45 protein-coding genes are annotated in these 57,671 nt (G+C 72.4%); 18 read left to right on the top strand and 27 right to left on the bottom strand.

Translation table 11 applies throughout. The features are described 5' to 3' along the window. The first annotated feature begins 178 nt into the window (after window positions 1-178). Window positions 179-1,603, top strand: a complete 1,425-nt coding sequence (locus ACZ470_RS28805; RefSeq protein WP_468431873.1) for a non-reducing end alpha-L-arabinofuranosidase family hydrolase — start codon at window positions 179-181, stop codon at window positions 1,601-1,603. On the opposite strand, the gene ACZ470_RS28800 is transcribed toward ACZ470_RS28805, so the two are convergent. After that, window positions 1,587-4,556: an NACHT domain-containing protein gene (locus tag ACZ470_RS28800; RefSeq protein WP_468431871.1), complete on the bottom strand. Its 2,970-nt coding sequence runs from the start codon at window positions 4,554-4,556 to the stop codon at window positions 1,587-1,589. The two genes, ACZ470_RS28805 and ACZ470_RS28800, sit on opposite strands and share 17 nt — an antisense overlap. A gap of 353 nt (window positions 4,557-4,909) precedes the next feature. Here ACZ470_RS28800 and kdpF point away from each other — a divergent pair, with 353 nt between their 5' ends. From kdpF to ACZ470_RS28770, 6 genes are all read left to right on the top strand, one after another. Further along, a complete protein-coding gene (kdpF, locus tag ACZ470_RS28795; RefSeq protein ID WP_388244487.1) occupies window positions 4,910-4,999 on the top strand; it encodes a K(+)-transporting ATPase subunit F in 90 nt (29 codons plus the stop codon). 8 nt (window positions 5,000-5,007) lie between these two features. Continuing rightward, entirely contained in the window at window positions 5,008-6,669 is a 1,662-nt protein-coding gene (gene kdpA, locus ACZ470_RS28790; protein ID WP_468431869.1) for a potassium-transporting ATPase subunit KdpA, read from the top strand. A 32-nt stretch (window positions 6,670-6,701) separates the two neighbouring features. Beyond that, window positions 6,702-8,801 carry a potassium-transporting ATPase subunit KdpB gene (kdpB, locus tag ACZ470_RS28785; RefSeq protein WP_468431867.1) on the top strand — a complete coding sequence of 700 codons (2,100 nt, stop codon included), beginning with the start codon at window positions 6,702-6,704 and terminating at the stop codon, window positions 8,799-8,801. Window positions 8,802-8,825: 24 nt separating this feature from the next. Next, complete coding sequence (locus ACZ470_RS28780) at window positions 8,826-9,458, top strand: potassium-transporting ATPase subunit C (RefSeq protein ID WP_468431865.1); 633 nt, start codon at window positions 8,826-8,828, stop codon at window positions 9,456-9,458. Between the two features lies 1 nt (window position 9,459). Then, window positions 9,460-12,000: a DUF4118 domain-containing protein gene (locus ACZ470_RS28775; RefSeq protein ID WP_468431863.1), complete on the top strand. Its 2,541-nt coding sequence runs from the start codon at window positions 9,460-9,462 to the stop codon at window positions 11,998-12,000. A 160-nt stretch (window positions 12,001-12,160) separates the two neighbouring features. Further along, entirely contained in the window at window positions 12,161-12,844 is a 684-nt protein-coding gene (locus ACZ470_RS28770; protein ID WP_468431862.1) for a phosphatase PAP2 family protein, read from the top strand. Between the two features lie 16 nt (window positions 12,845-12,860). Here ACZ470_RS28770 and ACZ470_RS28765 read toward each other — a convergent pair whose 3' ends face one another. From ACZ470_RS28765 to ACZ470_RS28665, 21 genes are all read right to left on the bottom strand, one after another. Continuing rightward, complete coding sequence (locus ACZ470_RS28765; protein WP_468431860.1) at window positions 12,861-14,186, bottom strand: glutamate-1-semialdehyde 2,1-aminomutase; 1,326 nt, start codon at window positions 14,184-14,186, stop codon at window positions 12,861-12,863. 7 nt (window positions 14,187-14,193) lie between these two features. Continuing rightward, window positions 14,194-14,745, bottom strand: a complete 552-nt coding sequence (rfbC, locus tag ACZ470_RS28760) for a dTDP-4-dehydrorhamnose 3,5-epimerase (RefSeq protein WP_468431858.1) — start codon at window positions 14,743-14,745, stop codon at window positions 14,194-14,196. Then, window positions 14,742-15,950: a polysaccharide pyruvyl transferase family protein gene (locus ACZ470_RS28755; RefSeq protein WP_468431857.1), complete on the bottom strand. Its 1,209-nt coding sequence runs from the start codon at window positions 15,948-15,950 to the stop codon at window positions 14,742-14,744. The genes rfbC and ACZ470_RS28755 overlap by 4 nt, the downstream gene beginning before the upstream one ends. Further along, entirely contained in the window at window positions 15,947-16,894 is a 948-nt protein-coding gene (locus ACZ470_RS28750) for a glycosyltransferase family 2 protein (protein WP_468431855.1), read from the bottom strand. The genes ACZ470_RS28755 and ACZ470_RS28750 overlap by 4 nt, the downstream gene beginning before the upstream one ends. Further along, window positions 16,891-18,180: a hypothetical protein gene (locus tag ACZ470_RS28745; RefSeq protein WP_468432079.1), complete on the bottom strand. Its 1,290-nt coding sequence runs from the start codon at window positions 18,178-18,180 to the stop codon at window positions 16,891-16,893. The genes ACZ470_RS28750 and ACZ470_RS28745 overlap by 4 nt, the downstream gene beginning before the upstream one ends. Window positions 18,181-18,185: 5 nt before the next feature. Next, the gene (locus tag ACZ470_RS28740; RefSeq protein WP_468431854.1) at window positions 18,186-19,469 is read right to left on the bottom strand and encodes a DUF4910 domain-containing protein; all 1,284 of its coding nucleotides are present in this window, start codon (window positions 19,467-19,469) and stop codon (window positions 18,186-18,188) included. Beyond that, window positions 19,457-20,482: an NAD-dependent epimerase/dehydratase family protein gene (locus tag ACZ470_RS28735; RefSeq protein ID WP_468431852.1), complete on the bottom strand. Its 1,026-nt coding sequence runs from the start codon at window positions 20,480-20,482 to the stop codon at window positions 19,457-19,459. The genes ACZ470_RS28740 and ACZ470_RS28735 overlap by 13 nt, the downstream gene beginning before the upstream one ends. A 3-nt stretch (window positions 20,483-20,485) precedes the next feature. Further along, window positions 20,486-21,133, bottom strand: a complete 648-nt coding sequence (locus tag ACZ470_RS28730; protein ID WP_468431851.1) for a PIG-L deacetylase family protein — start codon at window positions 21,131-21,133, stop codon at window positions 20,486-20,488. Next, entirely contained in the window at window positions 21,130-21,924 is a 795-nt protein-coding gene (locus tag ACZ470_RS28725) for a glycosyltransferase family protein (RefSeq protein WP_468431850.1), read from the bottom strand. The genes ACZ470_RS28730 and ACZ470_RS28725 overlap by 4 nt, the downstream gene beginning before the upstream one ends. Continuing rightward, on the bottom strand, window positions 21,921-23,156 hold the full coding sequence (locus ACZ470_RS28720) for a class I SAM-dependent methyltransferase (protein ID WP_468431848.1): 1,236 nt from the start codon (window positions 23,154-23,156) through the stop codon (window positions 21,921-21,923). The genes ACZ470_RS28725 and ACZ470_RS28720 overlap by 4 nt, the downstream gene beginning before the upstream one ends. Next, window positions 23,153-24,364 carry a glycosyltransferase family 4 protein gene (locus ACZ470_RS28715; RefSeq protein WP_468431846.1) on the bottom strand — a complete coding sequence of 404 codons (1,212 nt, stop codon included), beginning with the start codon at window positions 24,362-24,364 and terminating at the stop codon, window positions 23,153-23,155. The genes ACZ470_RS28720 and ACZ470_RS28715 overlap by 4 nt, the downstream gene beginning before the upstream one ends. A gap of 8 nt (window positions 24,365-24,372) precedes the next feature. Beyond that, entirely contained in the window at window positions 24,373-25,671 is a 1,299-nt protein-coding gene (locus tag ACZ470_RS28710; protein ID WP_468431844.1) for an O-antigen ligase domain-containing protein, read from the bottom strand. A gap of 1 nt (window position 25,672) precedes the next feature. Continuing rightward, the gene (locus ACZ470_RS28705) at window positions 25,673-27,208 is read right to left on the bottom strand and encodes a right-handed parallel beta-helix repeat-containing protein (protein WP_468431843.1); all 1,536 of its coding nucleotides are present in this window, start codon (window positions 27,206-27,208) and stop codon (window positions 25,673-25,675) included. 14 nt (window positions 27,209-27,222) lie between these two features. Then, window positions 27,223-29,172: an alginate lyase family protein gene (locus tag ACZ470_RS28700; RefSeq protein WP_468431841.1), complete on the bottom strand. Its 1,950-nt coding sequence runs from the start codon at window positions 29,170-29,172 to the stop codon at window positions 27,223-27,225. Further along, window positions 29,169-31,346: a bi-domain-containing oxidoreductase gene (locus ACZ470_RS28695; RefSeq protein ID WP_468431839.1), complete on the bottom strand. Its 2,178-nt coding sequence runs from the start codon at window positions 31,344-31,346 to the stop codon at window positions 29,169-29,171. The genes ACZ470_RS28700 and ACZ470_RS28695 overlap by 4 nt, the downstream gene beginning before the upstream one ends. An 18-nt stretch (window positions 31,347-31,364) precedes the next feature. Then, entirely contained in the window at window positions 31,365-33,299 is a 1,935-nt protein-coding gene (gene asnB / locus ACZ470_RS28690) for an asparagine synthase (glutamine-hydrolyzing) (protein ID WP_468431837.1), read from the bottom strand. A 3-nt stretch (window positions 33,300-33,302) separates the two neighbouring features. Then, the gene (locus tag ACZ470_RS28685; RefSeq protein ID WP_468431835.1) at window positions 33,303-34,829 is read right to left on the bottom strand and encodes a Wzz/FepE/Etk N-terminal domain-containing protein; all 1,527 of its coding nucleotides are present in this window, start codon (window positions 34,827-34,829) and stop codon (window positions 33,303-33,305) included. Continuing rightward, window positions 34,826-36,187 carry a Wzz/FepE/Etk N-terminal domain-containing protein gene (locus tag ACZ470_RS28680; RefSeq protein WP_468431834.1) on the bottom strand — a complete coding sequence of 454 codons (1,362 nt, stop codon included), beginning with the start codon at window positions 36,185-36,187 and terminating at the stop codon, window positions 34,826-34,828. The genes ACZ470_RS28685 and ACZ470_RS28680 overlap by 4 nt, the downstream gene beginning before the upstream one ends. Beyond that, a complete protein-coding gene (locus tag ACZ470_RS28675) occupies window positions 36,184-37,464 on the bottom strand; it encodes a glycosyltransferase family 4 protein (RefSeq protein ID WP_468431833.1) in 1,281 nt (426 codons plus the stop codon). Before ACZ470_RS28675 ends, ACZ470_RS28680 begins: the two co-directional genes overlap by 4 nt. Next, a complete protein-coding gene (locus ACZ470_RS28670; protein ID WP_468431831.1) occupies window positions 37,454-38,779 on the bottom strand; it encodes a nucleotide sugar dehydrogenase in 1,326 nt (441 codons plus the stop codon). Before ACZ470_RS28670 ends, ACZ470_RS28675 begins: the two co-directional genes overlap by 11 nt. A gap of 70 nt (window positions 38,780-38,849) precedes the next feature. Continuing rightward, window positions 38,850-40,328, bottom strand: a complete 1,479-nt coding sequence (locus ACZ470_RS28665; RefSeq protein WP_468431830.1) for a sugar transferase — start codon at window positions 40,326-40,328, stop codon at window positions 38,850-38,852. A 531-nt stretch (window positions 40,329-40,859) separates the two neighbouring features. On the opposite strand from ACZ470_RS28665, the gene ACZ470_RS28660 reads away from it, so the two are divergent. Then, complete coding sequence (locus ACZ470_RS28660) at window positions 40,860-41,072, top strand: hypothetical protein (RefSeq protein ID WP_468431828.1); 213 nt, start codon at window positions 40,860-40,862, stop codon at window positions 41,070-41,072. A 208-nt stretch (window positions 41,073-41,280) separates the two neighbouring features. Here the strand turns inward: ACZ470_RS28660 and ACZ470_RS28655 are convergent, their stop codons facing one another. From ACZ470_RS28655 to ACZ470_RS28640, 4 genes are all read right to left on the bottom strand, one after another. Continuing rightward, a complete protein-coding gene (locus ACZ470_RS28655) occupies window positions 41,281-43,044 on the bottom strand; it encodes a lysyl oxidase family protein (protein ID WP_468431827.1) in 1,764 nt (587 codons plus the stop codon). Between the two features lie 756 nt (window positions 43,045-43,800). Further along, a complete protein-coding gene (locus ACZ470_RS28650; RefSeq protein WP_468431825.1) occupies window positions 43,801-44,604 on the bottom strand; it encodes a DeoR/GlpR family DNA-binding transcription regulator in 804 nt (267 codons plus the stop codon). A 25-nt stretch (window positions 44,605-44,629) separates the two neighbouring features. Then, complete coding sequence (pdxA, locus tag ACZ470_RS28645; protein WP_468431823.1) at window positions 44,630-45,634, bottom strand: 4-hydroxythreonine-4-phosphate dehydrogenase PdxA; 1,005 nt, start codon at window positions 45,632-45,634, stop codon at window positions 44,630-44,632. Then, window positions 45,631-47,019 carry a four-carbon acid sugar kinase family protein gene (locus ACZ470_RS28640; protein ID WP_468431821.1) on the bottom strand — a complete coding sequence of 463 codons (1,389 nt, stop codon included), beginning with the start codon at window positions 47,017-47,019 and terminating at the stop codon, window positions 45,631-45,633. The genes pdxA and ACZ470_RS28640 overlap by 4 nt, the downstream gene beginning before the upstream one ends. 200 nt (window positions 47,020-47,219) lie before the next feature. Between ACZ470_RS28640 and ACZ470_RS28635 the strand changes: the two genes are divergently transcribed. From ACZ470_RS28635 to ACZ470_RS28620, 4 genes are all read left to right on the top strand, one after another. Further along, window positions 47,220-48,215 (top strand): aldo/keto reductase, encoded by a 996-nt coding sequence (locus ACZ470_RS28635; RefSeq protein WP_468432078.1) that lies wholly within the window; start codon window positions 47,220-47,222, stop codon window positions 48,213-48,215. Window positions 48,216-48,244: 29 nt separating this feature from the next. After that, window positions 48,245-49,021 (top strand): HpcH/HpaI aldolase family protein, encoded by a 777-nt coding sequence (locus ACZ470_RS28630; protein ID WP_468431819.1) that lies wholly within the window; start codon window positions 48,245-48,247, stop codon window positions 49,019-49,021. After that, window positions 49,018-49,977, top strand: coding sequence for a phosphoglycerate dehydrogenase (locus ACZ470_RS28625; protein WP_468431817.1), 960 nt, complete (start codon window positions 49,018-49,020; stop codon window positions 49,975-49,977). The genes ACZ470_RS28630 and ACZ470_RS28625 overlap by 4 nt, the downstream gene beginning before the upstream one ends. A 98-nt stretch (window positions 49,978-50,075) precedes the next feature. Further along, a complete protein-coding gene (locus tag ACZ470_RS28620; protein ID WP_468431815.1) occupies window positions 50,076-51,494 on the top strand; it encodes an Nramp family divalent metal transporter in 1,419 nt (472 codons plus the stop codon). Between the two features lie 16 nt (window positions 51,495-51,510). Here the strand turns inward: ACZ470_RS28620 and ACZ470_RS28615 are convergent, their stop codons facing one another. Then, complete coding sequence (locus ACZ470_RS28615; RefSeq protein WP_468431814.1) at window positions 51,511-52,164, bottom strand: DUF6461 domain-containing protein; 654 nt, start codon at window positions 52,162-52,164, stop codon at window positions 51,511-51,513. 182 nt (window positions 52,165-52,346) lie between these two features. On the opposite strand from ACZ470_RS28615, the gene ACZ470_RS28610 reads away from it, so the two are divergent. The 6 genes from ACZ470_RS28610 (at window position 52,347) to ACZ470_RS28585 (ending at window position 57,563) form a co-directional block, all read left to right on the top strand. Beyond that, window positions 52,347-53,042, top strand: coding sequence for a response regulator transcription factor (locus ACZ470_RS28610; protein ID WP_468431812.1), 696 nt, complete (start codon window positions 52,347-52,349; stop codon window positions 53,040-53,042). A gap of 17 nt (window positions 53,043-53,059) precedes the next feature. Next, window positions 53,060-54,541: a sensor histidine kinase gene (locus ACZ470_RS28605; protein WP_468431810.1), complete on the top strand. Its 1,482-nt coding sequence runs from the start codon at window positions 53,060-53,062 to the stop codon at window positions 54,539-54,541. Between the two features lie 99 nt (window positions 54,542-54,640). Continuing rightward, window positions 54,641-55,816 carry an ROK family protein gene (locus ACZ470_RS28600; RefSeq protein ID WP_468431808.1) on the top strand — a complete coding sequence of 392 codons (1,176 nt, stop codon included), beginning with the start codon at window positions 54,641-54,643 and terminating at the stop codon, window positions 55,814-55,816. A gap of 64 nt (window positions 55,817-55,880) precedes the next feature. Further along, a complete protein-coding gene (locus tag ACZ470_RS28595) occupies window positions 55,881-56,297 on the top strand; it encodes a cysteine/serine endopeptidase inhibitor (RefSeq protein WP_468431807.1) in 417 nt (138 codons plus the stop codon). A 16-nt stretch (window positions 56,298-56,313) separates the two neighbouring features. Further along, window positions 56,314-57,051 (top strand): chitinase, encoded by a 738-nt coding sequence (locus ACZ470_RS28590; protein WP_468431805.1) that lies wholly within the window; start codon window positions 56,314-56,316, stop codon window positions 57,049-57,051. 11 nt (window positions 57,052-57,062) lie between these two features. Next, window positions 57,063-57,563 carry a CAP domain-containing protein gene (locus tag ACZ470_RS28585; protein ID WP_468431803.1) on the top strand — a complete coding sequence of 167 codons (501 nt, stop codon included), beginning with the start codon at window positions 57,063-57,065 and terminating at the stop codon, window positions 57,561-57,563. The last annotated feature ends 108 nt before the right edge of the window (window positions 57,564-57,671 follow it).

Genomic DNA, 57,671 nt, shown 5'->3' with positions numbered 1-57,671 from the left:
TCGGTCATCGACTTCCTAACACTCAGGTTGCTCGACATTGCGACCCTGGTTCGATATTTCGGACGGGGTCGTCGGTAGTTCTTCGTGTCATGCCTGCGTCAATCGCTTCACATCGACAGTCCGGAGGGCCTCTGACGGGGGCAACCGGAGCCGCTTACTCAAGGTTTGGGAAGTCCGCATGCTCAGTGGGAAATTAAGCAGCAGACATCTGTCCGGGGCGTTCGCCGCCGCGGTCGCGGCCCTGGTCGCGTTGGCGGCGCTGCTCGTCGCCACCCCGGCTCAGGCGGCCAGCACTGGCGCCTTGCGCGGTGTCGGTTCGAACCGGTGTCTCGATGTGCAGGGCGCCAGCCAGACCGACGGCACGTCCCTGCAGCTCTACGACTGCTGGAGTGGGACCAACCAGCAGTGGACGCTGACGGACGCCAACCAGTTGACCGTGTACGGCGACAAGTGCCTGGATGTTCCGGGCCACGCCACCACGGCCGGTACCCGGGTGCAGATCTGGACCTGTTCCGGCGGGGCGAACCAGCAGTGGCGGGTGAACTCCGACGGCACGATCGTCGGCGTGGAGTCCGGGCTGTGCCTGGAGGCCGCGGGCGCCGGTACGGCCAACGGCACGGCGGTGCAGATCTGGACGTGCAACGGCGGAAGCAACCAGAAGTGGACCGGCCTGACCGGGACGCCGCCGACGGACGGCACGTGTCCTCTTCCCTCGACGTACCGGTGGTCGTCGACGGGTGCGCTGGCGCAGCCGGCCAACGGGTGGGCCGCGGTGAAGGACTTCACCACCGTCACGCACAACGGCAAGCACCTGGTCTACGCGTCGAACGTGTCCGGATCGTCGTACGGGTCGATGATGTTCAGTCCCTTCACGAACTGGTCGGACATGGCGTCGGCCGGCCAGACCGGGATGAACCAGGCCGCGGTGGCGCCCACGCTGTTCTACTTCGCGCCCAAGAACATCTGGGTGCTGGCGTACCAGTGGGGCGCGTGGCCCTTCATCTACCGCACGTCGAGCGACCCCACCAACCCCAACGGCTGGTCCTCTCCGCAGCCGCTGTTCACCGGGAGCATCTCCGGCTCCGACACCGGTCCGATCGACCAGACCCTGATCGCCGACGGCCAGAACATGTACCTGTTCTTCGCCGGTGACAACGGCAAGATCTACCGCGCGAGCATGCCGATCGGGAACTTCCCGGGCAACTTCGGCTCCTCGTACACGACGATCATGAGCGACACGAAGGCCAACCTGTTCGAGGGCGTACAGGTCTACAAGGTTCAGGGCCAGAACCAGTACCTCATGATCGTCGAGGCGATGGGCGCGAACGGGCGCTACTTCCGCTCCTTCACCGCCTCCAGCCTGAACGGCTCGTGGACCCCGCAGGCCGCGAGCGAGAGCAACCCCTTCGCGGGCAAGGCCAACAGCGGTGCCACCTGGACCAACGACATCAGCCACGGTGACCTGGTCCGCAACAACCCCGACCAGACCATGACCATCGACCCCTGCAACCTGCAGTTCCTCTACCAGGGCAAGTCCCCCTCCGCGGGCGGCCCCTACGACCAACTGCCCTGGCGCCCGGGGGTCCTCACCCTCCGACGCTGATCCGTCCGATCCACGGGACCCCGCCATGCACGGGCGGGGTCCCGCTCACCCTGGTGCGGGACCGGTCAGTGGCCGTCGTTCGGGGTGGGTTCGCTCTCCGGCTCCGGTAGGGGTGAGGGCCGTGGTGGTTCGGGCCGGGAGGGGCGGTGGTGGCCAGGTGGCGGCGGAGGAGTTGGTGGCGGAACTCGTAGCGGGCGCCCGACTGGCGCAGTACGCCGAGGCGGTGGGCGTCCTCCAGGAACGTCATCAACCGCCACGGGGCCCTGCCCGTCAGTGCCAGCCAGACGCGGGCCGTGGCCGTGCGGCCCCACGCGCTGAGCGCGAGCGCGGACGTGCCGACGGGGACCCACAGTTCGGTGTGCATGGTGCCGAGGGTGCTGCCCCGGCCGGTCGCGGCGATCAGGAGCAGGCAGACCGCGCCCGCGAGGAGGGCCGCGACGGCACTGCGGGTGAAGGCGGCGGTGCGGTCGGTGCGCAGGGTGCTGTGCGGACCGATGGCGCGGACGGTGTCGGAGGGGGTGTTCAGGGCGCGGTACACGCCGGACGCGCAGCCGCCGATCGTGCCGACGAGCACCCCGAAGGCCACCAGCGGGCCGACGGCGTCCAGGATGACGGAGGCCGCGTCACGGCGCACCAGCCACAGTCCGACCTGTTCCGGCAGGGCCAGGACCAGGTTGTGGGCGTCCACCTGCTTGCCCCGCCAGTCCGTCACCCAGCCGCCGTCGGACGAGTGTCGGATCGTCAGTCGGCCCTTGAACGCGTCCACTTGACCGTCCCGGGAGATTCGCGCACCCCTCGCCACGGCGAACGGGGCCTCCAGCGCCGAGCGTTCGACGAGGATGAGGTCCTGCGGTGTCGTGGAGTGGACGGAGCGCTTTCCGTCCGCCGTCCTCACCAGTCGCCAGTCCTCGACCTCCTTGCCTGAATCCCAGTCGGGAGTCGAGTGGATGCGTACGGCGGCGAAGGTGCCGCTGATCACGCCGACGACGGCCCCGGCGCAGACCCCGATGAGCGTGCAGGTGACGAAGCCCCGCAGCAGTCCCCGGGCGAAGCCGCGCAGTGCCGTGGCCGGCGCGACATAGCGCCCGGTCGGACGGTCGGTGCGGACCGGGCTCGCCAGGAGCAGCACCGTGCCCGCCACGAGGCAGGTCACCGCCGGGACTTCCTCGCCGCTGTAGCCGTAGATCGCCAGCCCGGTGAAGACGACGAGCGCGCCCAGCGCGCGCACCGCCTGGGGCGCGCTCGGGCTGCCCACCCACGGCAGGCTGAGCGGGCCGGGGCGGCGGGACAGGCCGGCGACGGCGAACATCATGGAGAGGATCAGGCCGAAGCAGCATCCGTTGAGGTACCAGGCGGGCCGCGGGGTGATGACGGCACCGAGCCGGGAGCTGACGAGCGGGGGCACCAGCAGTCCGAGCCCCACACCGGCGACCGCCGCCGCGGCTGTCGTCCGCAGGGCGGTCCGGACCAGCCACCGAAGTCCCTGCGGGGTCTCCGGCGTCGGCGGCAGCAGGTGGGCGAGGCCGAAGCACAGGCCGGTCAGGATGCCCGCGAAGTTGAGCACCGCCGACGCCGTGCTGTCCCAGTTGGCGATCACTCCGCCGCCGTACACGGCGATGGGCACCAGGAGCGCGGCCGTGGCGAGCAGCGCCAGGACGGCGGGGCCGATGACGCGCAGGGGCCGGGGGATCGCGTCGGGCAGCTCCCACCAGGCCAGGCTCCACCCCGAGCCGGGCAGGTCGCGGGCGAGGCGGCTCAGCCAGCGGTGGGCCGCCTGCGGATGCCAGACCGTGCCCGGTCCGGCGAACGCCGTCGGGACGAACGCGTCCAGCAGGTGTTCCTCGACGCGGTCCGCCGTGGGGAAACGGTCGGTGTCGGTCAGCTCGGCCGGGTCACGGGAGGGATCCTCGTACACCGCGCGCGCCAGGGTCACCGTCAGCGGAGAGCGCAGGGCCTCCACCAGCCGGGCCGGAGGGGCCTCCAGGACCGCCGCCCAGGCGCTGCCGTGCCGTGCGGTGCGCGTCAGGTAGGCGCGTGCGGTCGCGAGGTCCAGCGGCCGAAGCCGTACGACCTCCGCGGCGGTCAGTGCGCCGCCCCGCCGCACCGCGTCCGCCCAGGCGGCGGTGCGGCAGGTGATCAGGGCGGGCAGGCGGGCGTCCAGCTCGGCGTTCAGGGAGCGCAGCGCGCCGGCGTGCGCGGCCCGAGGGATCTCGTCGAAGCCGTCCAGCACGGGCAGGACCAGACCGGCGTCGAGCAGCTCGTGCGCGAGGGTGCGGCCGTCCCCCACGGGGGCGGCCGGCGAGCCGTACTCCTCGGCCAGCCGGTCCGCCAGCCAGCCGCGCAGCGAGGACGCGCCCGGATCCCAGCCCGCCAGCGGGAACAGCACCGGAACCGGATCGCCGGGCTGCCGTGCGTCCAGCACACCGAGCACGAACTGCACGGCCACGACGGACTTGCCCGAGCCCGGCTCGCCCAGGACCACCAGCCGCCCGGAGCGCGCCGCACCGAAGGCCTCGACGACCCGCACACCGACCGGGCGCCGGTCTCCCTCCCGGGGAGGGGGCACGGTGGTGCCGGGTGTCCGGTCGGCGAGCGGCGGGTCCGCCCGGTCCCACCGGACGTCCAGTGGCTCCGGGTCGTGCAACCGGAGCCTGCGGGCCTGGGCCGACCACTGCACCCGTACCGCCTCGGCGAGGGCGTCGGCGGCCTGCCGCCGCCCGGCCTCCGGTGGATCGGCCGGCGCCGGCTCCTCGGCGCCCTCGCCCCGCACCAGATCCACGGCGAAGGCGCACACCGACAGGACGGCGGACACCACCGACACCCACATGGACACGGTGTCCTCGTCGCCGCCCTCGCGCACGAGTACGACGGCCAGCGTCACCAGCGCCCCGCAGGCCACCGCCAGTCCGGTCCGGCGCAGCACGCGTGCCCGCCGGGCAGATGTCCCCGTCACCACAGCCCCACCACAGCCGTCGTCCGATCACCGGTCACCACGCTGGCACGATGCCGGGGCCGTACGGGGTGGGAACCGGGCGGCGCCATCTCCACAGGTGATTGACCGGACGGGTGTACCCACCGCTCAGCTGCTTCGGACCGGGCGCCGTAAGGGGCCCGTCAAAGATGGGGGCGTCGCCGTCAGGGAGCCGTCAACGAACGGTCCGAACCGCTGAAGAGGAGTTTTCCTTGGACCGTCCGTTTCCACCGCACCTGACTCCAGGAGTTCGCGATGGCCGATCTGGCCTTCGTTTCCGTCACGATCGTGGGTTTCCTGCTCGTGGCTCTCGTCGCCAAGGGGGTGACGAAGCTGTGACCGCCGAGAACATCGTCGGCCTGGTCGTGGCCGTCTCCCTGCTGGGCTATCTCGTTCTCGCCCTGCTCTTCCCGGAGAGGTTCTGAGAGAAGACATGGGTCCCGTCCTCGCCGGCGTGCTGCAACTGCTCGCGCTCATGGCCGCGCTGGCTCTCGCGTACGTCCCCCTCGGCAGCTACCTGGCCAAGGTCTACTCCTCCGACAAGCACTGGCGCGTCGAGAAGTGGATCTACAAGGGCATCGGTGCCGACCCCGACACCGGGATGCGCTGGCCCGCGTATCTGCGCGGCGTTCTCGCCTTCTCCGTGATCGGCGTCCTCTTCCTCTACGCCCTCCAGCGGCTCCAGGGCGTCCTCCCCGGCTCGCTGGGCTTCGCCTCGATCGATCCGGACCAGGCGTTCAACACCGCCGTGTCGTTCGTGACCAACACCAACTGGCAGTCGTACTACGGCGAACAGGCCATGGGCCACGTCGTGCAGACCGGCGGCCTGGCCGTGCAGAACTTCGTCTCCGCGGCCGTCGGCATGGCCGTCGCGGTGGCGCTGGTGCGCGGTTTCGCCCGGTCCCGCTCCGGTGAGCTGGGCAACTTCTGGGCCGACCTGGTGCGCGGTGTCGTACGCGTCCTGGTGCCGCTGGCGTTCGCCGGCGCGGTCGTGCTGGTCGCCTGCGGTGCGATCCAGAACTTCTCCGGCATCCACGAGGTCGGCCAGTTCATGGGCGGCACACAGGAGTGGAACGGGGGCGCGGTCGCCTCGCAGGAGGCCATCAAGGAGCTGGGCACCAACGGCGGCGGCTACTTCAACGCCAACTCCGCCCACCCCTTCGAGAACCCCACCCCGTTCTCCAACCTCTTCGAGATCTTCCTGATCCTGCTGATCCCGGTCTCCCTGACCCGCACCTTCGGTCTGATGGTCGGCAGCGTGCGGCAGGGCCACGCGATCCTCGCCACGATGGGTGCCATCTGGCTCGGCTTCGTCGCCCTGATGATGTGGACCGAGTTCACCCACCACGGCCCGGCCTTCGAGCTCGCGAACGGGGCGATGGAGGGCAAGGAGGTCCGGTTCGGCATCGGCGGCTCGTCCCTCTTCGCCGTCTCGACCACCCTCACCTCCACCGGCGCCGTGGACTCCTTCCACTCCTCGTTCACCGGCCTGGGCGGCGGCATCACCATGCTCGGCATGATGCTGGGCGAGATCGCGCCCGGCGGTGTGGGCTCCGGCCTCTACGGCATGCTGATCATGGCGGTCGTCGCGGTGTTCCTCGCCGGCCTGATGGTCGGCCGTACGCCCGAGTACCTGGGCAAGAAGATCGGCACCCGGGAGATCCAACTCGCGGCCTGCTACATCCTCGTCACCCCTGCCCTGGTGCTCGTCCTCACCGCGGCGGCGATGGCCCTGCCCACGCCGCCGGACTCGATGACCAACACTGGTGCGCACGGATTCTCCGAGATCCTCTACGCCTACACGTCGGCCTCGAACAACAACGGCTCCGCCTTCGCCGGTCTCAACGCCGACACCCAGTGGTTCAACACCACGCTCGGCATCGCCATGCTGCTCGGCCGGTTCGTGCCGATGGTGTTCGTCCTCGCGCTGGCCGGATCGCTCGCCGGGCAGCGGCCGGTCCCGGCCACCGCGGGCACCCTGCGCACCGAGAAGCCGCTGTTCACCGGCCTGCTGGTGGGCGCCGTCCTGATCGTCACCGGTCTGACCTACTTCCCGGCGCTCGCGCTGGGACCGCTCGCCGAGGGGCTGGCGTGATGACCACCCGTACAGAGAAGCCAGAGGGCTCCATGTCCACAGCCACTCCCGCCCGCGCGCCGCACACCGACGTCCCCACCGGGCGCGGGCCCGACGAGGGCCGTGTCGGCGCCGGCCTCTTCGACCCGAAGCAGCTGGTCAGGTCGCTGCCGGACGCCTTCCGCAAGCTCGATCCGCGGGCGCTGGTCAGGTCTCCCGTGATGTTCGTGGTGTGGATCGGGTCGGTGCTGACGACACTCTTCTCCCTCACGGACCCCGGCGACTGGTTCGGCTGGACGATCAGCGCCTGGCTGTGGCTGACCGTGCTCTTCGCCAACCTGGCGGAGGCGGTGGCCGAGGGCCGCGGCAAGGCGCAGGCCGACACCCTGCGCAAGGCCAAGACCGGAACGGTCGCGCGGCGGCTGCTCGAGGGCGGCTCCGAGGAGCAGGTTCCGGGCACCGACCTGAGGATCGGTGATCTGGTCGTCTGCGAGGCCGGCGACGTCATCCCCGGTGACGGCGACGTCGTCGAGGGCGTGGCCTCCGTCGACGAGTCGGCGATCACCGGTGAGTCCGCTCCGGTCATCCGTGAGTCCGGCGGCGATCGTTCGGCGGTCACCGGCGGCACGAAGGTCCTCTCCGACCGGATCGTCGTCAGGATCACGACGAAGCCCGGCGAGACCTTCATCGACCGGATGATCAACCTGGTCGAGGGCGCCGCCCGGCAGAAGACGCCGAACGAGATCGCGCTGAACATCCTGCTCGCCTCGCTGACGATCGTCTTCCTGCTCGCCTGCGCCACGCTGCCGTCGTTCGCGGACTACGCGGGCACGGAGCTGTCGATGGTCGTGCTGATCGCTCTACTGGTCTGTCTGATCCCGACCACGATCGGTGCCCTGCTCTCCGCGATCGGCATCGCGGGCATGGACCGCCTGGTCCAGCGCAACGTCCTCGCCATGTCGGGCCGTGCCGTCGAGGCCGCCGGGGACGTCTCCACACTGCTGCTGGACAAGACCGGCACCATCACCCTCGGCAACCGCCAGGCCGCCGAGTTCCTCCCGGTCGGCGGCACCACCGAGGCCGAGGTCGCGGACGCCGCGCACCTGTCGTCGCTGGCCGACGAGACGCCCGAGGGCCGCTCCGTCGTCGTGCTCGCCAAGGAGAGGTACGGGTTGCGCGAACGCCACCAGGGCGAACTGGTGGGCGCCGAGTGGATCGAGTTCACCGCCCGGAGCCGGATGTCCGGTGTGGACGTCGACGGGCGCAAGGTCCGCAAGGGCGCGGCGGGTTCGGTCGTCGCCTGGGTCGAGGAGCGGGGCGGCACGGTCGCCGAGGACGCCGACGGGATCGTCCACCGGATCTCCGCGGCGGGCGGCACTCCGCTGCTGATCGCCGTCGAGGACGACCGGGGTGCGCGCGTCCTGGGTGTCGTCCACCTCAAGGACGTCGTCAAGCACGGCATGCGCGAGCGGTTCGAGGAACTGCGCCGCATGGGCATCAGGACCGTCATGATCACGGGTGACAACCCGCTGACCGCCAAAGCGATCGCCGAGGAGGCGGGCGTCGACGACTTCCTCGCGGAGGCCACTCCCGAGGACAAGATGGCCCTCATCAAGCGGGAGCAGGCGGGCGGCAAGCTCGTCGCGATGACCGGTGACGGCACCAACGACGCCCCGGCCCTCGCGCAGGCGGACGTCGGCGTGGCGATGAACACGGGTACGTCGGCCGCCAAGGAGGCCGGCAACATGGTCGACCTCGACTCCAACCCGACCAAGCTGATCGAGATCGTCGAGATCGGCAAGCAACTCCTCATCACCCGGGGCGCGTTGACCACGTTCTCCATCGCCAACGACGTGGCGAAGTACTTCGCGATCATCCCGGCGCTGTTCGCGACCGTGTACCCGGGCCTGGACACGCTCAACATCATGGGCCTGTCCTCGCCCGACTCCGCGATCCTGTCCGCGGTGATCTTCAACGCGTTGATCATCGTCGCGCTGGTGCCCCTGTCCCTGAAGGGTGTGCGGTACCGGCCGGTCAGTGCCGACCGGCTGTTGCGCCGCAACCTCACCGTGTACGGGCTCGGCGGTCTGATCGCCCCCTTCATCGGCATCAAGCTCATCGACCTGCTCATCTCCCTCGTCCCCGGGCTGTAATTCTTCGAAGGCGTAGTGACGGACATGAACAACTCCCTCTTGAACACAACCCGGTTGCTGGGCGCGGGCCTGCGCGCGCTGCTGGTGCTGACCGTGCTCACCGGCCTCACCTACCCGCTGGCCGTCACAGGTGTGGCGCAGGCACTGTTCCACGACAAGGCCAACGGCTCCGAGATCACGTACGACGGCAAGGTCGTCGGCTCCTCGCTGATCGGCCAACAGGGCTACGGCCCGGACCACTTCCAGCCCCGGCCCGCCAACGGTCTGGGCGAGAACACCGTCAACACCCAGTACCGGCTGATCCTCTCCGGCGCCACCAACCGTTCCGGCGACAACCCGGAACTCGTCGAGTGGGTGAAGGAGGCGAAGGCGAAGGTCGTGAAGGACAACTCCGTGCCCGGATACACGGTCAGGGCCTCCCAGGTCCCCGCCGACGCGGTCACCTCCTCCGGCTCGGGCCTCGACCCGAACATCTCGCCCGAGTACGCCGAGCTCCAGGTCCACCGGGTCGCCCAGCGGAACGGCGTGCCCGTCGCCGAGATCCGCGAGCTCGTCGACGAACACGTCGAGGGCCGGACCCTCGGCTTCTTGGGCGAGCCCCGGGTGAACGTCCTGGAGCTCAACATCGCCCTCGAGGAACTCGTGGCGAAGAGCTGACATGGCACGTGGCACGTTGCGCATCCACCTCGGCGCGGCACCCGGTGTCGGCAAGACGTACGCGATGCTCTCGGAGGCGCACCGCCGTGTCGAGCGCGGCACCGACTGCGTGGTCGCCGTCGTCGAGCACCACGACCGGCCGCGCACCGAGGTGATGCTGCACGGTCTGGAGCAGGTGCCGCGCAGGGAGATCGAGTACCGGGGCACGGTCTTCACCGAGATGGACGTGGACGCCGTCCTGCGGCGTGCCCCGGCCGTCGCCCTCGTCGACGAACTCGCCCACACCAATGTGCCGGGTTCCCGCAACGCCAAGCGCTGGCAGGACGTGGAGCAGCTGCTCGCCGCGGGCATCGACGTGATCACGACCGTGAACATCCAGCACCTGGAGTCGCTCGGGGACGTCGTGGAGTCGATCACCGGGGTGCGGCAGCGGGAGACCGTACCGGACGAGGTGGTGCGGCGGGCCGACCAGATCGAGCTGGTCGACATGTCCCCGCAGGCGCTGCGCCGCCGCATGGCGCACGGCAACATATACAAGCCGGACAAGGTGGACGCGGCCCTGGCCAACTACTTCCGTCCCGGCAACCTCACCGCCTTGCGCGAACTCGCGCTGCTGTGGGTGGCCGACCGGGTCGACGCGTACCTGACCGAATACCGCAGGGAGCACGAGGTCTCGGCGATATGGGGTTCGCGGGAGCGGATCGTGGTCGGTCTGACCGGTGGGCCCGAGGGGCGCACCCTGCTCCGGCGGGCGGCGCGGCTGGCCGAGAAGGGTGCCGGCGGTGAGCTGCTCGCCGTCTACATCTCCCGCAGCGACGGCCTCACCGCCGCCTCGCCCAAGGAGCTGGCCGAGCAGCGCACCCTCGCGGAGGACCTCGGTGGCACCTTCCACCACGTCGTCGGCGACGACATCCCCGCCGCCCTCCTCGATTTCGCCCGGGGAGTGAACGCCACCCAGATCGTCCTCGGCGTCTCACGCCGCGGAAGCCGGCAGTACGTCCTCGGGCCGGGAGTCGGCGCGACGGTCGCCCGCGAGTCCGGTCCGGACCTCGACGTCCACCTCGTCACCCACGCCGAGGCGGGCAAGGGCCGGGGACTGCCGGTGGCGCGCGGGGCACGTCTCGGACGCTCCCGGGTGATCGGCGGCTGGCTGGCCGGCGTGCTCGGCCCCGCCCTGCTCACCTCGCTCCTCACGAACGCCGCTCCGGACGTCGGCCTCGCCAACGACATGCTGCTGTTCCTCACCCTGACCGTGGCGGCGGCCCTGCTGGGCGGACTCCTCCCGGCGCTGGCCTCCGCGGTGGTCGGCTCGCTGCTGCTGAACTGGTACTTCACCCCGCCCGTCCACACCCTGACGATCGCCGATCCGCAGAACATCGTCGCCATCGGGGTCTTCGTCGCGGTCGCCGTGTCGGTGGCCTCGGTGGTGGACCTCGCGGCCCGGCGCACCCACCAGGCGGCCAGGCTGCGCGCCGAGTCGGAGATCCTCTCCTTCCTGGCGGGCAGCGTCCTGCGCGGCGAGACCGGTCTGGACGCGCTCCTGGAGCGGGTGCGGGAGACCTTCGGCATGGAGTCGGTGGCTCTCCTGGAGCGGACCGGCGAGACGGACCCCTGGACCTGCGCCGGCAGCGTGGGAGCCCTGCCCGCCGAGATCCCCGAGGACGCGGACGTCGACGTCCCCGTCGGTGACAACCTGGCCCTGGCCCTGCGCGGCAGGGTGCTGCCGGCCGCCGACCGCCGCGTGCTGGCCGCGTTCGCCGCTCAGGCCGCCGTCGTCCTCGACCGCCGGCGCCTCCAGCGCGAGGTCGACCGGGCCAAGGAGCTGGCCGAGGGCGACCGGATACGGACCGCGCTGCTCGCCGCCGTCAGTCACGACCTGCGCACCCCGCTCGCCGGCATCAAGGCGGCCGTGTCCTCGCTGCGCTCCGACGACGTGGCGTGGTCCGAGGAGGACCGGGCGGAACTGCTGGAGGCGATCGAGGAGGGCGCGGACCGGCTCGACCACCTGGTCGGCAACCTGCTCGACATGTCCCGTCTCCGGACCGGCACCGTCACCCCCGTCCTCCGCGAGACCGACCTCGACGAGGTCGTGCCCGTGGCACTCGGCGGAGTCCCCGAGGACAGCGTCGACCTGGACGTCCCCGAGACGCTGCCCATGGTCCACGTCGACCGGGGGCTGCTGGAGCGGGCCGTCGCCAACGTCGTGGAGAACGCCGTCACGTACAGCCCTCCGGGGGAGAGGGTCCTGGTGGCCGCGAGCGCCGTCGCGGACCGCGTGGAGCTGCGGGTCGTCGACCGTGGGCCCGGTGTGCCGGACGAGGCCAAGGGCCGGATCTTCGAGCCGTTCCAGCGGTACGGCGACTCGCCCCGCGGGGCCGGCGTCGGCCTCGGCCTGGCGGTCGCCCGGGGCTTCGTCGAGGCCATCGGCGGCACGCTCGACGCCGAGGACACGCCCGGCGGCGGTCTGACGATGGTGCTCGCCCTCCGGACGGCGCCGCGGCGGCGCGCGGAGCGGCCGGACCCGCCGACAGTGAGGACCTGAGGCGCCCGGCCGTCAGTCGCGGGAGAATCGGGTGTACGGGGCGCAGTGTTGGTTAGGGTGACAAGTCGAAGGCCCGCGTGGGCCAAGTCGACGCAGCGGGGGGCTCGTTGATGGGGAGTTGGCGCCGGTACGAGTCCGGGCCGGCGGGCGGTGGCGGCGGGTGACCGGACGACCGGCGCGCCCGGTGCTGCCCCCACAACTACGTGCGGGGCTCGGGGTGATCGCGGCCCTGGCCGCGTTGGTGGCCGTCGCGCTCGGCGCCCTGTACGCCGGCCACGGCGAGCCCGGGGGAGTGGACGGATGGGCCCGGCCGCCCGTGGACGGTGTGGGGCCGCCGTGGCGGGACGCCGCCCTGGCCACGGACTTCCTGGGGGAGCCCGTCGGAGCGGCGCTGCTGGTCGGGGCCGCCGTGACGGGCTGTCTGCTGCTTCGGCGGCCTCGCGCGGCGGTGTTCGTCGTCGTCGGCACCGGCACGAGCGTGGGGGCGACGAAGCTGCTCAAGCCCTTGGTGGGCCGCACCATCCACGAGGGGAGCCTGTCCTACCCGAGCGGGCACACCGCCTTCCTCACGGCGTTCGCCCTCGTGGTCGCGCTCGTCGTGACCGGTCTGCTCGGCCTCGGCAGGACGGCCGGCACGCTGCTCGCGCTCACCGCGGCCCTGGCGGCCGGTGCCGCCATGGGCTGGGCGCAGGTGGTCCTCTCCGCGCACTACCTGACGGACACCCTCGGCGGCGCGTGCACCGCGATGGCGGTGGTACCGGCGACCGCGTGGCTGGTCGACCGGGTGGCCGACCGGACGGCCGACCGGGAGGCCCGCCCGATGGCCGGCGCCGGTCGGCGGTAGCGTTCCTGTCGCACCGTCACGCCAGGCGGCGGAACACGGGCTTCACCGGTCGTCCGCCCAGCCACGGGGTGGGATCGGCGGCGTCCAGCGCCTTCCGGTACACCGCGCACGCCTGGGCCACCACGTCGATCGTCCGGTCGATGTCGGCGTCGCTGAGCGCGCCGCTCACCACGAACGACGGGGCCAGCACCCCGCCCGCGAGGAGCCGGCGCAGGAACAGGGTGCGGTACTTCTGCGAGGGCCGCCCGTTCTCGTCGAGGGTGGCGAAGACCAGGTTGCTGGCCCGGCCCCGGACGACGACGTGGTCGCCGACGCCCATGCCGGCCGCGGCCTCCCGGACCCCGGCGGCCAGCCGCTCGCCGAGCGCGTGCAGCCGCGCCGTGACGCCCTCCTCGACGTAGGTGGTCTGCACGGCCATCGCGGCGGCCAGCGAGTGCGTCTCCGCGCCGTGCGTGGTGGACAGCAGGAACACCCGGTCGCCGGAGTGACGCAGCCCGCCCCGCTCCATCAGCTCGCGGCGCCCGGCCAGCGCGGAGACGGCGAACCCGTTGCCCAGCGCCTTGCCGAACGTGGAGAGGTCGGGGACGACGCCGTACAGGCCCTGGGCGCCCGCCTCGGACCAGCGGAAGCCGGTGATCATCTCGTCGAAGACCAGTACGCAGCCGTGCCGGTCGGCCAGCTCGCGCAGGCCGGCGAGGTATCCGGGGGGCGGTTCGGTGTGGGTGGCGGGTTCGAGGATCAGACAGGCGATCTCGTCCTCGTGCCGGGTGAGCAGTTCCTCTGTGGCGGCCAGGTCGCCGTAGGGGAACGCCACCGTGAGTTCGTTGGTCGTCGCCGGAATGCCGGCGGACATCGGTGTGGTGCCGATGAACCAGTCGTCGACGGAGAAGAACGGATGGTCGGCGCAGACGGCGACCCGCGGGCGCCCGGTGGCGGCGCGGGCGAGGCGCACCGCGGCCGTGGTGGCGTCGGAGCCGTTCTTCGCGAACTTCACCATCTCGGCCGTCGGAACCGTGGCCAGGAAGCGTTCCGCGGCCTCGACTTCGATGACGGACGGCCGGACGAAGTTGCTCCCGCGGTCGAGTTCCCGCCGCACCGCCTCGGTCACGCGTGGGTGGGCGTGGCCGAGGCTGACCGATCGCAGGCCGGAGCCGTACTCGATGTAGCGGTTGCCGTCGACGTCCCACACGTGGGCGCCGCGGCCGTGGCTGATGACCGGGGCCAGGTTCTCGGGGTACTGGTCGTCGCCCTTGGCGTAGGTGTGCGCGCCGCCGGGGATCAGGGCGTGCAGTCGCTCGTTCGCCTGCCGCGAGCGGGGCAGCGAGAGGTCTTCGGTGTCCACGGCGTCCTCAACTCTCCCTGCTCTTCAGGACTTCGGCCAGGCTCGGCGCCTCCCGGTCCCGCCGGGACGTCGAGGTGACCGGCAGCGGCCAGTCGATGGCGAGCTCCGGGTCGTCGAAGGCGATCGTCACGTCCTCGGCCGGATCGTGCGGGCGGTCGATCCGGTACGAGGTGTCGGCGGTCTCCGTCAGCGCCTGGAAGCCGTGCGCGCACCCCGCCGGGATGTACACGGTCGCCTGGGTCTCGCCGGACAGTTCGAAGGAGGTCCACGAGCGGTACGTCGGCGAGTCCGGCCGCAGGTCCACGACGACGTCGAAGATCCTCCCGTACGAGCAGCGCACCAGCTTGGCCTCGCCGGCGCCGGAGCGCAGATGCAGTCCGCGCAGCACGCCCCGGACCGAGCGGGACACGCTGTCCTGGACGAAGGCGTCCGGGTCGAGGCCCACCGAGCGGACCACGTCGGCGTCGAAGGTGCGGCAGAAGAAGCCGCGCTCGTCGGCGTACGGCGTCGGCTCGAACAGGTATGCGCCGGCGATCTGCGGCACTTCGGTCGCTTTCATGGAGCCTCCTGGCGTGCGTGGGCGTGGTCGGTCGCCGGGAACAGGGCCTTCGTCAGGGCCGTGAACTGGTCTTCGAGGCGCCGAGCGGCGTCCCGGTTCCGCTCGGCGAGGATCCGCCGCAGCTCCGCCGAGTGCTTCTCCAGCGCCCGGAACTGCTCGAGCAGCCGGTCGGCGTCGACCTCGCGAGCCGGGTGGCAGTACGCGTCCAGGCCCATCCCGGCCATGAGCGCGTCGCTCTTCGCCGCATAGCTGAGTGCGAGCGTCGGTGTGCCGGCCTTCAGCGCGCAGACCAGGTTGTGGTACCGGGTCGCCACCACGGTGTCGGCGGCCGCCGTCTCCTTCATCAGATCGGCCAGCGAAGTCGCCTCGGCGGCGGTGACCAGCGGCGAGTCCACCGCGTCGAGGATCGCGGCGACCACCGTCCCGTCGACCTCGTCGCCGGTGAGCAGCCGGACCCGCCTGCCGTCCTCGACCAGCGCGCGGACGAAGCGCGTCGTCCCGTCGAGGTAGCGCCGGTGGATCTCCTCGGCCCGGGCGCGGTCGTCGTTGCCGCCGTGGAAGGCCATGACACCGACGCAGACGGTGCCCGCGGCCTCGGTGGCCGCGGGTGCCGGCAGGGCGAACGCCAGGTCCGGGTGGACCTCGTCGCGCGTGGTGTCCACGCCCATCGCCCGCATCGCGTCGCGGGACAGGGTGTCCCGGTAGGACCGGTAGGCGGCCAGCCGCGCCGACCAGCGCACCAGGGCCCGGGTCGGCCGGTCGCGGATCGTGTCCGCGCCGACGCCGACCAGCGCGACCCGGGTGCCGAACAGCCGACCGGTCGCGCAGAGCAGGAACAGCGAGTACGGGAAGCCCCACGGCCGCAGCGGCAGGGTGGCCTCCAGGACGCCCATGCCCGGCACGATCACCACGTCGTGCCGGCGCACCCAGGCGGCGGTGCGGACGACGTCGACGAGTTTGCCCAGCCCCTTCGCCGCGACCGAGCCCGCACGCGACGCGGTCCGGTACTCCCCGCGGTACCAGTGCAGCCGCGTCGCGGGGATCCCGTACCGGCGCTCGACGACCTCGGGTCCGCCGCACAGCGCGTCGACGGCCGCCTCCGGGTGGTCCGCGCGGAGGTACCCGAGCACCGCCTCGAGCGACCCGTCGTTGCCGAGGTTGCCGGAGCCGAGCAGGCCGAACACCCCGACGCGGACAGCGGTCACGCCTGCCTCCCCTCGCGGCCGGCGACGAGGGCGTCGACGGAGACACTGAGCCGGGCCGGGTCGACCGGGGCGCGGTCCTCGACCCGCTCGCCGGCGCCCGGCCGGGCGCGGCTGGCCATCCAGGCGGCCAGGTGGCGGTAGCAGGCGCGCCGGTCGGCCGGGGACAGGGGCGCCCGCCGGATCGCCGCCACGAAGCCCCAGACGTACTCGGCGAGCAGCCGGGGCGTCGGGTGCAGCGGGCCCGCCCGGCGCGGGTCCAGGTTGACGCACCGGGAGCGCTTGGACGGGTTCGCCCGCTCGGCGCGGGTGGGGTGGTCGCGGCGGAAGTACAGCAGTTCCGGCACCTGGTGGAAGGGTCCGTGGAGGCCGATCTCGGCGACGAACGTGCGGTCCGCGTGGTGGTAGCTGTCGTGCGGCTTCACCCTGCGCAGCACGTCGGCCCGCATCACCCCGTAGAAGTCGTCGCCGCCGGGCTCGAACAGCATGCTGCGGAAACGCACCGGCGCGTGCGGCGAGTCGGTGGCGAGCGTGTACTCGTACGGGACCTTCACCCGGCCGTCTTCGTCGATGACCGCCTGGTCTGCGTGGGCGAGGATCACGTTTGGCCGCTCGTCCAGCGCCTCCACGCAGCGCCGCAGCAGGTCGCGGGCGTACAGGTCGTCGTGCGAGGCCCACTTGAACAGCTCGCCGCGGCACTCGGTGAACACGTAGTTGTGGTTCGGCGCGGCACCGATGTTGCGGGGCAGCCGGACGTACCGGATGCGCGAGTCCTGCGCGGCGTACTTCCGGCAGATGTCCTGGGTCCCGTCCGTCGAGGCGTTGTCCGAGATGACCAGTTCGAAGTCCTCGTAGGTCTGGCCGAGCAGGGCGTCGAGCGACTCGGCCAGGTACTCCTCGCCGTTGTACACGGGCAGGCCGATGCTCAGCCGGGGCTGGGGGGTCATGGCGTCCTCACTTCGCGGATGGTGTTCTGGTGGTGCTCGCGCAGGGCGGACCGCAGGTGCAGCCACCACACGGCCGAGCCGCAGACGGTCGCGGCGGCGACGCCCCAGGCCGAGCCGACCGTGCCGGCCACGGCCGCCCCGCCGAGGCCGCCGCCGACGTAGCAGGCGGAGGCGAACAGTTGGGCGCGCAGGCTGCGCGGGGCCGCGCCGAGGGCGCGCAGTCCGGCCGCCGCGCCGGTACCGAGGCCGGCGCCCGCGACGCCGAGCGTGACCGGCACGATGAGTTCCGCGGCGCCGCTCCAGACGCCGCCGAGCACGAGCTCGCCGGCCCCGTCCGGCACCAGCAGCAGTGCCCCGCCCCAGAGCAGCGCGGCGACGGCCTGCCCCCCGCCCAGCAGCAGGCAGAACGCGCCGACGCGGTGCGGGGCCTGCCGCAGCACCCGGGCCGTCTCCGCGACGGTGACCAGGGACAGCCCCATCAGCACGGCCATGAACGGGCCGAGCAGGAGTTCGGCGCCCCGGATCACCCCCACCGCGCCGACCCCGACGATCACGCCGAGCCCGTATGCCCGCAGCTGGCCCGCGCCGCTGTTGCTGACGTTCTCGACCAGGTACCGGTAACCGAGGTCGCGGTGCTCGCGCACCCACGCGCGGGCCCGGGCCGGCCGGGGCCGGATGCCGGACTGGAGGCAGCCGTACACCGCGGCCACCGCCGCGGACCCGCCCCAGGCGAGCACGAAGGCGGCCACGCTGCCCACGCGGGCCGCCACCAGCAGGGCCGGGACGAGCGCGACGCCCCACACGAGGTCGTTGACGAACGCCTTCCGCCCGGCGCCGGCGGCGAAGAACGCGAACCGCCACGCGTCCTGGAGCAGCAGCCCCGGCAGTACGACACCGAGGCAGACGAACGCGGAACCGACCTGGCCGCCGACAGCCAGCCCCGCCGCCACGGACGCCGCGCCGAGTGCGGCACCGGCGCCGAGCGCGGCACCGGACGACCGGGCCACCGCCCCGCGCCAGGACGCGTCCGGCACGCCGCTGAAGCGCACCACGAGCGGGTCGGTGGCCAGCCCGCGGGAGACGTTGAGCACCACGCCGTAGGTCACCCAGGCGAGGCTGAACACGCCGAACGCGGTGACCCCCAGCGAGCGGGCCACATAGACGCCCACCGCGAAGTTGCTGATGCTGGACGCCGCCTGGTCGGCCAGCCCCCAGGACAGCCGCCCGAGGACGGCCCGCCCGGCGGCCGAGGCTCTCGGCCTCGTCTTCTCCCCCTCGGTGGTCATCTGCGTCATGCCTTGATCAGCCCGGCCCCGCGCAGGGCGTCGGCCGCGGCGGCGACGGTGTCGAACGGCAGCCCGGACCGCTCGGCGACGTCCAGCAGACTGTGCTCTCCGTCGGAGAGGTTGAGCACCCAGAGCATGGCCATCTGGGCCTGCTTGGTGTCGCTGCGGCCGCCGAGCGCGTCGTACAGCCCCCTTCGGCCCAACTGCGGTTCGCCGTAAGGGCTCAGGTTGACGTACCGCCGGTTGCGGTCGAGGACCGCGAACGCCTCGCGGCAGACCGCGAGGGTGTCCGCCATCGCCTCCGGGGAGACGAAGTCCAGGTTGTCCGCCGAGGTGTGGTACTCGGGATAGCCCGCGTACGGGGTCCGGGTGAGCGAGCCCACGCCGAGGTCGAACCCGGGCGAGCAGTACTGCCGCTCGTCGTAGCCGTACGGCGTGAACTCGGCGACGCGGTGCGGGCGTTCGGAGGCGGCCAGTACATGCCGCATCACCCGGTCGATCTCCGCGTCGCCACGCCTGCTCCGCTTGTACGTCAACGAGCCCCGGTCGCCCGCGCAGGCCAGCACCAGACCGTGCTTGACCCGCTCGACCCTCTCCGCGTTGCGCGCCAGCCAGGTGATCGCCCCGATGGTGCCCGGCGCGAAGATGAACCGGTAGGTGTAGTACGGCGTTTGCCGGGCCAGCTCCCGGGCCAGGAACGTCGCCACCGCCACGCCGGCCATGTTGTCGTTGGCCAGCGACGGGTGGCAGACGTGACAGGAGACGATCACCTCGTCCGGGACCTGCCCGGGGACCACGTGCTCGGCGTAGGTGAGGTGGCCGTCCGCGAGTGTGGAGTCGACGCACACCTCGTACTCGCCGTCCGGCAGCGCGTCCAGGGTCTCCTGGGCCAGGCAGAACCCCCACTCCGGCTTGTAGTAGCTGGTGCGGTACGGCACCCAGGACGGGTGCTCCGGCAGGGTGTGCAGATGCGCGCGGAGCTCGGACAGGGGCATGGTCCTCGACACCGGCACGCTGTAGCCCAGCACGTGCAGACTGGACGCGGCGAAGTCGACGACCCGGCGGCCGGCGGAGTCCGCGATGTACGCGTCCCGGATGTTCCACTCCTGCGGCACCGTCCAGTCCAGCACCTGCGTCCCGGTCGGCACCTCGTGCCTGTGCAGCGGGATGTACTCGCCGACGATGTCCAGGGTGGCGCGCACACCGTCGCCGGTGATGCTCCGGCACAGCGGGTACAGCCGCTCCACCAGCGAGTACATCTCCTCGCCGACCGTGGTCACCGGCGCCACCGCAGGGTGTCGTCGACATTGCCGGCGTCGGACGCCGCGCGCAGCACGGCCAGCCGGGTGAAGCGCCGCTCGAAGTCCTCCCGGGTCAGACCGTGTCGCCGGTAGGCGTCGGCGAGTTCGAGCGCGCCCTGCTTCACCGTCCACTCGCAGTCGAAGCCGGGGATCGCGGCACGGAACCGGGAGAAGTCCACCCGGTACGAACGGGGGTCGGCACCGGTCTCCCCGGTGATCACCACCTTCGATCCCGACACCGCCGCGGCGACCTGCTCGGCGATCTCGGCGACCGTGACGTTGTTGATCTCGCTGCCGATGTTGAAGGCCCGGTCGTGCACCGCCTCCCGCGGCGCGACCAGCGCGGCCGAGAAGGCCCGTGCGATGTCGGCGGCGTGCACCAGCGGGCGCCACGGGGTGCCGTCGGAGAGCACGAGCACCTCGCCGGACAGCAGCGCGTGACCCACCAGGTTGTTCAGCACGATGTCGGCACGCAGCCGGGGCGAGAAGCCGAAGGCGGTGGCGTTGCGCATGTACACCGGGGTGAAGTCGCCGTCCGCCAGGGCGTGCAGATCGTCCTCGACGCGCACCTTGGACTCGGCGTACGGCGTCACCGGGCGCAGCGGGGCGTCCTCGGTCACCAGGTCGTCGCCGCCAGCGGCACCGTAGACCGAGCAGGTCGACGCGTACAGGAAGCGCCGCACGCCGGCGTCGCGGGCCAGCCGGGCCAGGCGTACGGACGCGTGGTGGTTGATGTCGTAGGTGAGTTCCGGCGCCAGCGATCCCAGCGGGTCGTTGGAGAGCGCGGCCAGGTGGATCACGGCGTCGACCCCGGCCACGTGGTCCGCGGTGACGTCGCGCAGGTCCACCCGGTGCCCCGACGGGTCGGCGGGCGTCGGGCCCAGCACGCAGTCGGAGAACAGGCCGGAGTCGAGCCCGACGACCTCGTGCCCGGCGGCGGCGAGGACCGGGGCCATCACGGTGCCCAGGTAGCCCAGGTGTCCGGTCAGCAGTACGCGCAAGGTTCATTCCCCCAGGTCGAGAGTGAGTTTGGTGACGGCGAACGCCTCGGCGTAGCGCTCGTGGCATTCGATTCCGCGGATCCGCGCGAGACCGAGGAATGCCTCCCGGTCGTACCAGGGCCGGTGCCGCTGCGAGGGGTAGTGCTCCTGGAGCAGCCGCACCTTCCGTTCGGCGATCTCCGGTGACAGCGGCTGGTACGCGGTCGGACGGCCGAGGTCGCCGTCCCACTTGACGATCTCGTAGCCGAGCACGAGGTGGTCGCGGAACGCCGTGGGGATCAGTCGCGCCAGGCCGCGGTGGTCCTGGTGCGCGTCGTCGGTGCGCGGCGCCAGCACGAGATCCGGATCGGTCCGCTCGCGCAGTTCCTCGACCGCGGACTTGGCCTCCTCCCAGTGCGCGGGGAGCCGGCCGTCCGGCAGCTTGTGCACGGTCAGCCGCAGATCGGCGCCCGGACAGAACGCGGTGAGCGCGGCCCGCTCCTCCTGCTCGCGTTCACCGCCGCCGCCGGAGAGCACCAGCGCGTCGACGCGGACACCCGGCCGCGCGAGGCACAGCGTCAGCAGCGTGCCGCCGGCGCCGATGGCGATGTCGTCGCAGTGCGCGCCCACCGCGACGATCCTCCCCGGGCGCCCCGCCCCGAGCCGGATCACGCGCTCACCCCCGCGCCGTCCCGCTCCCACACGGCCCACGGGCGCTCGCCCCGGGCGTAGGCGGCGTCCAGCGCGGCCCGTTCCTTCACGGTGTCGGTGGGCTTCCAGAAGCCGCGGTGCTGGTGCGCCACCAGCCGTCCGCGCTTGGCCAGTTGGGCGCAACCGTCGGCGACCAGGTCCCCGTTCTCCGGTATGTGGTCGAAGACCTCCTGGCGGAGCACGAAGTAGCCGCCGTTCTCCCACAGCGGCATGTCGCTCACCGCGGTGATGCCGCCCACCAGTCCGTCCTCGCCCAGGTCCACGCAGTGGAACGAGGACTGCGGCGGCACCACCATCATCGAGGCGCCGGCGTCGCGCCGGGCGAAGTTCTCGATCATCTCCGGCAGCGGGGCGTCGGTGAGCACGTCCGCGTAGTTGGCGAGGAACATCTCGTCGCCGTCCAGATGGTGCCGCACCCGGCGCAGCCGCTCCCCGATCGGTGACTCGATGCCGGTCTGCGCGAACGTGATCGTCCAGTCCGAGATGTCGGTGGACAGCAGCTCGGTCCGCCCGCCCCGCAGCACGAAGTCGTTGGACGTCGTCTCCTCGTAGGTGAGGAAGAAGTTCTTGATGTGGTGGGCGCCGTAGCCGAGGCACAGGATGAACTCCTTGTGCCCGAAGTGCGCGTAGTAGCGCATGACGTGCCAGATCAGCGGTCGCGGCCCGACCATCGCCATCGGCTTGGGCACGTCGTCCGCGGCGCCGCTCCGCATCCGCATTCCGTAACCGCCGCAGAACAGGACGACCTTCATCGCTTGACCTCGACAATGCTCAGTTCCGGGATGGGGAAGACCAGGCGGCCACCCCACTCGTGCACGTAGGAGAGCTGCTCGACCAGCTCGGTCCGCAGGTTCCACGGGAGGACGAGGACGTAGTCCGGTTTGTCGGCGGCGATCCGCTCGGGCGGCAGGATCGGGATGCGGGTGCCCGGGGTGAACCTGCCGTGCTTGTAGGGGTTGCGGTCGACCGTGTACGCGAGCAGGTCGGGCCTGATGCCACAGTGGTTGAGCAGGGTGTTGCCCTTGCCGGGGGCGCCGTAGCCGACGACGGTCTCGCCGCGCTCGGCCGCCCCGATGAGGAACTTGAGGAGGTCCCGGCGCACCTTGGCCACCCGGTCGGAGAACTCGGTGTACCCGGACAGGTCCTGGAGCCCGGCGGCCTTCTCCCGGTCCAGCACCTCGGCCACCCGCCGGGTCGGCTCGCCGGCCACCTCGGCGGGCCGGGCCCACAGCCGGATGGAGCCGCCGTGCGTCGGCAGCAGCTCGACGTCCACGAGGGCGAGTCCGCCGCTCGCGAGGGCTCGGATCGCGGACGCGACCGTGTAGTACTGGAAGTGCTCGTGGTAGATCGTGTCGTACTGGTTCCGCTCGATCAGGGTCAGCAGGTGCTGCACCTCGATGGAGACCCAGCCGTCGTCGGCGACCAGGGCGCGCAGGCCCTGGGTGAACCCGACGACGTCGGGGATGTGCGCGTACACGTTGTTGGCCACGACCAGGTCCGCCGGGCCGTGCTCGGCGCGGACGGCCGAGCCGGTGTCCGGGCTCAGGAACTCCGTGAGCGTCGGTACACCCGCGTCCCGCGCCGCGGCGCCGACGTTCACCGACGGCTCGATGCCGAGGCAGCGGATCCCCCGGTCCACCACGTGCTTCAGCAGATACCCGTCGTTGCTCGCGACCTCGACCACGAAGCCGTCGGCGCCGAGACCCACCCGCTGGACGGCGTCGGCGACGAACGTGCGCGCGTGCTCCACCCACGAGGTCGAGTACGAGGAGAAGTACGCGTACTCCTTGAACGTCTCCTCCGGGGTGATCAGCGGAGGTATCTGCGCCAGCCGGCAGTCGGTGCAGACCCGCAGGTGCAGCGGGTACGCCGGCTCCGGCAGGTCCAGTTGGTCCGCGGCGAGAAAGCTCTCACACGGCGGTGTCGCCCCCAGATCGACGACGCTCGCCAGCGTCTCCGAGCCGCAGAGTCGGCATCGTGTCATCTCCTGCCCCCCATTCGTTCCGACCGACCCGCGATCGCGGAGCGGTACTCCTCCACCAGGCGCTCCAGCCCGACGGCCGGGCTGAAGTCCTGCTCGTAACGGCGCCGGGCCGCCCGGCCCATCTCCCGGTTGCGGGCCGGATCGGCCGTGATCCGGCGGATGCCGGACCCGAGCGAGGCGGGATCGCCCGGCCGGTGCAGCAGCCCGGTCACCCCGTCCTCGACGAGTTCGACGAAGGCGCCGTGACCGGCGGCGACGGACGGGACCCCCGCCGCCATCGCCTCCACGACCACCAGGCCGAACGTCTCCATGGACACCGAGGGAGCCACCACGGCGACCGACCGCGCGACGGCCTGCCGGACCTGCGCCGGGTCGTACAGACCGACGTACCGCACGTCGTCCCGGCCCGCCGCCCACGCGGTCACCTCCCCCTCCAGTGGCCCCGCGCCGGCGAGCACGAGCGGCACGCCCACCCCGCCGTCCGCGGCGAGCTCGTCCCAGGCGGCCATGAGCAGCCGCACGCCCTTGGCGTCCGCGAGCCGGCCGAGGAAGAGCAACTGCTCGCCGTCGCCCTCCCGGAAGGACCCCGGGTCGGGCACGAAGTTGTGCTTCACCGCCAGCAGTTCGGCCGGCATGCCGGACCGCACCAGGACATCGCGCTGCGCCGCCGAGATGCAGAAGAACCGCTCCACGCCGGACCACCACCGCCGCCGGTTGACCGACAGGCTGACCGCGAGCGGTACCGTCGCCAGCCGGGAGTTCCGGTAGCAGCCGTGCCGGACGGCGGGCAGCGACGCCTTCGTCCCGACGCACTCGGTGCACAGCCGGCCGTCCCGGTGCAGCGTGCCGGGCGGGCAGACCTGGGTGTAGTTGTGCAGCGTGGCGACGACGGGCACCCCGGCGTCCGCGCAGGCCGCCAGTACCGCGGGCGACAGCAGCGGGAAGACGTTGTGGACGTGCACCACGTCCGGCCGCTCGGTACGCAGCAGGGCGGTGAGCTCCGTGCGGACCGCCGGGTTCCACGGCACCAGGAGCGGCACCGCGGCCTTGCCCAGCAGGGACCGGGCGGCGATGTCGTCGCTGCGCCGCTCGAACACCTCGACCCGGTGGCCTGCCGCGCGCAGCAGCCCCACCTCCTGGTCGACGACCATGTTCTCCCCGCTCGGCTGCGCCGAGGAGTAGCGGTTGTGCACCACGAGGACGTGCATGCGTGAGGTCACCTCCGGTCCCGGGCCCAGCGCGGGACACGTCGTCGAGGAACTGCGGGCGTGGTGGGGGGCGCCGCCGCGGCGGGTGCCGCCAGCAGCGAGGCGGCCAGGGCCAGATGGAGCAGATACGGCGAGGCGTCGCCCAGCCCGGCCTCGGTGTACGACGAGATCGCGACATAGCTGATCAGGAAGATCGCGCAGGCCCTCGGCAGCGACGGCGGCCGCAGCAGCGCGACACCGCCCAGCACGACGACGAACGCCGCCACGACGGTGACGCCGGTCAGACCCTGCTCGTGGTAGACGGCCAGCCAGCTGTTGTCGATGGGCAGCCCGTCGAACGACTTGTCGCCGAGGCCCATGCCGAACAACGTCTCCGTGGTCGTCCGGGGTGCCGCCAGCAGGGCGTCCCAGACCTTGGCCCGGCCGGTGAGGCTGGTGAAGTTCTCCTCGGTCTGACCGCGCAGGAACCACGCCCGCAGCGCGGAGGCGAACCCCACCGCGGCCACCGTGGCGACGAGCACCGCCCAGGCGAAGAACTTGCGGGCGGCGGCGCTGGTCAGGACGAGCGAGCCGATCGCCAGCGCCAGCCCGACGAGCAGGCCCACCGTGGCCGTCCGGGTGTGGGTCATCGCGAGGACGACGAGGGAGGGCACGATGACCACCGCCGCACTCGCCCGGTCGGTCCGGCGGCCCATCAGGAGCAGCACCGTGAGCCCGGTGATCACCGCGGAGTACTGGCCGATCTGCGGCGGGGTCAACGGCCACAACGCGCCGACCAGCCGCCCGCCGTAGAGCTCGGGCATGGCCGCGCCCGGCGAGATGGCCAGGCCGGCCACCGCCGATCCGAGCACCGCGAAGTACATCCGGATGTGGTGCCGGACGAACGTCAGACCGCCGTCCCACCAGCGGGTGAGCAGCCACAGCGTGGCGACGAAGACCGTCAGCCGGGCGCAGCGGAACAGCGCGCCGGCCCCGGACTCCGGGTCCGCGCTGGAGATCACGCTCGGCACCAGCAGCAGGGTGAGCAGGAACACGAAGGCGCTGGCCCTGACGCGCAGGGGGCGATTGAGCACGAGTGCCAGCGCGAACGCGGCGACCAGCGCGCCCATGGTGACCAACTGGATGAGGGAGCGGGGCAGCGGGACGATGGTCTCCGCCCCCGTGGAGCCCAGCGTGTTGAGGCCCAGCAGCGCCCAGACGATCCCGACCGCCCTCGGTGTGCCGGCGGGCCGAGGTTCGGCGCCGGGCCGCTTGCCCGCCGTGTCCGGTCCGCCCGGCGGACCACCCCGCCCCAGGGTCCCGCCCATCTCAACCACCGGCCCGTGGGCGGAAGGTGCTGCCCTCGTCCTGCCGGTACGGCGTGTCCTGCCACTGCCCGGCGTCGAGCACCCGGCTCGGGTCCTGGACGACGAACTTCCAGGCGCCGAGGTAGGTGTTGTCGTGCCAGCGGTTGTGCTGTTCGAGGGTGATCGCCTCCGCCACCCCTGTGCCCTTGTACGGCGACCAGTCCGGGTAGGTGCCGTAGTTGGCCAGCACCGCCATGCGGTCGCACCTCGCCGTGCAGTCGACGACGGACTTGTCCAGCACGAAGCGGTTGTCGTGGATGTCCACCCGCTGGGTCTTCCACCGGCAGTCGGAGCGGAGTGGCGCGGTGGCGATCGCCGGCTGTGCGCAGCGGTCGGTGTCCTTCACCAGCAACGTGCAGTCGCCGGAGGAGGTGTTGGCCGGGCTGTTGCAGAACCGGTCGGCGTTCTCCCACAGGGTGATGCCGTTCCAGTTGTTCTCCAGCACGTTCCGGTGGACCTCGATCCTGTCCGTGCGCGCCGGCACCCGTGGCTCACCGCCGGCCTCGGACAGGTAGACGGTCGCGAACGGGAAGGGGTCGCCGCGCTCGGCGGACCCGCGGCCCTCGACCCAGTTGTTCCGCCGGATCAGGTTGTCCCGGATGACCGCGTTGTAACTGATCTCGTAGATCAGCGCGGCGCCGTCGTTGGCCTCGATCACGTTGTTCTCGATGCGGAAGTCGTTGTTGTTGGTGTCCGCCCACAACCCGGTCCCGCGGTTGTCGTGCACCCAGTTGCCGCGTACGTCCGCGCCGTCGACGGCCCAGAACTTGGCGCCCCCCGTGCAGCCGCAGCCCGGCTTGCGCTTCTCCCAGTCGTCCGTGTTGTTGTCCACGATCTCGTTGCCCTCGACCAGCAGGCCGCGGATGCCGTCGGCCTTGTAGGCGTTCAGGCCGTACTGACCGTTGCCGCGCAGGCAGTTGGCGCGGATCTGCTGGCGGTTGCCGGCCATCATCCCGGCACCCGAGTTGTACTGGATCCTCGCGTGCTCGATCACCCACCCGTCGGCCGAACCGTTGTTGACCACGCCCTCGTCGTGCGGAGCGACGAAGTGCTGCACCGTCAGGTGGCGGATGGTGACGTCGCGGGCGCTGCCGCCGAACGCGTACTGGTTGGTCTTCCGGCCGTCGAGCACCGCTCCCGGCGCGCCCAGGTAGCGGTTCCCCTCCTTGGGGATCACCTGGGCGTAGCGCGCCGGTTCGAGCCTGTGCTTGCCCGGCCGCAGCCAGAACGTGGTGTTCGGAGGGCTGCTCTCGGTCTTCGCGGCCAGGTCGCCGACCACCGCGGGGTCGACCGTCACCGCGCCCGCGGGCGCCTTCGCCGGCCCGGCCGCGGGCGCGGCGCACACCCGGGCCACAGGCGAGGACGGCGCACCGGACGTGGACGGTGAAGCGGTCGGCCCCGGCCGTGCGTCCGGCGTGCTCGTACAGCCGGTCGCCGCCAGCAGAGCCAGCGCCAGCGGTGCCGCCGGTAACGCCCGGTGCCGCCACTTGATCCCCACGCTTTCCCTTCCCCCTAGCCGTGGAACCCGAGCACGGTGGTGAACCCCTCCGCGCCGTCGGTGAAGCCGGTGCCCACCAGCGTCGTGGCGGGTTCCTTGCGCCCGAAGCCGGCGGAGTACCAGCCCAGCGGCGGGTCGCTCTCGCCGCGATGCGCCCGCCAGGACAGCTGTGCGGGAAGGTCGAGCACCGCGGAGCGGTCCGCGCCGTCCCGGGTCCAGGTGAGCCGTGCCCGGCTGCCCGTCAGGTCCGCGGTGATCGCCGGGCCGAGGTGGAACGCCAGGCGTACGGCCCGGCGCGGGCCGCCGCGCACCTCGTCGACGATCCTCAACTCCCCGCTCGCGGCCGTCAGCTCGACCTGGCGGCGGTGCACGGAGGGCCGGTAGCCGTCGTGCTCGGCACACCAGCGGGCCGTCCCCCCGTCGGCGGTGTCCGCGACCAGGACGCGGCTCTCGGCATGCCGGGTCCACAGGAACGGGCCGCCGGAGACGGACTGGTCGGCGCCGTCCAGTTGCAGGGTGTTGTGGCCGAGGGTCGACCGGAAGTACTGCCGCCACTCGGGCTGCCCGTGGTAGCAGAACGTCCCCGGGTCGGCGAGCACATCGACCCCGTCGTGCCGGACCTCCACGGACAGCGCGTCGGCGTGGCCGTGCGCGGCGATGGACAGGAATCCGTGCGGGCCGCCGTCGCAGCGGCACCAGATCTCCCCAGGGCCGCGCAGGATGGTGAGCCCCGCGTCGGCGAAGTGGCCCGGCCGGCTCTCCGGGCGGGTCACGGCCGGTTCGGTGTGCTTGACGAGCGCGGCCAGCAGCGGGGTGCGCACATCGGTGCCGGTCACCTCCGGCCACCAGCCGAGCCGGCCGAAGACGGCGTCCCCGGTGGCCAGCAGGGAGGCCCAGCGGTCGGTGCCCGCGCCGTCCACGACCAGACCGTGCCCGTCGTCCGCGTCGCCCTGGCGCGGCGGCCGCAGCCGGCCGTCCACGACGGCCGCGAGGGCGTCGGTCATCCGCAGCAGCACCAGCCGGACCGACGCGGGGACCGGCACGCCGGCGGCATCCGCCTCGGCCAGCGCGGCCAGGCCGAGCTCCAGCACCAGTCCGTGGTACTCGGTGGCCAGTTCGCGGTTGAGACCGGAGGGGAAGGTGTTGCCGCGCAGATGCCGCTCCAGCGACCGCAGCGCGTCGGCCCGCCAGTGCGCCGAGGAGGGGAACCACCCGAACGCGCAGGCCGCGGCGAACTGCCCGGCCGCCTCGGCGATGACGTGGTTGTTCGCCGAGGACCCCCGGCTGGGGAACGCGGCCAGCCAGCGCTGGTGGTGCCAGATCTGGTTCACCGCCACCGGGTTGCCCTCGAACAGCCCGGCCGCGCCCGGCCAGCCGTCGAGCAGCCGGCGGACCCACACCCACGACAGCAGCCGGATGCCCAGCTCGATGCCGCTGACCCAGTGCACGCCGAGCAGCGGGGGGTTGACCGCCCACCACGACCGCAGGTGCGCGGCCACGCGCTCGGCGTACCGCTCGTCCCCGGTGATCGCGTAGGCGGCGGCGAGCCGGGTGAGGTACTGGTGCCGGGACGGCTCCCAGATCTGCTTGATGTCCCCGACCGCGTCCTCGTTCCGGTACGGCACGTCGAAGGCGTAGCCCGCCGGGGCCCGGCGCCCGGTCTTCGGGTCGTACCACCAGTCCGGTTCGGCCAGGTCGTCGCGGACCACCCCGAAGTACTCGGCGTGCCCGTCCATCAGCCGGTCCGCCTCGGCGACGAGCCGCTTCGCGGCGTCCGGGGGGATCGCGTCGATCGTCCCGGCGGGCAGCACCGCCGTGAACCGGGCGCCGGGCACGCTCGGGCCCTGCGGCGGCCGCACCGACCGCCACCGGCGCCTGCGTACCGCGTCGCCCACCCGGCCGCCGACCTCCCGCGGCCCCATCCGGGACAGCCGCCGCAGGTACCAGCCCGCGCTCATGGTCATCGCGCCCCCGCCAGCGTCACCGGCGCGCCGGCGGCCAGACCGGTCCGCACGGCCAGGGTGGCCGACGTGGTGGCGACCAGCGACTGAAGCGGCACCGGCATTGGCCCGCCGGTCCGCACGGCCTTGACGAACGCGGCCAGTTCGGCGTTCTGGCCCTTGTCCCGGGCCTTGGGCAGCCGCGAACTCACCCACCGCTTACTGCCGTAGACCGAAGCCCGGACGAAGTCGTCGAGCCGCAGCGCGCGACCGTCCGCGACCAGGTCCACCGTCTCCTTGGGGAAGGCGGCCGGGCCGCTGGTGACGTAGCCGATGGTGGCGGTGGACCCGTCCGGGTAGCGCAGTACGACCTGGAGGTCCTCGTTGCCGGGCGTGGCGGTCGCGTACACCGAGACCGGGTCGGCGTCGAGCAGCCAGCTCGCCGTGTCGATGAAGTGCCCTCCCTCGCCGGCGAACCGCGAGCCCTCGGTGCCCTGTCGCAGGTACCAGCTGCCGTGGTCGAGCCGGCCCGCGTTGACGAGGTAGCGCAGGTTCGCCGGACCGCTCCGGGCGCCGAACCGCTGTTTGGCCTCCCGCAGCAGCGGCGCGAACCGGCGGTTGAAGCCCACCTGGAGCCGGTCGTTGCCGGACTCCTCGACCGCCGCGAGCACACTGGCCAGCTCGTCCTCGCTGAGGGCGAGCGGCTTTTCCACGAAGACCGCCTTGCCGGCCAGCAGCGCCTTTCGGGTCAGGTCGGCGTGCGAGCTGTGCCGGGTGACCACGAACACCGCGTCGACGGACTCGTCGCCGAGCACGGAGTCGAGATCGGTGGTCGCCTCGGCGAAGCCGAACTTGCGCTGCGCGTTGGCCGCGGACAGCGCCGTCGTGGTGACGACCGTGGACAACTCGACGCCGTCGCGCTGGGCCAGGTGCGGCAGCAGCATCGACGTCGCGTAGTTCCCCGCGCCGACGAACGCGAGCCGCACCGGCGTCCTGGCCGCCCGGACCGGTCTCGGCTTCGCACTCACGGCGGGCACCGCGACCGAGGGGGCGGCATCCTCCGCTTCCCCCGCCTGCTCGGGGTACCGGAACAGCACGGCCACGGCCTTCAAGTCACCGTCCTTCAGGCGCCCGTACGTCTCGACGGCGTCGTCGAAGTCGGCGACGTGGGAGACCAGGGGCTCCACGTCGACGCTGCCGCGGGCGAGGAGATCGAGGAAGCACGCCAGGTTGCGGCGCTCGGTCCAGCGGACGTAGCCGATCGGGTAGTCCCGCCCCTCCAGCTCGTACTCCGGGTCGTAGCGCCCGGGGCCGTAACTGCGGGAGAACCGGACGTCGAGTTCCTTCTCGTAGTACGCGTTCCACGGCAGGTCCAGCCGGCACTTGCCGATGTCGACGACCCGGCCGCGGTCCCGGCTCAGCTTGGCGGCCAGTTCGACGGGCTGGTTGCTGCCACCGCCGGCGGCCAGATACACCTGGTCCACCCCATGGCCGTCGGTGAGCTCGGCGACGGCGGTCTCCACGGCCGCGGACGCCGGATCCCCGCAGGCCGCGGCGCCCAGGCGCTCGGCGAGCTCGCAGCGCGCCGGGTCGGGGTCGGCGCCGACGACGCGGACCCCCGAGGCGGCGAGCAGCTGCACGACCAACTGCCCGATCAGGCCGAGGCCGATGACCAGCGCCACTTCGCCGAGCTGTGACTCGCCCTGGCGGACGCCCTGCAAAGCGATCGACCCGACGGTGCCGAAGGCCGCGTGCCGCGGTGCGAGGCCCTCGGGCACCCGGGCGTAGAGGTTCTTCGGCACCCAGTTCAGCTCGGCGTGCAGCGCGTGCTCGTTGCCGGCGCAGGCCACGAGGTCGCCGACCTTCACATCGTCGATCCCGGCGCCGACCTGCTCGACCACCCCGCACAGCGAGTAGCCCAGCGGCGTGTAGGAGTCCAGCTTGCCCATCACCTTGCGGTAGGTGGCGGGCACCCCGTTCGTGGCCACGCTCTGCATCACCTTGGCCACCTGGTCCGGCCGGGAGCGGGCCTTGCCCAGCATCGACATGCCGGCCTCGGACACCTTCATCAGCTCGGTCCCGGTGGAGATCAGCGAGTAGGCGCTGCGGACCAGCACACCGCCCGGCTTGCACCCCGGCACCGGCACGTCGAGCACCGCCAGCTCGCCGCTCTTGTAGTTCTGTACAACCTGCTTCACCCGAACTCCTCTGAATTCCTAAGCCGTCAACCGAGTGCTCTGGCCGGACCCAGAGGTCGCGTCGCGATACCAGTACTCGAGGGTCAGCACATGCCACAGATGCTTGGAGAAGTCCCGGTGCCCGGCGGCGTCCTCGGCGACCATCCGCGCCAGCGCGTCGCGGCGCAGGAACCCGGACTCGACGAGCACGCCGTCGTGCACCACCTCGCGCACCAGCGGCGCCAGGTCCCGGCTCATCCAGGCGCGCAGCGGGGCGCTGAACAGCCCCTTGGGCCGGTACACGATCTCCCGGGGCAGGACCGAGGTGGCCGCCTCCTTGAGGACGGCCTTGCCCTGCCGTCCGACGATCTTCCGGTCGCCGGGCACGGCGAACGCCGCCCGCACCACCTCGACGTCCACGTACGGCACCCGCACCTCGGTCGACGCGGCCATGCTGGAGCGGTCCGTGTAGGCGAGGTTGAGGCCAGGCAGGAACATCCGGGCGTCGCCCAGGCACATGCGGTTGACGAAGTCGTCGAGGTCGTTGTCCCGGTAGACGTCCGCGTGCTCGGTCAGCACGTCGTCGACCGCCCCGGCCAGGTCCGGATCGATCAGGGCGAGCAGCTCGTCCCGGTCGTACATGGTGTAACTGCGCCGGAAGGCGGTCTCCTCCGGCAGCTCGGCGAAGGAGAGGAACCGCTTCGCGAAGCGCACCGACCGGTACCCGCGGCGGGACGTGGCGACCGGCAGCCGGTCCACGACCCCGGACACCCCGCGGCGCAGGGGACGCGGGACCCGCTGGTAGCGCAGCGCGAGCACGTTGGCCAGGTGCTTGCGGTACCCGGCGAACAGCTCGTCGGCACCCATGCCCGAGAGCATCACCTTGACCCCGGCCTCCCGCGCGGCCGAGCAGATCAGGAACGTGTTGATCGCGGCGGGATCGCCGATCGGCTCGTCCAGGTGGTACGTCATCCGCGGCAGCAGGTCCAGCACGTCCGGAGCGATCTCGATCTCCCGCAGATCGACGCCGAACCGCTCGGCCACCTGCCGGGCGTAGCGCAGGTCGTCCGGCATCGCCTCGAACTTCGCGTCCTCGGCGCGGAACCCGATGGTGTAGGCGGAGATCCCCGGCCGGTCGCGGGCCGCCAGCGCGGTCAGATAGCTGGAGTCCAGCCCGCCGGAGAGGAAGGTGGCCACGGGGACGTCGGAGAGCAGGTGCCGCCGGGTCGACTCCTCGACGACGGCGGCCAGGTCGGGCCCCTCACCGCTGCGGGCCCGCTCCCGGCCCTCGGCCGCGACGTCCCGCAGGTTCCAGAACCGGCCGCGCTCCACCCGGCCGTCGGGCCGGCACCTCAGCCAGCTCCCCGGCGGCAGCTTCTCCGCCTCGCGGAACGCGCACCGGGAGTCCGGCACCCAGTAGTACAGCAGCGAGGCCACCAGCGCCGCGTGGTCCACCTCCAGCGGGCCGCCGGTCGCGGCGGCGAGCGCCTTGAGCTCGGAGGCGAACACCATGCCCTCGCCGCGCCGGAGCAGGAACAGCGGCTTGATGCCGAGCTGGTCGCGGGCGAGCACCAGCTCCCCGGTGCGCTCGTCGAAGATCCCGAACGCGAACATGCCGCGCAGCCGGGGCAGACAGTCCGTGCCCCAGCGCCGCCAGGCCTCCAGCAGCACCTCGGTGTCGGAGGTACCGCGGAACCGCACCCCGGCGGCCGTCAACTCGGCCCGCAGCTCGGGGGCGTTGTACAGCTCGCCGTTGTACGTCAGGACGAGACCGCCCGACACCATCGGCTGGGCGCCGGTCCCGGACAGGTCGATGATGGCCAGCCGCCGGTGCCCGAGGTGCACTTCCCCGTCACCGGCGGGGTGACTGTACCGGCCCGCCCCGTCCGGGCCGCGGTGGGCGAGGGCATCGGTGAGCCGGTCGGTCACGACCTTCCCGTCCGGCCACCGGTATGTGCCTGCGATGCCACACATGTCCTACCGTGCCTCCTGGTCGCTGTCCGGGACCCGTGCCGCCGCCATCGGCAGCCGCTCCGCCCGCCGCCCGTCCGTCCCGTTCCGCCGGGCCGGCCGCTCGTTCCGGCCGCGCGGCGCGGTGTACGGCCCGTCCCACAGCGTGCCGTCGGTCCGGTCACGCGGATCGGGGTCGATCAGCACCACACCGGTCACCTCGATGTGCTGGTCCGCGAGCTGCCGCGCCACGGTGTGCAGCCACGCCGCGCTGCCGTGCCCGGCCCGCACGACGAGCACGGCCCGGGTGCCGAGGTAGCGGAGGTCGGTCCACGCGGTGCCGGGCGCCACCGAGCCGACGCCGAGCCGGCGCTCCTGGGGCGACACGTCCTCGGCGCGCTCCCCGCCGACCACGGTCGGGTCCCCCGGCCGCGGGCGGCGGCCGGCGAGCCGCGACCCCGGCAGACCGTCGACGACGACCACCGGCCCGTCCTCCGCCAGTGACCGGGCGACGTCCAGGGCGATCACGCTCGTGCTGCGCGCACAGCCCAGTTCCAGCAGTGACACCGGTTCCGTGGAGCCGCGCACGGTGCGGGCCAGGGACACGGTGAGCCGTTCGCGTGCCGCCCGGACCCGTCGGCGCTGCCACCTCCCGGCCGGCCGGGGCGAGCGGGGCAGCTCCGCGACGACCGAGGCGCCGAGGTTCGCCGCGATCTCCCGGCGCAGCACGGGGCGGTCCGCCACCACCGCGCCGACCGCGGCCACCGCGAGCCCGAGGGCGAGCCCGAGGACGAGCCCGATCGCGGCGTCGGTGGCCACGGTCCTGGGCAGGGAGTGCCGCACCGGGCGCGGCGCGTCCACGATCTGGGTGCCGGCGACGAGCCGGGGCGTGCCCATGCGCGCCTCCGCGGCACGCTGGTCGAAGTCGGCGATGCGCGAGGTGAGTTCGGCCCGGCGGGAGAACAGCGACTCGAGGTCGGCCGACGCCGTCGGGTCGGTCTCCGGCGGTCCGTCCCCGATCGACTTGTTGACCTGGGCGAGTTCCTTCCGCATACGGTCACGCTGGTCGAGCAGGCTCTTCGCCTCGGCGTTCGCGGCCTCCTGTATCCGCCGCACATGGTCCGCGACGAACGCGTCGGCCAGCGCCTCGGCGCGGGCCACCGCCTCCGCGTCGCTGTCGCCCGTCACCTCGATCTGGAGCAGGTTGTTGGTCAGACCGGTGCCCCGGTAGTCCCGCATGAAGTCCTCGGGGCTCTCCGGGGAGTCGAGGGACCGCAGGGCCCGGTCGGCGATCCGTGTGGTCTGCAACAGCGCGACATCGGTGCGGATCAGCGTTCCGGTGTCGTTCGGCTGGTCCTCCTGATGCGCGACCAGCACCTTGGTCACCGCGGTCGGCGGCGGGGGCAGCAGCACCGCCACGGCCGTGCCGATCAGCAGCCCCAGCAGCGCCAGGGAGCCCCAGAGGCGACGTCGCCTGCGCACCGCCACCACCAGTGCCTGAAGATCCAGCAGCGGAGCGGCGGCCGACGGCTCCGAGGTCTTGCTCGTGGTCACACCGAACCTCCCGTCGCGTGGTCGCGAACCGCGAGCGCCGGAGTGGCCTCGTCGGAAGGAGGGGAGGCGGACCGTTTCGGACGCGCCAGGACCGTGCCGGCCACGACGACGCCGACGACCTCGTGTCCCGCGTCCGCACACGCTTCGGCGATGCCGGCGAGCTCCGCCGCGGTCCAGCTGCCCGCGCCGATCACGACCAGGGCACCGGACTCGTCGCCGTGGTCCGGCACCATCGGCCGGGCGACCGAAACCCCCACCAACCGCAGCAGCGGATCGCTCCCGGCCTCGGCGACGAGCCGTCCGGCGGCCCGGTGGGCGATCTCGTCGCCGTCCGGGACGACGACCAGCAGCCGCCGGGGCGCAGGCAGCCGGTCCCGGAGGCGGGCGCACATGCGCCGGTAGCGGATCTGTCTGCTGGCCTCGTCCCCGGACGTCTGCGGGGTCGGGAGGTCCCACCGGATGTCGGCGCCCAGCAGCCGGCGGATCCGGGCCCACGGGCCGCTTCCGCCCGGCCGGCGCGCGGGCCGTTCACCGGGTACGTCGACGGTGCCCAGCAGCGCCGAGCCCAGCGCCGCGGCGATCTCCGGTTCGGTGCGCAGCCGGCGGCTCATCCGCGCGGCGGCGAGATGGCCGACGACCGAGAGCAGGAAGAACAGCAGCGCCCCGGCGCCGACGAGCTGTGTCCTCGTCGGCGGTGCCTCGCCGGCCGGGCGGGCCGCCGGCCCCATGACGACCATGGTGGCCCTGTCGGTCGCCGGATCGGCCTCGTCGAGCTTTTTCATGGCCTCCTGCAACGCGGTACGCAGCTTCTCGAGCTCGGTGCGGGCCTGCACGCTCTCGACGGACTTCCCCGGGTCGGCCGCCTCGGCCAGATCGGTGATGCGGCGGTTGGTCTCCTCCACCCGCTTCCGCAGCGCCTCCGGCTCGGCCGCCGATTCGGGGTCGTCGCTGGTGAGCCGCGCGGCGAAGGCGACGAACTCCCGGGCCATCCGGTCGGAGAGCCGCTGCGCCCGCTCCGGGGAGTCGGCCGTGCCCGAGATCTTGATGATGTTCCCGTCGGCGACCGTGGCGCTCACCCGGTCCCGCAGCTCCCTGCCGTCGACCCCGGTCCAGTCGAGCGTGCCGGCCACGCGGTCGATCACCACCGAACTGGTCGCGATCTCCGCCTGGGTCAGCAGCTCGCGCTCCTCCCACGCGCCCGGCAGCAGTACCGATGCCGACGTCGTGTAACGGGGCGGAAAGAGCAAGGAGGTGCCGTAGCCGACGAGCGCGCCCACCACGGCGAGGATGGTGAGCAGCCGTCGGCGCCGACGGATGATCCGCCCGATCGTGACCAGGCGTATGGTGTCATCGCTCAACGGCGCGGCCTCGTCCCTTCCCGGTTCCGGCCGCCCGCGGACACCGGAGGCCGGTCACGGCAGGCGGCGGCGTAGGCGGCGAGCAGCGACGCCTGCGAATTCCGCCAGGAGAGCGGCCCGTTGATCCGCTCCTGGCCGATCCTGCCCATCCGCTCCCGCTGCTCCGGATCGTCCATCAGCAGCGCGATGAGCCGGGCGAACTCGGCCTCGTCGTTGGCGGGCGCGTAGACGGCGGCGTCACCGGCGGAGACGCGCGCCTCCTTCAGGTCGAACGAGACGATCGGCCGGCCCATCACCATGTACTCCAGGACCTTGTTCATGGTCGACACGTCGTTGAGCGGGTTGTGCGGGTCGGGGGAGAGGCACACGTCCGCGGTGGACAGGTGGCGCACCAGGTCGGCGTCCGGGACGCGCCCGGTGAACCGCACCTGCTCCGAGAGCCCGAGCCGCCGGGACAGCTCCACCATCGCGTCGAAGGTGTCGCCGGCACCGACGAACACCGCGTGCCAGTCGGTCCGCCCGAGCTCGTCGCGCAGCTTCGCGAGGGCCCGCAAGGCGTAGTCGACGCCGTCCTGCGGGCCCATGACCCCGAGATAGCACAGCAGATGGGGCTTGCCGCCCTTCAACTCCGGCTCGGGCGGTACGGGATGGAACCGCTCGGTGTCGGGCGCGCTGCGCACCACGAACACGTCCTCCGGGCGCCGTCCGCCGCGGCGCACCGCGACGTCCCGGTAGCTCTCGTTGGTGGCGAGTACGACGTCCGCGGCCCGGTAGGTCAGCCGCTCCAGCGCGCACACGCCGCGGTAGAGCAGGTCCTTGCCGCGGCCGAACCGGGAGAGATACAGCTCGGGTACGAGGTCGTGCTGGTCGAAGACGAACCGCGCTCCGCGCCGCTTCAGCCACAGTGCCGGCAGGAACAGCAGGTCGGGCGGGTTGCAGGCGTGGACCACGTCGACCGGGCCGACCTTGCGGGCCAGCCGCATCGTGTGCCACAACGCCGAGCCGTACTCCCGCGGATAGCCGGCCGGACCTCCGGTGGCCGCGCGCAAGGGGTAGCGGTGGATCCGCACCCCGTCGATCACCGCCTCCGGCTCCGTGTCCCGCTTGGTCCCGCGGGGACAGATGACGTGCACCTCCCAGCCCGCGTCGCGCAGCGTCGTGCACTCCTGCCACACCCGCCGGTCGAACGGCACCGACAGGTTCTCCACCAGGATCAGCGCGCGCCGGTTCGGCCGGTCGCCGCCGTCTGTGTCGTCGAACGACGTGTCACCAAGCAAGGCCCATGTACCCCGGTTCGGCCCGGCGCGCCTCGGCGTCGGGAAGGCGGACGAGATCGACGATCACCGGGCCGTCGCCCTGGGGCAGCGCCGACAGCACGGCCGGGTCCCGGGTCCCGACCAGGCACACCTCGGCGTGCCGGAGCACCTCGTCGGCGGAGTCCGCGAGCAGCTGCGCGAGGTGCGGCAGCCGGTTCTCGATGTACTCGCGATTCGCGCCGATCAGCCGGGAGAGGTTCACGTTGGCGTCGTAGATCCGCAGGTCGTACCCCTTGCCGAAGAGCCGCTCCGCCAGCTCGACGAGGGGGCTCTCGCGGAGGTCGTCGGTGCCGGGTTTGAAGGACAGCCCGAACAGGCCCACCCGGCGCTTGCCGGTACGTTCGACCAGGTCCACCGCGCGCTGGAGATGGTCGGCGTTGGAGGGCAGCACATGGGAGAGGATGGGCACCGAGACATCGGCCCGCTGCGCCGCGTGGACCAGGCTGCGCAGGTCCTTGGGCAGGCAGGAGCCGCCGAAGGCGAAGCCGGGCCGCAGATAGGCGGGGCTGATGTTCAGCTTGCGGTCGGCCAGGAACACGTCCATCACCTGGTGCGAGTCCACACCGAGCGCCTGGCACACCGCGCCGAGCTCGTTCGCGAAGCCGATCTTGAGGCCGTGGAACGCGTTGTCCGCGTACTTGATCGCCTCGGCCGTCGGCACCGGCACCCGGAACACCTCGCCGGGCAGGCCGTCGTACAGGGCCGTCACCACGTCGCCGCTCGCCGGGTCGAGTTCGCCGATGACGGTCTTCGGCGGGTCGAAGAAGTCCCGCACGCTGGTGCCCTCGCGCAGGAACTCGGGGTTGACGGCGACCCCGACGTCCACTCCGGCCGTGCCGCCGACGTACTTCTCCAGGATCGGCACGAGCAGGTTCAGGCAGGTGCCCGGGAGCATGGTGCTGCGGAACACGACGGTGTGCCGGCCCCCCTGCTTGTCCCCTTCGGCCAGGGCGGCGCCGATCTGCTCGGTGACCCGTTCCAAGTACGTAGTGCACAGGCTGCCGTTGGGCTCCGAGGGCGTGCCCACGCAGACCAGCGACACGTCGCTGCCCATGACCGCCTCGCGGACGTCGGTGGTGGCGCGTAAGGCCCCGCTCCGTACGACCTCGGCGGTGAGCTCGCCGATCCGCTCCTCGACCACCGGGGCCTTGCCGTCGTTGACCAGGTCGACCTTCACCTGGTTCACGTCCACCCCGATGACTTCGTGCCCCATGCTGGCCAGGCACGCGGCCGACACACAGCCCACGTAGCCGAGCCCGAAAACGCTGACTCTCATGACCCGTTCCTCCCCCCAGGCAGGCCCTGTGGGCCCGCGGTCCACGCGTCGGCCCGACGGCCCCCGCGCATCAGTAGGCCCCCTGCCCGTGGAGCACCGCACGCAGCGTCTTCCACAGGATCACCGTGTCCAGGGCGAGCGACCAGTCCTCCACGTACCGCAGGTCCAGCCGGACCGCCTCCTCCCACGACAGGTCGCTGCGTCCGCTGATCTGCCACAGACCGGTGAGCCCGGGCTTGACCAGCAGCCGCCGCCGGATGTCCGGGCCGTAGGCGGCGGACTCCTCCGGTAACGGAGGCCGCGGACCGACGAGCGACATCGATCCGGTGAGTACGTTGAAGAGCTGCGGGAGCTCGTCGATCGAGTACCGCCGCAGCACTCCTCCCACCCGGGTCACGCGCGGATCCCGGCGGAGCTTGAACAGCGGGCCGGCGCCCTCGTTGAGGTCGGCCAGCTCGGCGCGTGCCCGGTCCGCCCCGACGACCATGGTGCGGAACTTGAACATGGTGAACTCGCGGCCGTCCTTGCCGACCCTGCGCTGGCGGTAGAACGCCCCACCCCGGCTGTCCGCCACCACGAGCAGCCCGACGAACACCATCAGCGGCGCGAACAGCAACAGCAGGACGGCCGCGCCCAGCCGGTCGACGATCCCCTTGATCGCCCGGCGGCCCCCGGTGAAGGCCGGCATGCTGACCCGCAGCAGCGGGATCCCGAGCACCGCGTCGACGTGCAGCCGCGGGCCGGCCACCTCCATCAGCACGGGCGCCACGATCATCTCGGCGTCGCTGCCCTCGAGGTTCCAGGCCAGCCGCTGGAGCCGGTGCGGTGACCAGTGCGGATCGGGTGTGACCGCCACGACCCGGTAGCCGTCGCGGTGGACGTGGTCGGCGACGTCCGTCAGCCGGCCGACGACCGGCACTCCGTCCAGTCGGTCGTCGTCGAACCCGAGACCGTCCGTCGTGCACACCGCGTCCACCCGCCAGCCGAGGTGCGGGAACTTGCGGGTCCGGGCGATCAGGTCGCGCACGGTGGCCGGGCTGCCGGCGGCGAGCACCGGTCTCAGACACCGGCCTTCCTTCCGCTGTCTGTGCAGCCAGAGACGCAGCAGATAGCGCTCGGTCATGGTGATGAGCGCGATCGCGGGGATCGCGACGAAGATCCAGAGTTTGATGTTGCGCGAGGTGAGGGCGATCCCGCCGAGCGCCAGGACGACGGTCGCCATGAACAGCGAGCGTCCGAGGCGGCGGAACTCCTCGGCGCCCTGGCCGAGCACGGCCGGAGCCCAGGACCGGCTCACCGCGAGCGCCCCCAGCACCAGCAGTTCGGTGCCGAACGCGAGAATTCCCCATTTCTCATGCCAGTTGGCCGCGTCCCGGGCCCCGAAGAAGTTGCCGATCGCCGCCACCACGAAGGAGGTGGTCACGGTGTCGCTCGTGATCACGGTACGGCGGTACCGCTGCTCCCATTCGATCGCGGGCTGACCGATTGTCCCGTTCGTCAGACGCCCGCGCGCCGACTGAAACGGGCCGACTAATTCCCCCTGCCGCACAGAACCCCCCCAGGTCACCAGTGGTACGACGTGTTCGCCTCACACTGCTCTCGGCCCGGAAGGCCCCCGCCCCCCGCGCCGCCCTGCGCTGTTCCTCCCCATGGGAGGCCCCCGCCTCCCCGTGCATCGCCGAAGCCACTCGAGCAGACTGCCGACCCCCCACGCCCGGCACCGTGAACGCGCCTACTGGCCTTCCATCACGCCGGACTTAAAGATCATTAACAGTCGCCTCATGCCCGATCAGCTGAAGCATGGTCAATCTAGACCATCGGGGCGAGGATGTAGAGGGGATGTGTGCAATTCGTGCGCAAGCTTTGAGGCGGGATCGGCCGACCGGTGACCGGCCATGGAAACGGTGACGCCACCGCACGCTTCAGTGGCTCGCCCGGCCCACGACGACGGGGCGTCCTGAAGCCGCGCGGTGCTCCTCGAGCCGGCCGCGAAGGGCTCCTGACCTGCTTCGGCCGGTCGACCGGGTCACGGCCCGGGGCGCGGCGGGGCGTCGGGCCGCCACAGCGAGGGAGATTCGGGGTGGTCGCGGTAGCGGTCGACGATGGACCAGCGAAGAAGCCGGGCGCGATGAAGAAGCCGGGCACCGCGAAGGTGCCGCCGGCCCGCCGCCCCCAGCCGCCGGCAGCGCCGCGCCGCGGCACGCAGTCGGCCCGTCCGCCCCAGCCGTACTACGGCGTGGAGATGAAGTTCATCAACGGCCGGTGGGTACAGACGCACCCTGACTCCGAATAGTGGCCGTCCTCTGGGCCGGTTCGGTCATGAGGGACGCCCCGCACGTCCGCAGTGAGCGCCGGGCCCGGCGGCCCAGTGCGGGGCGCGTAAAGTCGCGACGAGGGCACCTCCGTCGGCCCTCGCGAGCGAACGGGATCCCTGGGCGGTCCCCGGCGGGCCGGGGCGGCTCCGGTTCGTCTCCGGGGCCGCCCCGGCCGTCAGGTGCGGGTCAGTTGGCGTCGACCAGGTCGTGCGGGGGGACCGTCACCGTACGGGCGCCCTTCTCGCCGCCCAGGATGACCTTCCGCAGTGCGCTGTTGTTGCTGTGGTCGGTCTCCTTGAGCCGGTTCTCCGGGTTCGCGAGGACCTGGATGTAGTACGTGCCGTTCGGCAGGTCCGTGATGTCGAAGGACTGGCCGGGCAGGTCCTGGGTGTAGGTGTCACCGGAGCCGACATCGAGCACCTCGCGGACGGAGATGGAGTTCTCCTGGCCGCACGCGGTGGACAGGTCCGTGTTTCCCGGGTGCCAGGCGGCGTTCTTCACGGTGTAGTCGACGGCGTCGGTGTTGGCCAGGCAGAACGCCTCCTTGCCGCTGCGCACCGTCTCCTTCTGATCGGCCGTCAGCAGCCGGTAACTGGCGAAGTCCAGGAAGTGCCAGTGCTCGTGGCCGGGACGCGGGTCCCACTCCATGCCGCCGGTCGGGGTGTATCCGACCTGCTTGCCGTCGGCGTCGTAGAAGTACTGGTAGGCGTCCATCACCTCCTTGCCCGGGGAGCGGAAGCCGTCCACGACGAGCTTGGCCGGGCCGGCGTTCCACACGTTGGCGCTGAAGGCGAGGTAGTCCTTGCCGGGCACCTCTTCGTAGCCGTCGCTGACGGTGATGCCGAACGCGGGCAGCGAGCGCAGGTCGGGCTTCGGTACGTCGGGCACGGACGCCTTGCCGCTGGGCCGCTTCGCGTTGGGCTGGGCGCCCGGCGCCTGTCGCGAACCGTCGGTCTGCCCGGAACCGTCACCGACCTCGGCGGTGGCGAGGGCCTGCTTCCCCAGGGACTTCCTCTTCAGCGCCCACGGCAGGGCGGGCGGAGCCGACGGGTAGGGGCCGTGGCCGGCGTTGTACGAGGGGCCGGCGCCGCTCGTCGCGGCACCGGGGGCCGGGGTGTCCGCGCCGGCCCCGTGGTGCGCGTGCGCGCCGTGCTCCGAGTGGGCCCCGTGCTGCGCGTGTGCACCGTGCCCGGAGGCGGTGGTCTTCGCCGAGCCGCCGGAGGCGGAGCCCGCAGGCTCCTCCCAACTGCGCTCGCGGACGACCACCTTGACGGTCTGCGGCTTGTCGGCGATGCCGAAGACGTCACGGTACTTCTCGGTCACGTTGATCTCGGCGGTGTAGGTGCCGGGCTTCAGTTGGACCGGCTCGGCGTAGAACCCCGAGTAGGTGTTGGACGCCCAGCCGTTCTCGACGCCCCACACCGAGCCGAGGGTGAAGGGGTTCGTCGGACAGCTCTCCGGATACTTCGAGTTGGCGGGGGCGTCCGGCCGGACCCGACCGGAGGCGTTGTTGGGGCAGAACGCCTCGGTCCTCTCCAGCACCGTCGAGCCGGCCGCGTCGGTGAGGGTGATCTGCGTGAAGTCCGGCAGCCCGGCGAAGTCGTTCACGAGCCCGGCCGGGAGCGTCTTGGTCCGGGTCTTCTTCCCGTTGCGGAGGATCTGCTGGGCGACGACCGGGTCCTTGTACGACTTGCGGGTCACCTTGAGTTCGAAGGCGCCGTTCTCGGAGGTGAGGTACGTCCCGAGGTCGAGATAGACCCCCGGGTCCTCCGTCCACGAGTCGAGCGTGACGGAGGTGGATGCGGCGATCAGGCTGAGCTTCGGCGTCGGCTCCGCGGTCTTCGCGTCGGGCGCGGCGGCGGCGACGCCCGCGGTCACGGCGATGGCCGCGGCGACGGCGATGGAGGGGTGGATCAGGCGGCTGGTGCGGCCGTTTCGGAGTCTGGTCATCAGTCCTCGTGCTTCCGGCTTTCGAGTGCGTCATGGAACGTGGACGAGCAGCGCGACCCCAACCGGCTTGTGGGGCCGTGGTGTTCAGACCATGAGAGGTGGATGAACGTCCTCCGGGTTGTCTCTGATCACCTCGATGGCCCTCAGTTTGTCCGAAAGGCGCTGATCGGTTGCCGGACTTGGCTGGGACGGCAGGGCGAGGCGCTGGAGTGCCACCGCGTTGCCCGCCGAAGAGCCGGGCGCCACCCCCGGTGGCGGGCTGAGGCAGCTCCGCCGGCGGCTGCCGGCCGCGGCCCCGGCCATGAACGAGGTACGGAGAGGCAGGGCGGCCCCGCCGCTCAGGGGCGGCGATCCGCCGATCGAGACGGCGGCGTTCCCCGGCTGCGAAGCGCGGTCGGTGCGAGTGCGTTGACGGATCGTCGGCGCGGTCCCCGCCGCCTCGCCCAGGAGGACAAGTCGGCCCGCCTGTTCGGCGGGGGCTCGGAGGGGGAGGGGGAGGAGGAGTGACGGAGGCCGGGCGGGGCCGTGGCCGGCGCCTGGCCTGCGCCGGCTGAGGAGCCCCCGCCGGGCCGCCGCCAGCCGAGCCCACCGCGGGCGGTCGTGCATCGCGTCCACCGAGGGCAGTTGTGCCCCCCAGTGCCTCAAGGGCCTGGGAGGTGCTCCCAGGGCGGCACGGGGGGCGCGACGGCACCCCGCAAACGCCGGGCCGCGCAACACCCCCGCCCCACACCGACACAGAGCGCCCGGTACGGCCGCTCAGTCCTCCTGCGGCGGTGCCGGCTCCTCCTCCACCTCCGCCAGCACCACCCGCGTACCGCGCTCGGTGAACGCCGCCACGTCCGCTTCCGCCGCGGTGGTGTCCGTGACCAGCGTCCACCCCGGCGGCAGCGTGGCCCACGCGTGGAACGGTGCCCGTCCCAACTTCGCCGCGTGGGCCAGGACATACGTCCGGGCGGCACGGCGGGCCATCAGTTCCTTCAGCCGGGTCTGCCGCAGATCCGCCTCGCAGATCCCACCGTCCGCCGTCACCCCGTCCGCGGACAGGAACACCCGGTCGAACGTCATCCGCTCGAGCGCCGCCTCCGTCAGCGGCCCGACGAACGCCTGGCTGAGCGGTCGCAGCGTCCCGCCCAGGCACTCCACGTGCACGGACTCGACGTCCGCCAGCTCGTGCAGCGCGGTCAGGCCGGTGGTGGCGACCGTGAGGTCCTTCGCCGTGCGCAGTTCGTGGGCCAGCGCCCCCACCGTCGACCCGGCGTCCAGCAGCACGGTCTCACCGGGCCGGATCTCGGCCGCCGCCCAACGGGCGATGGCCCGCTTCTGCGCGTACGCCTCCGTGGTGCGCTGGCGCAGCGACGCCTCGGGATGCGCGCTCAGTGCCATCGCCCCGCCGTAGGTGCGGGCCAGCCGGCCGTCGGCGGTGAGGCGGGCCAGGTCGCGGCGGATGGTGGAGGCGGTCACGCCGAAGTGCCGGGACAGCTCCTCGACACTGGCCAGGCCGCTGGTGGTGGCGAGTCGGAGGATCTCCTCGCGCCGGGCCTGGGATCCGTTGGGCGGCATCAAGTGTCCTTCGCGATACGTCGGTTCAGCGGGCGGTGGACATCTCGGCGGCCTGCCGCAGCGCCTCGATCATGCTACCGGCCTCGGCCTTCCCCGTACCGGCGATGTCGAAGGCCGTGCCGTGGTCGACTGAGGTGCGGATCACGGGGAGGCCGACGGTGAGGTTGACGCCCGCCTCGATGCCGAGGACCTTGACCGGGCCGTGCCCCTGGTCGTGGTACATCGCCACGATGAGGTCGTAGTCGCCCCGGGACGCCAGGAAGAACGCCGTGTCGGCGGGGAGCGGGCCGCGTGCGTCGATGCCGTCGCGGCGCACCCGCTCCAGCGCCGGGACGATCTTCTCCTCCTCCTCGCCGTAGCCGAACAGGCCGTTCTCACCGGCGTGCGGGTTGATGCCGCAGACGCCGATGACGGGTGCGGCCACCCCCGCCCGGACCATGGCCTCGTGGCCGCGGCGCACGGTCCGCTCGACCAGGCCGGGCTCGATCCGGTTGACGGCGTCGATCAGACCGATGTGGGTGGTGACGTGGATGACCTTCACCTTCTCGGTGGACAGCATCATCGACACCTCCTCGACACCGGTGAAGTGGGCGAGCAGTTCGGTGTGTCCGGGGTAGACGTGCCCGGCGGCGTGCAGCGCCTCCTTGTTGAGGGGGGCGGTGCAGATGCCGTCGATCTCGCCGGCGAGGGCCAGTTCGGCGGCCCGCTTGACGTACTCGTACGCGGCGTCGCCGGCTTCGGCGGACAGGCTGCCCCAGGGCAGGTCGGCGGGGAGCAGTCCGAGGTCGACGACGTTGATCCGGCCCGGTACGGACTCGGCCGCCGCCGGCGTCGGTACGGCCACGATCTCGCAGTCCGTGCCGAGGATCCGGGCCGCTTCCCGCAGCCGGGCCGCGTCCCCGATCACCACAGGACGGCACCGGCCCAGCGTCGCGGCGTTCAGCACGGCGGGCACGATCACCTCGGGCCCGATACCGGCGCCGTCGCCCATGGTGACACCGATGAGGGGGAGGGGCTGCTGCGCGTTCACTGGGTGACTCCTTGCTGAGAGGGGCGGAGTGCCGCCGCGATACGAACGAACGAGTCCGGGCCGCCGAAGCTCCCGGGGCGGGTGACGACCGACCGGCCGTCGACGGTGGTGCAGTGCACGGCGCCGTGGTGGATCTCGCCGACGGGGCGGAGCGCGGTGACGCCGAGCGAGTCGAGCACCCGCCGGGCCGTCTCACCACCCGTCAGCACCAGGTCCGGGCGCCCCGGCAGCGCGGAGACGGCCCGTGCCAGCCCCGCCACCACCGCGCGGGCCGCGTCGGGCCGGACGCCGCCGGTTCCGTCCACGGACACCACGGTCACCGTGCCGGGCGCGAGCTCGGGCAGGACGACGGGGCCGGCGGCCCCGGCCAGTTGCCCGGGTGACAGCGGAAGGTGCCGGGCCCCGGCCGCCACCAGCCGGGTGACCTGCTCGCCCACGACCGGCTCCGCGCTCCCGGCGACGACGAGCAGCGGCCGTGCGGCGAGGGCGGCTCCCCTCGACGGTGCTCCGGCGGCGGCCGGTTCGGTCGTCGTCGGCCGGGCGGACGGCTCCGGTGCCGTGGAACCGGCTCCCGCCGGCGCGGGCGGCCCCGACCCCCGCGCGCGCCGCGAGGCGAGCCGGCGGCCGAGGGCGGCCGCCAGGCCGCCGCTGCCCAGGAGCCGGACATCCGGGCCGAGGAGGGCCGCCGCGGTGGCGATCACCGTCAGGTCGGTGTCGGTCTCGGCGTCGCAGACGGGGTGACGTCCGCGCGCCGACACCTCCCGGAAGCGTCCGGCCAGCGCGATGGGGCCCTGCCGTACGGCGTCGAGCGGTACGCCCGCGGTCGGCAGCGGTGCCAGCGCCTCGGCGACGGAACGCGGCGCGGCCCGCCGCTCCGCCCGCCAGGCCGGGCACTCGGGCAGGGGCACCCCGTCGACCAGCACCACGCCGCCGCGCACCACGCGCCGCGCGGCCGGCAGGGCCGTGGCGATCACCAGCACCTCGGCCCCCTCCGCGAAGGCGGCCGCCTCCGCACCCACGGGACCGCGCAGCAGCGAGTCGCACTTCTTGAACCAGAGCGGACTGTCGTCCCCCACAGCGGAACTGACTGCGCGAAACGCGCGTGACGTCGTGAGGTCCGTGTCCGCGCGGGCACCGGCCCGGGACCGCCCCGGCGTCCGGCCGGCCGCGGCCAGGGCGGCCCGTACGGCGTCGGCGGCGGCGCCGTCGTCGAGGTACCGCGAGTCGAGGTCCACCACGACCGCCTGGCCGGCGGTGACGGATACGCCCAGGTCGGCAGGGTGCAGCAGGAGCCGCGTGGACTGCCTCAGCAGCGCGGCGACCTCCGCCGCCCCCGACAGGTCGTCGGCGAGCGCGACGACCGGGGTGTCGTCCCTACGGCACACGCGGACCTCCTTCAACGACCCGGCATCGGTATGCCCTGATGATGACATAGCTTGCGCGATTCGCGCGAGACTCTTGCGCATAACGCGCAGTCGTGCGAGCGTTCACCCACCGAGAACCAACCGTTCCGCACCGGAAGGACCCGCTCGTGAGCACCGGCACCCGCACCGGCCCGCACGGAAACCCGCAGGAAGACCCGCCGGTGAGCCCGCCGGAAACCACTCAGGGAATCGAGCTGCCGCACATCCCCGTACCGCTCTCCCGCCTGGTCCTGGGCACCATGACGTTCGGCGACACCGTCGACCGCGCGGGCGCCGCCGCCATGCTGGACACCGCGCTCGACGCCGGCCTCACCGGCGTGGACACGGCCAACGGCTACGCGGGCGGCGAGAGCGAGCGGATCCTCGCCGAGCTGCTGCCCGGTCGCCGGGACCGGATCGTGCTCGCCACCAAGGCCGGCATCCCGCACCCCGACCAGGGCGACCACGCCCCGCTCTCCGCGGCCGGTCTGCGGGCCGCCCTCGAAGGCAGCCTGGAGCGGCTCGGCACCGACCACGTCGACCTCTTCTACCTGCACCAGCCGGACCGCCGTACCCCGCTCGCCGAGACCCTCGGAGCCGTCGCGGAGTTCGTCACGGAGGGGAAGATCCGCGCCCTCGGCGTGTCCAACTACGCCGCCTGGCAGATCGCCGAACTGACCCGCACCGCCGACGAGGTCGGTGCCCCGCGCCCCGTCGTCGCCCAGCAGCTGCACAACCTCCTCGCCCGCCGGATCGAGGAGGAGTACACCGAGTACGCGGCGGTGAGCGGTCTGCGCACCATGGTCTACAACCCGCTCGGCGGCGGCCTGCTCACCGGCCGGCACCGGTTCGGGGCCGACCCCGCCACCGGCCGCTTCGGCGACTCCAAGCTCGCCGCGATGTACCGGCAGCGCTACTGGAACGAGGACCTCTTCGCCGCCGTCGCGCGGCTCACCGCGATCGCCGACGAGGCCGGTCTCCCGCTCACCGAACTCGCCCTGCGCTGGCTGCTGGACCGGCCCTCCACCGACGCCCTACTGCTCGGCGGCTCCCGGCCGGAACACCTGCGGGCCAACATCGCCGCCGCACAGGCCGGCCCGCTGCCCGAGGACGTGACCGCCGCCTGCGACGCCGTCGGCACCGCCCTGCGCGGCCCGATGCCCGCCTACAACCGCTGACCCCCCACTCGGCAGTCCGGAGACCACCCATGACCACCGCCGCGCACTTCACCGCCGCACTGCGCGACCGCCGCCCGCTCATCGGCTACTGGTCGCTGCTCGACTCGCCCGTCGCCGCCGAGCGACTCGCCCGCGTCGGCTACGACTACCTGGCCTTCGACGCCCAGCACGGCCTCTTCGGCTACCAGGGCCTGCTGAACAACCTCATCGCCACCGACACCCGCGGCTCCACCGCCGTCGGCATGGTCCGCGTCGAGGCCAACGACCCGACGTACATCGGCCGCGCGCTCGACGCGGGGGCCGCCGCCGTCATCGTGCCGCTCGTCGACACCGCCCGGGACGCCGCCGACGCGGTCGCCGCCGTGCGCTACCCGCCGCACGGCCGCCGCTCCTACGGCCCCATGCGCGCCCAACTGCGGATCGGGCCCGACCCGGCCGACACCCACGAGCAGACCGCCGTCCTCGCCATGATCGAGACCGCCGACGGCCTCGCCAACGTCGAGGAGATCTGCGCCACCCCGGGACTCGACGGCATCTACGTCGGCCCCTCCGACCTGCGCCTGGCCATCGGCGGCCGGACCTCCACGGACCCCGGCGTCGCCGACGCGTTCGAGCGGGCCCTCACCCGGATCCGTGAGGCCGCCGAGGCCGCCGGGATCGCCGCCGGCATCCACAACGGCGACGGCGCGAGCGCCGCCCGCCGGCTCGACGAGGGCTTCACCTTCGCGTCCGTCGCCGCCGACGTGGTCCACCTCCAGCAGATCGCCGCCACCCACCTGGACGCCGCGCGGAAGGGACGGGCATGAGCACACCCACCCGCACCACCCTCATCACCACACCCACCTTCGCCCGCCACTCGCCCGACCCCTGGACCCTCCTCGCGGACGGCGGCGCGGGCCCGGTCCGCCCGTACGACGACCGCGCCCTGCCCTACGACGAACTGCTCGCCCGGATAGCCGGCGCCGACGCCCTCGTCGCCGGCATGGACCCGGTCACCGCCGAGGTCATGGACGCCGCCCCCCGGCTGAAGGTCATCGCCAAGCACGGCGTCGGCACCGACACCATCGACGTCGCCGCCGCCCGCGACCGCGGCATCCCCGTGGTCTGCGCGCCCGGCTCCAACTCCCGGGCCGTCGCCGAGTACACCTTCGGACTGGTGCTCGACGCCGCGCGCCGGATCAGCGCGTCCCACACCGCCGTCACCGAGGGCGGCTGGCCCAAGCTCTTCGGCCCCGAACTGCACGGCAGGACCCTCGGTGTGGTCGGCTTCGGCCGCATCGGCCGGCTCGTGGCCGGCTACGCGCGGGCCTTCGGCATGCGGGTCCTCGCCCACGACCCCTACGTCCCCGACGACGCGGTGACCGGGGCGGACGCCGAACCCGTCACGCTGGACGCGCTCCTCGCCCGCGCCGACGTCGTCACCCTGCACCTGCCGCCCGCCGGCGCGCCCCTGCTGGACGCCGCCCGGCTGGCCGCCATGAGACCCGGCGCGATCCTCGTCAACGCCGCCCGCGGCGGCCTCGTCGACGACACCGCGCTCGCCGCCGCCCTGCACTCCGGGCACCTGGCCGCCGCCGCGCTCGACGCCTTCGCCGTCGAGCCCCTCCCGGCCGGCCACGTCCTGCGCACGGCGCCCCGACTGACCCTCACCTCCCACATGGCCGCCTGCACCCCGGAGGCCAACCGCGCGATGGGCCTGATGGTCGCCGAGGACGTACTCCGTGTCCTCGCCGGCGAACCCCCGCGCCACGCGGCCGGCTGACCCCGCCCGCCCCCACCACGTCACCCCCCATTGCTCATCCCCGCCCTGTTTGCCTTCCGCTCCGGCGACGGCGCCGGAACCAGCAAAGGAACACCGCCATGTCGACCACCGCCACCGCCCCAGCGGCGGAGCACGCGCAGGCCGATCCGTACGCCCTGCGCCCCGAGGACGCCCGGCCGGCACCCACCACCTTCCGTGACCGGATCCGCCATCTCGGCCCCGGCTTCGTGCTGTCGGCCGCCGTCGTCGGCTCCGGAGAGCTGATCACCACCACCGCGCTGGGCGCCCAGGCCGGCTTCGCCCTGCTGTGGCTGGTGATCGTCTCCACCGCGGTGAAGGTCTGGGTCCAGATGGAGCTGGCCCGCTGGACCATCCTCAACGGGCGCACCGCGCTCGAGGGCTACCGCGAGGTCGGCCCCCGCATCGGCCGGCTGAGCTGGATCAACTGGCTCTGGATCGGCATGGACTTCGCCAAGATGTTCCAGCGCGGAGGCATCATCGGCGGTACGGCGGCCGCCTGTTCGGTGCTGTGGCCCGTCATCGGCGAACCCCTGAGCTGGGGCTCGCTCGCGCTCTGGGCCGTCGTCGTCACCCTCGCCGCCATCTGCCTGCTCCAGTCCGGCAAGTACAGCCTCGTCGAACGCGCCTGCCTCGTCTCCGTCGTCGTCTTCACCCTGGTCACCGTCAGCCTCGCGGTCGGCCTGCCCGGCACCGAGTTCGGCTACGGCTCGTCCGAACTGGGCAGCGGCTTCGGCTTCGAGATCCCGGCCGGCACCGTCGGCATCGCGCTGGCCGTCTTCGGCATCACCGGCGTCGGCGCCGACGAGATGACGACGTACACCTACTGGTGCCTGGAGAAGGGCTACGCCCGCTGGACCGGACCCGACGACGGCACCGAGGAGCGCGCCCGTCGCGCCGAGGGCTGGATCAAGGTGATGCGCCTGGACGCCCTCACCGGCCTGGCCGTCTGCGCGCTGTGCACCCTGTCCTTCTACGTCATCGGCGCGGCGGTGCTCCACCCGCAGGGCCTGGTGCCCGAGGGCAACGAGATGATCACCACGCTCTCGCGGATCTACACCGACACCATGGGCCCCTGGGCCGAGTACCTGTTCCTCGTCGGTGCCTTCGCCGTCCTCTTCTCCACCCTCATCGGCTCCACCGCGTCGGTGCCCCGGCTGTGGACCAACACGCTCGGACTGCTCGGCGTCATCGACTGGGGCGACGTCCGCGCCCGCACCCGCACCATCCGCATCCTCACCTGGTGCCTGCCGCTGCTGTGGACGTGCTTCTTCCTCTGGATGCAGTCGCCGGTGCTGATGGTGCAGATCGGCGGCATCGGCGGCGGCGTCTTCCTGCTCGCCGTGGTCGTAGCCGTCTGGCGCCTGCGCCACACCGGAGTGCCGCGCCGCTTCCGCACCAACCCCTGGCTGACCGCCGCCCTGGTCATCAGCAGCGCCGCCATCCTGTGCGTCGGGGTGTACGGAGTGCTGGAGACACTGGGAGCGGTGCCCGAGTAGTTCGCCGGCGGGGCCCCTAGGCGCGGACCGCGCCCCAGGGGGCCCCGCTGCCCTCCCACGGGTTCGCGCTGAGGCCGCACACATACCGGGCCGAGGTGAGCAGCTCCGGGGTCACGCGGACGCCCGTGATCCGCTCGGCGAGGGCGAACGAGGCGTCGATGGTGGAGCGCGTACCGGGGGCGCCGTCCTCCTCGTCGGTGAGGTGGAAGCCGCATTCCCGCATCCAGGTGAGGAGTTCGTCCGGGTCACTGCCCTCGCGGCAGTCGGCGAAGAGCGCGTCGAAGTCCAGCCGCAGCGTGCCGTCGGCGTACCAGCAGAAGCGGTGCAGCGCGTTGGCGTTGCGGTAGTGCGAGACCACCGTGCGGCCCCGGCAGAGGGGCAGCATGGCCTCGTCGGTGGCCCCGAGGAAGCCGTTGTACTCCACCATCACGGACCAGTCGCCGACCGAGGTGGCCCCGATGAAGAACCGCTCGTCGTCCCGGTCGTCGGCCAAGGTCAGCTCCCCCAGCCGGCCCACACCGGTGATCCGTGCCGTCGCGTCGGCGCCCAGGGCCCGCAGGAGGCCCTCGGGCGTGATCCCCTGGACGTGGGTGACGCAGTACGCGTCCATCCAGTCCTCGTACAGTTCGGTGATCCACCGGTAGTCGTCGGCGGTGGGCAGGTCGGTCATGAGCGCATCCTGTCAGCCGGAACAGCGGCCACGGCCGCCCCCCGCCCGGATCAACCCGCGCGGAATCCGGATTAATTCGGCCGTGCCGCCCGTGGTGGGGGGATCACCCGTGGCCGCACCCCGCGCACGCGTAACATCGCGCCGGGGGGCGACCGTTGGGACCGCTGAGGGGGGAGTACCGCATGGCCGGCAGGGCCGGACGGGTTCTCGTGGCCGACGACGACGTGAGCACACGGCGTTCGCTGGAACGAGGGCTCCGGCTGGGGGGCTTCGACGTGACCCTGGCCGACGACGGGCACACCGCGCTGGAGGCACTGCGCACGCTCCGCCCCGACATCGTTGTCCTCGATGTCTGCATGCCGGGCCTGAGCGGCATCGACGTGTGCCGGGCCCTGCGCGACGGCGGCGACGACGTACCGGTGCTCATGCTGTCCGGCCTGGACGAAGTGGCGGACCGGATCGCCGGATTGCAGGCGGGCGGCGACGACTACCTGGTCAAGCCGTTCGCCCTCCAGGAACTGAAACTGCGCCTGCACGCCCTGCTGCGCCGGCGCCCGCCCGCCGCCACGGACCGCGTCGAGGTGGGCGGCCTGGTCCTGGAACCGTCCACCCGTGAGGTGTCACTGGACGGACGCCCCCTGCGGTTGACACCCCGAGAGTTCCGCCTCCTGGAGACGCTGGCCCGGAACACGGGCATCGTCCTGACGCGCGGCCAATTGCTCGAGTACGTCTGGGGATACGACGCCGACGTCCGCACGGACGCGGTGGACACCTTCGTCAGCTATCTGCGCCGCAAGACGGAGGCGTACGGACACCCCCGCGTCGTGCACACCGTGCGCGGTGTCGGCTTCGTCCTGCGCATGGACAAGAACAGGTGAGAGGCCACGACCGCACCGTGAGGCTCTCCACCCGTATCGCACTGTCCGCCGCCGTGATCGTGCCCCTCCTGGTCCTCGCCACCAACTGGCTGCTGATGGCCTGGTTCGCCGAAGACCTGCGCGCCGAACAGGAACGGCAACTCCGCTCCCGGGCCACCACTCTCACGCACAACGCCCAGGTGTACCTCCAGGCCGTCGCGGCCGGCCATCCCGTCGTCGCCAGGAACGCCCGGCACCGGCTCGTCGTCTCGTCGCCGAACGTCGGCTTCCGGCTGTACGGGCCACAGGGCGTCATCGAGGCCGGCCCCCGGCACGACCCGGCGACGACCCTGCCCGCGGAGGCCAAACAGCCGGTCGCCCTGGACGGCAGGGACGCGGACGGCACCGCCTGGCTCGTGATGTCCCGGCGGGTCGTCACCCCGCCGCACGGCACACCTCCGGAGCGGCCCAACCTCTGGATGTTCTCCCCGGACACCGCCTACCGGTCCCAACTGGAGCGGGTGCGGCACCGGTCCCTGACCGTGGCCCTGCTGTCCGCCCCCGTGACCGGGGCGGTCGCCTGGCTCATCGCGAGCCGCGCCACCCTGCCGCTGCGGCGCCTCCAGCACCGCGCGAGCGGACTCGACCCCCGGATCACCGTGCTCCGCCTGGAGCACACCCCGAGCGGCGTCACCGAGGTCGACGACCTCGCCGGCACCCTCAGGACCGTACTGGCCCGGTACGACGAACAGGCGGCGCGGGCCGGGGAGGCGCTGGAGACCGCGCGGTCGTTCGCCGCGGCGGCCTCCCACGAGATGCGCAACCCCCTGACGAGCATGCGCGCCAACCTCGACATCCTCACCGAGTACCCGGACCTGGACAGGGCCGAGCGCGAGGAGGTGCTCGCCGACCTCGGGCGCGAACAGGCCAGGCTGATCGGACTGCTGGGCATGCTGCGCACGCTCGCCCAGGGCGATCTGGTCGAGGCGGACGCCTTCACCACGCTGGACCTGGGCGAGGTGGTCCGGACCTCGGTCGCGGACCTGCGCCGGACCCGCCCCGACGCCCGGACCACCGTACGGGCCGACGACGGCCTGCTGGTCCACGCCTGGCACGAAGGGCTCCGCTCGGCCGTGGACAACCTGCTGACCAACGCCTGGACCCACGGCCGTACCAAGGACCGTGACGCCCGTGTGGAAGTGAGTCTGCGAGCCGAACCGGGGCCCGGCGCACCGGCGGCGGTCCTCACCGTCGACGACCACGGCCCCGGCGTGCCACCGGCGCTGCGCGAGGAGATATTCCGGCGCTTCCACCGCCGCCCGGACAGTCCCGGATCGGGCCTCGGCCTCACCCTGGTCGCCCAGCAGATCGCCCTCCACCAGGGCACGATCACGGTGACGGACCGCCCGGACGGAACACCCGGGGCGCGCTTCGAGGTGCGGCTGCCGGTCACCGGCATCCGGGACGTCCAGCACACCCTGCCGCTGCTCCGCCGCGACTGGCTGACCGCCGCCGACTGACCCGGCGGGCACGCGGGCCGGTCACAAGGTTTCCACAAGATCGGTGCCTACCTTCCTCCTCGCAGCAGGCACGGACTGCTACGGGGAGGGATGCCGGAAGTGCCGGAAGTGCATACGCACTCGGACCGCGTGCTGCGGTCGTTGCGCCAGCGGGGCCCCCTGACCAGGGGTGAGCTGGGGGAGCTGTGCGGACTGTCCCGCACCACGTTGTACGACGTCGTCAGCAGGCTCGTGGACCGCGGCCTGGTGGTCGCCACGGTGCCGGACACCGGCCCGCGCGGGCGCGGGCGCCCGGCGGAGCAGCTGGCGCTGAACCCGGATGCCGGGCGGGTCTTCGGCATCGACTTCGGCAGGCGGGTCGTCCGCGTGGCCGCGATGACGGTGCTGCACGACGACATCGCCACCGCCGCCGAGCCGTGTCCGCCCGACACCCCGTGGCCGGAGCGCGTCGCCCTCGCACGCCGGCTGGCCGACACCCTGACCGGTGGGCGACTGCGGCTCGACGTGCTCAACGGGGTCGGGGTCGCGGTGACGGACCCGGCCGCCGAATCGTCCGACCCGGCCGCCCGGCGGGCCGTGGCGGCGCTGATCGGTCGCAGCTTCGGCACCCGGGTACGGCTGGACGGCGCGGCGCGGCTGGCGGCACTGGCCGAGACGGTGTGCGGCGCGGCCAAGGGACACCGGGACGTGCTCTACCTGGAACTGTCTGACCGGGTCGGCGGCGGGCTGGTCAGCGGCGGCGCGCTGCACCACGGCGCGCACGGCCGGTCGGGGGAGTTCGGGCACATCACCGTGGAGCCCGGAGGCACACCCTGCCCCTGTGGCGGCCGGGGCTGTCTCCAGACGGTGGCCTCCACCCCGGCCGTACTGAACGCCTGCCGGACCACGGCGGACGTACCGGAGCTGGTGGCCGCGCTGCGCGCCGGTGAACCGGCCGCCCACGCGGCGGTGGGACGCTCCGGCACGTACGCGGGCCGGGTGCTGGCCGGTCTGGTGAACGCGTTCGCCCCCGGTGTCGTCGTGGTGGGCGGTGAACTCGTCACCGCCGCACCGGCGGTCATGGAATCGGTGCACCGAGAACTGTGGACGAACGTTCCGCGGTGCGGCTCCCGGCCGCCGTTGCTCGTCCGCCGCGCCGAGCTGGGCGACGCCGCGGCCGCCCTCGGCGCCATCTTCCTGCTGCGCCGGCCCGCCGACGCCACGCCGAATAAGTCCACGGGAATCGCATTTAATCCGGCTCCGGAATTAATGCCCGTTCCTGGAGGACAAAATTGAGGGCTTTCTAGGATTCCGGTGACCGGTGCGAATTCCCGTCGTACCCAGAAAGGAATCAATCGGCATGCTCATGAATCGGCGCGTCGGACGTGCCGTCACCATCGGCCTGGCCGTCGCCCTTCTCGGTGTCACGGAGGCGGGTTCCGCCTCCGCGGCCCCCATCGGAAAGGTGCGGCAGGGAAAGGCCACGTTCTACACGGACCGTGGCACCGGCGCCTGCGGCAAGCCCGTCGACGCGGCGAACCAGCGGATCGTCGCCGTCTCCCCGTCCTGGTGGAAGGCCGCCAATCCGAACAACGACCCGCTGTGCCGCCTCAAGGTGCGGGTGACCTACAAGGGCAAGTCCATCACCGTGCCGGTCCGGGACAAGTGCGCCGGCTGCGCCCCCAACCACATCGACCTCGGACGGCCCGCCTTCGCACAGCTGGCCGCTCCGTCCCGGGGCGTCATCCAGAACGTCAAGTGGAAGTTCGTCAAGTAACAGAGGAGTTCGACCCATGTCCAGGACCCGCATACTCACCGGGCTGCTCACGGCCGTGACGGTCTCGACCCTGGCCGGACCGCTGGCCGCCCCGGCGTCCGCGGCCCCGGCGCCCGCCGCGTCGGCCGCGGAGGCCGGATTCGTGGTCAGCAAGGCCGAGTTCAACCGCATGTTCCCGAACCGCAACAACTTCTACACCTACGCCTCGCTGACCAAGGCGATGAAGGCGTTCCCGGCCTTCGCCCACACCGGCAGCGCCGCCGTCAGAAACCGCGAGGCCGCCGCCTTCCTCGCGAACGTCTCCCACGAGACCGGCGGGCTGAAGTACATCGTCGAGCAGAACAAGGCCAACTGGGGCCACTACTGCGACACGAGCCGGCCCTACGGCTGTCCGGCCGGCCAGGACAAGTACTACGGCCGCGGGCCGATCCAGCTGAGCTGGAACTTCAACTACAAGGCCGCGGGTGACGCCCTCGGCATCAACCTGCTGCACAACCCCGGTCTGGTCCAGAAGGACCCGGTCGTCGCCTGGAAGACGGCCCTGTGGTTCTGGATGCGGCAGACGGGCGCCGGCACCATGACCGGCCACCACGCCATCGTCAGCGGGGCCGGATTCGGCCAGAGCATCCGCAGCATCAACGGTGCCATCGAATGCGACGGCCGCAGCCCGGAGCAGGTCCGCCACCGGGTGGCCCTGTTCGACAGGTTCGCCAACATCCTCAACGTCGCGCCCGGCAAGAACAAGTTCTGTTAGGGAACAGGAACATGCCCATATCCCGGTACCTCGCCACGGTCCTGACCGTCGCCGCGGCGACGACCGCGCTGTCCGCCGGCTCCACCGCCCCGGCATCGGCGGCGGAGCCGTCCCTGCAGACACTGCGGGACAACGTGCTCAGGCTGACGAACGCCGAACGGGTCAAGGCGGGCTGTCCCAAGCTGAAGTTCAACGCCGCGCTCACCAGGGCGGCGCAGCGGCACACCGCCGACATGGCCGGGCACGACTTCGTCGGCCACGTCGGATCGGGCGGCAGCACCATGGTGACCAGGGCCAAGGCCGCCGGTTACACCAACTGGAGCTCGCTCGCGGAGAACGTCGCCGCCGGGCAGCGGACCGCCGCGGCCGTGGTGAGCGGTTGGATGAAGTCCCCGGGACACCGGGTCAACATCCTCAACTGCTCGCTGGAGCACCTGGGCCTCGGCCATGTGAAGAAGCCCGGCAGCCGGTACGGGACGTACTGGACCCAGGACTTCGGCGCGAAGTTCTGACCCCCGGCTGACGACGCCGACCGCCGCGGGGGGGGGGGGGGGGGGGGGGGGGGGGGGGGGGAGAGGGGGGGGGGGGGGGGGGGGGGGGGGGGGGGGGGGGGGGGGAGG

Source organism: Streptomyces sp. NPDC031111 (assembly GCF_055570675.1).
The sequence above is the reverse complement of the archived record's forward strand: the minus strand, read 5'-3'. Positions and strand labels throughout refer to the sequence as shown.

Excerpts from the sequence above, each read along its gene's own strand:
- ACZ470_RS28805 (WP_468431873.1), top strand. The coding sequence starts at position 179 with ATGCTCAGTGGGAAATTAAGCAGCAGACATCTGTCCGGGGCGTTCGCC.
- kdpA (WP_468431869.1), top strand. The coding sequence starts at position 5,008 with ATGGGTCCCGTCCTCGCCGGCGTGCTGCAACTGCTCGCGCTCATGGCC.
- kdpB (WP_468431867.1), top strand. The coding sequence starts at position 6,702 with ATGTCCACAGCCACTCCCGCCCGCGCGCCGCACACCGACGTCCCCACC.
- ACZ470_RS28780 (WP_468431865.1), top strand. The coding sequence starts at position 8,826 with ATGAACAACTCCCTCTTGAACACAACCCGGTTGCTGGGCGCGGGCCTG.
- ACZ470_RS28775 (WP_468431863.1), top strand. The coding sequence starts at position 9,460 with ATGGCACGTGGCACGTTGCGCATCCACCTCGGCGCGGCACCCGGTGTC.
- rfbC (WP_468431858.1), bottom strand. The coding sequence starts at position 14,745 with ATGAAAGCGACCGAAGTGCCGCAGATCGCCGGCGCATACCTGTTCGAG.
- ACZ470_RS28750 (WP_468431855.1), bottom strand. The coding sequence starts at position 16,894 with ATGACCCCCCAGCCCCGGCTGAGCATCGGCCTGCCCGTGTACAACGGC.
- ACZ470_RS28745 (WP_468432079.1), bottom strand. The coding sequence starts at position 18,180 with ATGACCACCGAGGGGGAGAAGACGAGGCCGAGAGCCTCGGCCGCCGGG.
- ACZ470_RS28725 (WP_468431850.1), bottom strand. The coding sequence starts at position 21,924 with ATGAAGGTCGTCCTGTTCTGCGGCGGTTACGGAATGCGGATGCGGAGC.
- ACZ470_RS28720 (WP_468431848.1), bottom strand. The coding sequence starts at position 23,156 with ATGACACGATGCCGACTCTGCGGCTCGGAGACGCTGGCGAGCGTCGTC.
- ACZ470_RS28715 (WP_468431846.1), bottom strand. The coding sequence starts at position 24,364 with ATGCACGTCCTCGTGGTGCACAACCGCTACTCCTCGGCGCAGCCGAGC.
- ACZ470_RS28710 (WP_468431844.1), bottom strand. The coding sequence starts at position 25,671 with ATGGGCGGGACCCTGGGGCGGGGTGGTCCGCCGGGCGGACCGGACACG.
- ACZ470_RS28700 (WP_468431841.1), bottom strand. The coding sequence starts at position 29,172 with ATGACCATGAGCGCGGGCTGGTACCTGCGGCGGCTGTCCCGGATGGGG.
- asnB (WP_468431837.1), bottom strand. The coding sequence starts at position 33,299 with ATGTGTGGCATCGCAGGCACATACCGGTGGCCGGACGGGAAGGTCGTG.
- ACZ470_RS28670 (WP_468431831.1), bottom strand. The coding sequence starts at position 38,779 with ATGAGAGTCAGCGTTTTCGGGCTCGGCTACGTGGGCTGTGTGTCGGCC.
- ACZ470_RS28655 (WP_468431827.1), bottom strand. The coding sequence starts at position 43,044 with ATGACCAGACTCCGAAACGGCCGCACCAGCCGCCTGATCCACCCCTCC.
- ACZ470_RS28650 (WP_468431825.1), bottom strand. The coding sequence starts at position 44,604 with ATGCCGCCCAACGGATCCCAGGCCCGGCGCGAGGAGATCCTCCGACTC.
- ACZ470_RS28630 (WP_468431819.1), top strand. The coding sequence starts at position 48,245 with ATGACCACCGCCGCGCACTTCACCGCCGCACTGCGCGACCGCCGCCCG.
- ACZ470_RS28625 (WP_468431817.1), top strand. The coding sequence starts at position 49,018 with ATGAGCACACCCACCCGCACCACCCTCATCACCACACCCACCTTCGCC.
- ACZ470_RS28620 (WP_468431815.1), top strand. The coding sequence starts at position 50,076 with ATGTCGACCACCGCCACCGCCCCAGCGGCGGAGCACGCGCAGGCCGAT.
- ACZ470_RS28615 (WP_468431814.1), bottom strand. The coding sequence starts at position 52,164 with ATGACCGACCTGCCCACCGCCGACGACTACCGGTGGATCACCGAACTG.
- ACZ470_RS28610 (WP_468431812.1), top strand. The coding sequence starts at position 52,347 with ATGGCCGGCAGGGCCGGACGGGTTCTCGTGGCCGACGACGACGTGAGC.
- ACZ470_RS28595 (WP_468431807.1), top strand. The coding sequence starts at position 55,881 with ATGCTCATGAATCGGCGCGTCGGACGTGCCGTCACCATCGGCCTGGCC.
- ACZ470_RS28590 (WP_468431805.1), top strand. The coding sequence starts at position 56,314 with ATGTCCAGGACCCGCATACTCACCGGGCTGCTCACGGCCGTGACGGTC.
- ACZ470_RS28585 (WP_468431803.1), top strand. The coding sequence starts at position 57,063 with ATGCCCATATCCCGGTACCTCGCCACGGTCCTGACCGTCGCCGCGGCG.